This window comes from Streptomyces sp. NPDC051569 (assembly GCF_044454085.1).
Lineage (GTDB): Bacteria > Actinomycetota > Actinomycetes > Streptomycetales > Streptomycetaceae > Streptomyces.
Genome location: NZ_JBITDJ010000021.1, coordinates 57,334 through 115,004 on the forward strand (window position 1 = coordinate 57,334; position 57,671 = coordinate 115,004).

Annotated in this window: 43 protein-coding genes and 1 pseudogene; 21 read left to right on the forward strand and 23 right to left on the reverse strand. The window is 71.5% G+C overall.

All coding sequences use genetic code 11. The annotated features are described in order from the left end of the window. Positions 1 to 27: 27 nt before the first annotated feature. The 8 genes from ACIBAE_RS24915 to ACIBAE_RS24950 all read right to left on the reverse strand — a co-directional run bounded on the left by ACIBAE_RS24915 (position 28) and on the right by ACIBAE_RS24950 (position 16,171). Entirely contained in the window at positions 28 to 6,396 is a 6,369-nt protein-coding gene (locus ACIBAE_RS24915; protein WP_399289450.1) for an SDR family NAD(P)-dependent oxidoreductase, read from the reverse strand. 350 nt (positions 6,397 to 6,746) lie between these two features. Next, positions 6,747 to 7,514 (reverse strand): 2-oxo acid dehydrogenase subunit E2, encoded by a 768-nt coding sequence (locus tag ACIBAE_RS24920; RefSeq protein ID WP_399289452.1) that lies wholly within the window; start codon positions 7,512 to 7,514, stop codon positions 6,747 to 6,749. Beyond that, entirely contained in the window at positions 7,511 to 7,789 is a 279-nt protein-coding gene (locus ACIBAE_RS24925; RefSeq protein WP_399289454.1) for an acyl carrier protein, read from the reverse strand. The genes ACIBAE_RS24920 and ACIBAE_RS24925 overlap by 4 nt, the downstream gene beginning before the upstream one ends. Next, positions 7,779 to 9,773, reverse strand: coding sequence for an HAD-IIIC family phosphatase (locus ACIBAE_RS24930; RefSeq protein WP_399289456.1), 1,995 nt, complete (start codon positions 9,771 to 9,773; stop codon positions 7,779 to 7,781). Before ACIBAE_RS24930 ends, ACIBAE_RS24925 begins: the two co-directional genes overlap by 11 nt. Further along, positions 9,763 to 10,830, reverse strand: a complete 1,068-nt coding sequence (locus tag ACIBAE_RS24935) for a 3-oxoacyl-ACP synthase III family protein (RefSeq protein ID WP_399289458.1) — start codon at positions 10,828 to 10,830, stop codon at positions 9,763 to 9,765. The genes ACIBAE_RS24930 and ACIBAE_RS24935 overlap by 11 nt, the downstream gene beginning before the upstream one ends. Before the next feature lie 376 nt (positions 10,831 to 11,206). Beyond that, positions 11,207 to 12,241 carry a ketoacyl-ACP synthase III family protein gene (locus tag ACIBAE_RS24940; RefSeq protein ID WP_399289460.1) on the reverse strand — a complete coding sequence of 345 codons (1,035 nt, stop codon included), beginning with the start codon at positions 12,239 to 12,241 and terminating at the stop codon, positions 11,207 to 11,209. A gap of 259 nt (positions 12,242 to 12,500) precedes the next feature. Further along, a complete protein-coding gene (locus ACIBAE_RS24945; RefSeq protein WP_399289462.1) occupies positions 12,501 to 13,772 on the reverse strand; it encodes an FAD-dependent monooxygenase in 1,272 nt (423 codons plus the stop codon). 134 nt (positions 13,773 to 13,906) lie between these two features. Next, entirely contained in the window at positions 13,907 to 16,171 is a 2,265-nt protein-coding gene (locus ACIBAE_RS24950) for an MMPL family transporter (protein WP_399289464.1), read from the reverse strand. 370 nt (positions 16,172 to 16,541) lie between these two features. Here ACIBAE_RS24950 and ACIBAE_RS24955 point away from each other — a divergent pair, with 370 nt between their 5' ends. The 4 genes from ACIBAE_RS24955 to ACIBAE_RS24970 all read left to right on the forward strand — a co-directional run bounded on the left by ACIBAE_RS24955 (position 16,542) and on the right by ACIBAE_RS24970 (position 20,796). Continuing rightward, on the forward strand, positions 16,542 to 18,428 hold the full coding sequence (locus ACIBAE_RS24955) for an HAD-IIIC family phosphatase (RefSeq protein ID WP_399289561.1): 1,887 nt from the start codon (positions 16,542 to 16,544) through the stop codon (positions 18,426 to 18,428). After that, on the forward strand, positions 18,425 to 18,652 hold the full coding sequence (locus tag ACIBAE_RS24960) for an acyl carrier protein (RefSeq protein WP_399289466.1): 228 nt from the start codon (positions 18,425 to 18,427) through the stop codon (positions 18,650 to 18,652). Before ACIBAE_RS24955 ends, ACIBAE_RS24960 begins: the two co-directional genes overlap by 4 nt. A 43-nt stretch (positions 18,653 to 18,695) precedes the next feature. Beyond that, the gene (locus tag ACIBAE_RS24965; RefSeq protein WP_399289468.1) at positions 18,696 to 20,231 is read left to right on the forward strand and encodes a DHA2 family efflux MFS transporter permease subunit; all 1,536 of its coding nucleotides are present in this window, start codon (positions 18,696 to 18,698) and stop codon (positions 20,229 to 20,231) included. Positions 20,232 to 20,394: 163 nt separating this feature from the next. After that, positions 20,395 to 20,796, forward strand: a complete 402-nt coding sequence (locus ACIBAE_RS24970; RefSeq protein ID WP_399289470.1) for a hypothetical protein — start codon at positions 20,395 to 20,397, stop codon at positions 20,794 to 20,796. Between the two features lie 22 nt (positions 20,797 to 20,818). Here ACIBAE_RS24970 and ACIBAE_RS24975 read toward each other — a convergent pair whose 3' ends face one another. From ACIBAE_RS24975 to ACIBAE_RS24990, 4 genes are all read right to left on the reverse strand, one after another. Further along, positions 20,819 to 21,652 carry a 4'-phosphopantetheinyl transferase family protein gene (locus tag ACIBAE_RS24975; RefSeq protein ID WP_399289472.1) on the reverse strand — a complete coding sequence of 278 codons (834 nt, stop codon included), beginning with the start codon at positions 21,650 to 21,652 and terminating at the stop codon, positions 20,819 to 20,821. A gap of 1 nt (position 21,653) precedes the next feature. Further along, positions 21,654 to 23,486: a hypothetical protein gene (locus ACIBAE_RS24980; RefSeq protein ID WP_399289474.1), complete on the reverse strand. Its 1,833-nt coding sequence runs from the start codon at positions 23,484 to 23,486 to the stop codon at positions 21,654 to 21,656. Next, a complete protein-coding gene (locus ACIBAE_RS24985; RefSeq protein WP_399289476.1) occupies positions 23,483 to 26,194 on the reverse strand; it encodes a BTAD domain-containing putative transcriptional regulator in 2,712 nt (903 codons plus the stop codon). Before ACIBAE_RS24985 ends, ACIBAE_RS24980 begins: the two co-directional genes overlap by 4 nt. Before the next feature lie 66 nt (positions 26,195 to 26,260). Further along, positions 26,261 to 27,151, reverse strand: a complete 891-nt coding sequence (locus tag ACIBAE_RS24990; RefSeq protein ID WP_399289563.1) for an AfsA-related hotdog domain-containing protein — start codon at positions 27,149 to 27,151, stop codon at positions 26,261 to 26,263. 987 nt (positions 27,152 to 28,138) lie between these two features. Between ACIBAE_RS24990 and ACIBAE_RS24995 the strand changes: the two genes are divergently transcribed. Next, positions 28,139 to 30,568, forward strand: a complete 2,430-nt coding sequence (locus ACIBAE_RS24995) for a LuxR C-terminal-related transcriptional regulator (protein ID WP_399289478.1) — start codon at positions 28,139 to 28,141, stop codon at positions 30,566 to 30,568. Continuing rightward, a complete protein-coding gene (locus ACIBAE_RS25000; protein ID WP_399289480.1) occupies positions 30,561 to 31,610 on the forward strand; it encodes an AMP-binding protein in 1,050 nt (349 codons plus the stop codon). Before ACIBAE_RS24995 ends, ACIBAE_RS25000 begins: the two co-directional genes overlap by 8 nt. Before the next feature lie 73 nt (positions 31,611 to 31,683). Here the strand turns inward: ACIBAE_RS25000 and ACIBAE_RS25005 are convergent, their stop codons facing one another. After that, positions 31,684 to 32,742 carry a DEDDh family exonuclease gene (locus tag ACIBAE_RS25005; RefSeq protein WP_399289482.1) on the reverse strand — a complete coding sequence of 353 codons (1,059 nt, stop codon included), beginning with the start codon at positions 32,740 to 32,742 and terminating at the stop codon, positions 31,684 to 31,686. Between the two features lie 117 nt (positions 32,743 to 32,859). Between ACIBAE_RS25005 and ACIBAE_RS25010 the strand changes: the two genes are divergently transcribed. Continuing rightward, the gene (locus ACIBAE_RS25010; RefSeq protein WP_399289484.1) at positions 32,860 to 33,570 is read left to right on the forward strand and encodes a VIT family protein; all 711 of its coding nucleotides are present in this window, start codon (positions 32,860 to 32,862) and stop codon (positions 33,568 to 33,570) included. A gap of 59 nt (positions 33,571 to 33,629) precedes the next feature. After that, positions 33,630 to 34,673 carry a zinc-dependent alcohol dehydrogenase family protein gene (locus ACIBAE_RS25015; protein WP_399289486.1) on the forward strand — a complete coding sequence of 348 codons (1,044 nt, stop codon included), beginning with the start codon at positions 33,630 to 33,632 and terminating at the stop codon, positions 34,671 to 34,673. Between the two features lie 64 nt (positions 34,674 to 34,737). Here ACIBAE_RS25015 and ACIBAE_RS25020 read toward each other — a convergent pair whose 3' ends face one another. Continuing rightward, positions 34,738 to 36,270 carry a S8 family peptidase gene (locus tag ACIBAE_RS25020; protein WP_399289488.1) on the reverse strand — a complete coding sequence of 511 codons (1,533 nt, stop codon included), beginning with the start codon at positions 36,268 to 36,270 and terminating at the stop codon, positions 34,738 to 34,740. Positions 36,271 to 36,679: 409 nt separating this feature from the next. On the opposite strand from ACIBAE_RS25020, the pseudogene ACIBAE_RS25025 reads away from it, so the two are divergent. From ACIBAE_RS25025 to moaA, 3 genes and pseudogenes are all read left to right on the forward strand, one after another. After that, positions 36,680 to 36,994: pseudogene (locus tag ACIBAE_RS25025) on the forward strand (DUF485 domain-containing protein); the annotation flags it as partial. Beyond that, positions 36,991 to 38,628, forward strand: a complete 1,638-nt coding sequence (locus tag ACIBAE_RS25030) for a cation acetate symporter (protein ID WP_399289490.1) — start codon at positions 36,991 to 36,993, stop codon at positions 38,626 to 38,628. The pseudogene ACIBAE_RS25025 and the gene ACIBAE_RS25030, both read left to right, overlap by 4 nt. Before the next feature lie 192 nt (positions 38,629 to 38,820). After that, on the forward strand, positions 38,821 to 39,810 hold the full coding sequence (gene moaA, locus ACIBAE_RS25035; RefSeq protein ID WP_399289492.1) for a GTP 3',8-cyclase MoaA: 990 nt from the start codon (positions 38,821 to 38,823) through the stop codon (positions 39,808 to 39,810). 77 nt (positions 39,811 to 39,887) lie between these two features. Here the strand turns inward: moaA and ACIBAE_RS25040 are convergent, their stop codons facing one another. Then, positions 39,888 to 40,142, reverse strand: coding sequence for a hypothetical protein (locus ACIBAE_RS25040; protein ID WP_399289494.1), 255 nt, complete (start codon positions 40,140 to 40,142; stop codon positions 39,888 to 39,890). 261 nt (positions 40,143 to 40,403) lie between these two features. Then, the gene (locus ACIBAE_RS25045; RefSeq protein ID WP_399289496.1) at positions 40,404 to 40,769 is read right to left on the reverse strand and encodes a DUF3099 domain-containing protein; all 366 of its coding nucleotides are present in this window, start codon (positions 40,767 to 40,769) and stop codon (positions 40,404 to 40,406) included. A gap of 224 nt (positions 40,770 to 40,993) precedes the next feature. Between ACIBAE_RS25045 and ACIBAE_RS25050 the strand changes: the two genes are divergently transcribed. Further along, positions 40,994 to 41,269, forward strand: a complete 276-nt coding sequence (locus ACIBAE_RS25050) for a GlsB/YeaQ/YmgE family stress response membrane protein (protein ID WP_399289498.1) — start codon at positions 40,994 to 40,996, stop codon at positions 41,267 to 41,269. A 95-nt stretch (positions 41,270 to 41,364) separates the two neighbouring features. Here ACIBAE_RS25050 and tyrS read toward each other — a convergent pair whose 3' ends face one another. The 5 genes from tyrS to ACIBAE_RS25075 form a co-directional block, all read right to left on the reverse strand. Next, positions 41,365 to 42,633 (reverse strand): tyrosine--tRNA ligase, encoded by a 1,269-nt coding sequence (gene tyrS / locus ACIBAE_RS25055; RefSeq protein WP_399289500.1) that lies wholly within the window; start codon positions 42,631 to 42,633, stop codon positions 41,365 to 41,367. Between the two features lie 52 nt (positions 42,634 to 42,685). Then, positions 42,686 to 44,092 carry a metallopeptidase TldD-related protein gene (locus ACIBAE_RS25060; RefSeq protein ID WP_399289501.1) on the reverse strand — a complete coding sequence of 469 codons (1,407 nt, stop codon included), beginning with the start codon at positions 44,090 to 44,092 and terminating at the stop codon, positions 42,686 to 42,688. A gap of 82 nt (positions 44,093 to 44,174) precedes the next feature. Next, complete coding sequence (locus ACIBAE_RS25065; protein WP_399289503.1) at positions 44,175 to 45,698, reverse strand: TldD/PmbA family protein; 1,524 nt, start codon at positions 45,696 to 45,698, stop codon at positions 44,175 to 44,177. A 176-nt stretch (positions 45,699 to 45,874) separates the two neighbouring features. Beyond that, on the reverse strand, positions 45,875 to 46,099 hold the full coding sequence (locus ACIBAE_RS25070) for a DUF397 domain-containing protein (protein ID WP_399289505.1): 225 nt from the start codon (positions 46,097 to 46,099) through the stop codon (positions 45,875 to 45,877). After that, the gene (locus ACIBAE_RS25075; RefSeq protein ID WP_399289507.1) at positions 46,096 to 46,965 is read right to left on the reverse strand and encodes a helix-turn-helix domain-containing protein; all 870 of its coding nucleotides are present in this window, start codon (positions 46,963 to 46,965) and stop codon (positions 46,096 to 46,098) included. The genes ACIBAE_RS25070 and ACIBAE_RS25075 overlap by 4 nt, the downstream gene beginning before the upstream one ends. 198 nt (positions 46,966 to 47,163) lie before the next feature. Here ACIBAE_RS25075 and ACIBAE_RS25080 point away from each other — a divergent pair, with 198 nt between their 5' ends. The 4 genes from ACIBAE_RS25080 to ACIBAE_RS25095 all read left to right on the forward strand — a co-directional run bounded on the left by ACIBAE_RS25080 (position 47,164) and on the right by ACIBAE_RS25095 (position 50,144). Further along, entirely contained in the window at positions 47,164 to 47,646 is a 483-nt protein-coding gene (locus tag ACIBAE_RS25080) for an ATP-binding protein (RefSeq protein ID WP_399289509.1), read from the forward strand. A 329-nt stretch (positions 47,647 to 47,975) separates the two neighbouring features. Next, positions 47,976 to 48,695, forward strand: a complete 720-nt coding sequence (fabG, locus tag ACIBAE_RS25085; protein WP_399289511.1) for a 3-oxoacyl-[acyl-carrier-protein] reductase — start codon at positions 47,976 to 47,978, stop codon at positions 48,693 to 48,695. Positions 48,696 to 48,699: 4 nt separating this feature from the next. Then, positions 48,700 to 49,470 carry an enoyl-ACP reductase FabI gene (fabI, locus tag ACIBAE_RS25090; protein WP_399289513.1) on the forward strand — a complete coding sequence of 257 codons (771 nt, stop codon included), beginning with the start codon at positions 48,700 to 48,702 and terminating at the stop codon, positions 49,468 to 49,470. Between the two features lie 206 nt (positions 49,471 to 49,676). After that, positions 49,677 to 50,144 (forward strand): hypothetical protein, encoded by a 468-nt coding sequence (locus tag ACIBAE_RS25095; RefSeq protein ID WP_399289515.1) that lies wholly within the window; start codon positions 49,677 to 49,679, stop codon positions 50,142 to 50,144. Here the strand turns inward: ACIBAE_RS25095 and ACIBAE_RS25100 are convergent. Further along, positions 50,119 to 50,793 carry a FadR/GntR family transcriptional regulator gene (locus ACIBAE_RS25100; RefSeq protein WP_399289517.1) on the reverse strand — a complete coding sequence of 225 codons (675 nt, stop codon included), beginning with the start codon at positions 50,791 to 50,793 and terminating at the stop codon, positions 50,119 to 50,121. The genes ACIBAE_RS25095 and ACIBAE_RS25100 overlap by 26 nt on opposite strands. A 66-nt stretch (positions 50,794 to 50,859) precedes the next feature. Between ACIBAE_RS25100 and ACIBAE_RS25105 the strand changes: the two genes are divergently transcribed. The 4 genes from ACIBAE_RS25105 to ACIBAE_RS25120 all read left to right on the forward strand — a co-directional run bounded on the left by ACIBAE_RS25105 (position 50,860) and on the right by ACIBAE_RS25120 (position 53,296). Further along, entirely contained in the window at positions 50,860 to 52,197 is a 1,338-nt protein-coding gene (locus ACIBAE_RS25105; protein ID WP_399289519.1) for a CynX/NimT family MFS transporter, read from the forward strand. A 4-nt stretch (positions 52,198 to 52,201) separates the two neighbouring features. Continuing rightward, on the forward strand, positions 52,202 to 52,318 hold the full coding sequence (locus tag ACIBAE_RS25110; RefSeq protein WP_399289521.1) for an SGM_5486 family transporter-associated protein: 117 nt from the start codon (positions 52,202 to 52,204) through the stop codon (positions 52,316 to 52,318). Between the two features lie 151 nt (positions 52,319 to 52,469). Continuing rightward, the gene (locus tag ACIBAE_RS25115) at positions 52,470 to 52,703 is read left to right on the forward strand and encodes a hypothetical protein (RefSeq protein WP_399289523.1); all 234 of its coding nucleotides are present in this window, start codon (positions 52,470 to 52,472) and stop codon (positions 52,701 to 52,703) included. Between the two features lie 74 nt (positions 52,704 to 52,777). Beyond that, positions 52,778 to 53,296, forward strand: a complete 519-nt coding sequence (locus ACIBAE_RS25120; RefSeq protein ID WP_399289525.1) for a SixA phosphatase family protein — start codon at positions 52,778 to 52,780, stop codon at positions 53,294 to 53,296. Positions 53,297 to 53,455: 159 nt separating this feature from the next. Here the strand turns inward: ACIBAE_RS25120 and serB are convergent, their stop codons facing one another. After that, positions 53,456 to 54,715, reverse strand: coding sequence for a phosphoserine phosphatase SerB (serB, locus tag ACIBAE_RS25125; protein WP_399289527.1), 1,260 nt, complete (start codon positions 54,713 to 54,715; stop codon positions 53,456 to 53,458). A 203-nt stretch (positions 54,716 to 54,918) separates the two neighbouring features. On the opposite strand from serB, the gene ACIBAE_RS25130 reads away from it, so the two are divergent. Beyond that, positions 54,919 to 57,582: an FHA domain-containing protein gene (locus ACIBAE_RS25130; protein WP_399289529.1), complete on the forward strand. Its 2,664-nt coding sequence runs from the start codon at positions 54,919 to 54,921 to the stop codon at positions 57,580 to 57,582. Positions 57,583 to 57,671 lie beyond the last annotated feature (89 nt).

The window sequence follows — 57,671 nt, forward strand, 5'->3', positions numbered from 1 at the left end:
GTGGTTATCGACGTCGAACTGGTGGGTTCAGGAGGCGGAAGAGGCCGTGGACGCGGCAGGCGCCGGGGCCGCCGTGGACGCGGAGTCGAGCAGTCGCTCGCCCAGCACGCCCGACAGGGCGCGGGTGTTTCCGTAGGTCCACAGGAGGGTCGGCGACAACTGCAGGCCGAAGGCGGATTCCAGGCGGTTGCGCAGTTCGAGGCTCATCAGCGAGTCCAGGCCGAGCGACTTGAACGGCGTCTCCCGGTCGATCGCCTTCGGGTCCATGCGCATCACGCGCGCGGCGACCTCCCGCACCCTGCCCTCCACGAGGCTCTGGCGCGCGGTGTCGTCCGCGGCCTCGAAGAGCGAACGGAACTCGCCGCCCGCCGCCGCCGACGAGCCGCCCTCCTGGAGGGCGCGCCGCAGCAGGTGCCAGGACTTCTGCGCGGCGGTGTCCGGGTAGGCGTCGAACCACTGCCGCAGGTTGAGCGGCACGTATCCCACGACCTGCTGGTCCCGGCCGAGGAAGCGGACGAGCGCCGCCCAGGCGTCCTCGACGGGGAAGCTGTCCATGCCCCGGTCCGAGAGCCGGGCGCCCCGGCCGTCGTCCTCGGCGGCCAGGCCGATCTCGGCGAAGGGACCCCACTGCACGCTGAGGGCGGGGAAGCCGCGGCGTCTGCGCGCCTCGGCGAGGGTGTCCATGTACGCGTTGCCCGCCGCGTAGGCGGCCTGTCCCGTGTTGCCGACCAGGGCCGCGGCCGAGGAGAACATCACGAAGAAGTCGAGCGGGTCGTTGGCGGTGGCCGCGTCCAGGTGGCGCGCGCCGTCGACCTTGGGCGCCAGCACCCGTTCGATCTGCTCGGGACGTGCGTTGAGGACCGTGGCGTCGTCCAGCAGGCCGGCCGCGTGCACCACTCCGCGCAGCGGGGGCAGTTCGGTCCGCAGCCGGGTGAGCGTCTCGCGTACGGCGCTCTCGTCGGACACGTCGCACGCGTAGGTCTCGACCCGTACGCCCCGCTCGCGCAGTTCCCCGATGCGGGCGGCGGCGTCCGCCCCCGGCTGTGACCGGGAGACCAGCGCGAGGGCGCCCGCGCCCCGGTCGGCCAGGAACTCGGCGAGCGACAGGCCCAGCGCGCCGAGACCGCCGGTGAGCAGATAGCTGGCGTCGGCGCGGAAGCGGCCTCCCGGCATCGCTTCCGGCGCCACGCCCGCCACCGTGCCGGGCCCGGCGAGCACGAACTTGCCGATGTGGTTGCCGTGCGACATCTCGCGCAGCGCCTCCGCCGCGTCGGCGAAGGTGTACGGCAGCACCGGCAGCGGCTCGATCCTGCCGTCCGCCACCAGCTCCCAGACCTGGCCGAAGACCCGGGCGAACCGCTCGGGGCGACGGGTCATCAGGCCGGCCAGGTCCACGGCCGCGAAGCTGATGCCCTTCCTGAAGGCCGACAGGCTGATGTTCCTGGCCCCGTAGATGTCCTTCTTGCCGACCTCGATGAACCGGCCGTCCTCGGCCAGCGCGTCCAGCCCGAGCGGGATGGCCGCGCCGGTCAGCGAGTTGAGGACGACGTCCACGCCCTGGCCGCCCGTGGCGGCGCGCACGCCCTCCGCCCACGACAGGTTCCGGGAGTCGAAGACGTGCTCGATACCGAGTCCGCGCAGGTAGGCGCGCTTGTCCTCGCTGCCCGCCGTGGCGATGACCTCGGCGCCCAGCGCCTTGGCGATCTGGATCGCGGCGAGGCCGAGACCGCCGGTGCCGGAGTGGATGAGGACACGCTCGCCCGCCGTGAGGCGGCCCAGCTCGACCAGTCCGTACCAGGCCGTGCCCATGACCAGCGGCAGCGCCGCCGCGTCGGTGTCGTCGAGGGACTCCGGTACGGCCTGCGCGTGGGCGGCGAGCACCGTGACGTGCGAGGCGATGGCGCCCATGGCGCAGGCGACGACGCGGTCGCCGACGGCGAAGCCGGTGACACCCTCGCCGACGGCGCCGACCCGCCCCGCGCACTCGCCGCCGAGCAGCGACGCGGCGCCCGAGGGGTCGGGGTAGGTGCCCATGGCCTTCATGACGTCGATGAAGTTGAGCGCGGCGGCCGTGATCTCGATCTCGATCTCGCCGGGCCCGGGGGCGGTCCTGCTGAGCGGGCGGTAGACCAGCGAGTCCCAGAAGCCGGGCCGGTCGGAGCCGAGCCGGAACGGCTGGTCCGACGTACGCCAGGGAGCCGCGACGGTCTCGCTGTCGGAGGCCGGCCCGCCGCGTGTCAGGCGGCCCACGAGCCGTCGTCCGCCGCGCAGTGCCACCTGGTCCTCGCCGTCGCCGGTGAGCAGCTCGGCGGCGCACCCGGTGGCCGCCTCGCCCGGTGCCAGGTCGATGACCATCGGCCGCAGCTCGGAGTGCTCACGGCGCAGCACCCGGCTGAAGCCCCAGAACAGCGCGGCTCCGGGGTCGGGGCGGTCCTCGTCGTCCACGGCCTGTGCGGCGGTGGTGACGAGGGCGAAGCGCGGCGGTGCCGTGCGCTCGACGCAGGCCCGGATCACGGCGGGGAGGGTGACCAGCGCCCGGCGCTGTGCGGCCAGTCCGGCCCGCGCGTCCGGCGCGGCGAACACGACCCCGGTGATGTCCCCGGCCGACGCGAGCTGTCCGGCCCAGGTGTCGGTGTCGCCCTCGGCGAGCGTCACGGGCGCGCCGGCCGCGTGGAGTGCTTCGGCCAGTCCGGCCGAAGCGGTCGGGGCGCCGCAGACGAACCAGTGGCCGGGCGCGCTGGCCGCCTCGGGGCGCGGCTCCTCGCGGAACGCCAGGCGGTGCTCCCGCTCGCTGTCGTCCTGGGCGGGGCCGCCGGCCGCCAGCGGCGACAGCTCCAGCCCCTCCATGATCATCAGGGGTTCGCGGTCACCGGTGAAGAAGTACAGGTCGAACCGGTAGCCCGCGCGGCGCACCGCGTACGACCACAGGTCGAGGACCGGCTCGGCCATCTCGCGCAGCACGTGCACGCGGTGCACGGCGGTGGGCACCACCGTCTGCCCGTCCTCGCACAGTGCGAGGCACGCCTGGAGGGCGCCGTCCCACAGGGCGGGGTGCAGCGTGTGCGGGCGGGCACCGGCGCGGCACCGGTCGCTCAGCCGCACCTCGGCGAGCGCGGCGGTGTCGTGCGGGGCGGTGTCGTGCGAAGCGGTCTCCGGTGACGCGTCGTCCCGCGAGGTGCCCTCCGCGCCGGACGTCCCCGTGTACAGGCGCTGTACGCCCTGGAAGGCCGGGCCGTAGTGCAGTCCGCGAGCGGCGCAGGCCGCGTAGAACTCCTCGCCGCCGACCGGCTCGGCGTCGAGCAGGTGGGCCGGGAAGGCGACCGGGGCCGGCCGCTCGGGCCGCTGGGACGTGCGGGCGGTGGCGTGCACCGTCCACGCGGTCTCGCCCTCGGGCAGCGACAGCAGGGTGAAGGAGCCGCCCTCGGTGATGTCGTCGCGCCACAGGGCGCTCAGCCGCGCCGGCTCGTCGCCCAGGGTCAGGTCGCTGGTGAACGCGACGTCCGAGAGCGTGGCGGGCAGCACACCGTGCCGGGAGCGGGCCGCCCCCAGCGCGAGGGCCACCATCCCGGCGCCGGGCAGCACGACCGCGTCGTCGACCTTGTGGTCCTCCAGCCAGGGCATGGAGTCCACGGCGAGTTCGAGCGTCCCCTGCCAGGTGTCGTGCTCGGACGGCGCGGGCGTCAGGGCGAAGTCGAAGCCGTTACGGGGGACGGAGCGCCGGCTGCCGGTGTCGAGCCAGTACGAGGTGCGCTGCCACGGGTAGCCGGGCACGGGCGCGGACGCGTCGCGCGGCAGACCGCCGAACGGCGCGAGCCCCGACACGTAGGCGCGGGCGAAGGCCGTGGTGAGGTCGGCCGGTGAGCCGGCGTCACGGCGCAGCGAGGTCAGTACGGCGGGCTGGTCGTCGCGCAGGGCGGCGAGGCGCTCGATCGCCGGGGCGAGGACGGCGTGCGGGCTGATCTCCACCACATGGGTGATGCCCTCGTCGAAGAGGCCGCTCATGGCGTCGGCGAACAGCACCGGTCGGCGCAGGTTGTCCACCCAGTAACCGGCGTCCATCTCCGGTCCGGCCAGCTCGGCGACCCGTACCGTCGACATCAGCGGGATGGTGCCCCGCTTCGGGCCGACCGACGCGAGCGCCGCGAACAGGTCCTCCCTGAGCTCGTCCATCTGCGGGCTGTGCGAGGCGTAGTCGACGTTGACCATGCGGCAGAAGACGCCCTCCGCCTCCAGGATCTCCTTCAGCGCCTCCACCGCGTCGGTGTCACCGGACAGCACGCACGAGGTCGGTCCGTTGTTGACGGCGAGCGACACCAGCCCCTCGAACCCGTCCAGGGCCTGGTGGGCGGCGGCCACGTCCAGTTCGACGGCGAGCATCCGGCCGCGTCCCGAGGTCCGGGCGGCCAGCGCGCTGCGGCGGGCGATGATCAGCGCGCCGTCCTCGTACGACAGGATGCCGGCGACGGTCGCGGCGGTGACCTCGCCCTGGCTGTGCCCGATCACCACGTCGGGCTCGACGCCCGCCGCACGCCACATCTCGGCGATGCCCACGGAGACCGCCCACAGGGTCGGCTGCACCATGTCGTTGCGGGTGAGCCACGCGTCGCCCGCCTCGCCGGACACGATCTCGGCGAGGTCCCAGTCGACGTACGGCTCCAGCGCCTTGGCACACCGGTGGATCACCGACGCGAACACCGGCTTGTGCGCGTACAGCTCGCTGCCCATCCGGGCCCACTGCGAGCCCTGGCCGGGGAAGACGAAAGCGGTGCGGCCGCGGCCGCGGGCCCGCCCGGTCACCACCCCGGCGATCTCCTCCTCCGGGTCGGCGGCGAAGCGCCCGAGCGCGTCCGCGAGGCCGTCGGCGTCCTGGGCGACGAACGCGGCGCGGGCGGGGAAGCTGTCACGGCGCCAGGCGAGGGTGCCCGCGAGCGCGTCGACGGAGGACGTACCGCTCGCGACGAGCTCCCGGATGTCCTCGGCGCGCCGGCGCAGGGCCTCGTCGGTGTGACCCGACAGCGGCACCAGCACGGGGCCCGGCACGGCGGGCGTCCCGGCGGCGGGCGGCTCGGCGGCGGGCGTCCGCGCGGCGGGCGGACGCGGCCCGCGCGCGGCCTGCGGGGGCGCGCTCATCAGGACGGCGTGGCCGTTGGTGCCGCCCCAGCCGAAGGAGTTGACCCCCACGTAGATGTCGCCGTCGGGCAGGGGCAGCGGTTCCCGTACGACCGCCACGTTGAGCTCGTCGAACGGGATCTCCGGGTTCAGCTCGTCGGCGTGCAGGCTCGGCGGTACGACGCGGTGTTCGAGGGACAGCACCGCCTTGAAGAGCCCGGCCATGCCGGAAGCGGGCTCCAGGTGACCGATGTTCGACTTCACCGAGCCGACCGCGATCGGCCCGGCGCCGCTGCTGCGGCCCTGTCCGATGACCCGGCCGATGGCGCCGGCCTCGACCGGGTCGCCGCGCCGGGTGCCGGTGCCGTGCGCCTCGACGTAGGCGAGCTTGTCCAGCGGAATGCCCCCGGCGGTGTACGCCGTGCGCAGCAGGTCCTCCTGCGCGCCCGTACGGGGGGTCACCAGGCTCTCGCCGCCGCCGTCGTTGTTCACCACGGTCCGCACGATGACGGCGTGGACCTGGTCGCCGTCCGCCAGCGCCCGCTCCAGGGTCTTCAGGTACAGGGCGGCGACGCCCTCACCGCGTACGAAGCCGTTGGCGGCCGCGCTGAACGCGGCGCAGCGGCCGTCCGGGGACAGGCCGCCGAAGTGGGTGAGGCCGATCGACACGTCCGGGGACAGCATCAGGTTGACGCCGCCGACGACCGCCCCTTCGATCTCGCCGTTGCGCAGGGCCTGGGTCGCCAGGTGCAGCGCCACCATGGAGGACGAGCAGCCGGTGGCGACGGTCAGGCTCGGACCGGTGAACCGCATGAAGTACGAGAGGCGGGCGGCGATCACGTCGAGTGCCTGGCCGACGGAGCTGCGCTCGGTGGCACCGCTGCCGGCGTCCTTGCGTACCAGCTCGTAGTCGTGCCACTGCGCGCCCACGTAGACACCGGTACGGGAACCCCGCAGGTCCTCCGCCCGCATGCCGGAGTCCTCCAGGGCCCGCCAGCCGGCCTCCAGCATGAGCCGCTGCTGCGGGTCGATGTCCTCGACCTCACGCGGCGAGATACCGAAGAACAGCGGGTCGAACTGGTCGACGTCCTCCAGGAAACCGCCGACCGCCTGGACCTGCTTCTCCGGGTCCAGCTGCGACTCGGCGTCCCAGCGCTCGGACGGCACGGGGCGGATCGCGTTGCCGCGGTCCATCATCAGCTTCCACAGGCTCTCGGTGTCAGGAGCGCCTGGGAAGCGCCCTGCCATGCCGACGATGGCGATGAGTTCCGCTGGGTCGTGGTTCATTTCGTCCGCGTCCATGTCTACCTCGGGTGAGAGCGGTCGGCAGGGGAGGGGTGGGTGCGCGGCTCGCCGCGGCCGTGGCCGCCGGCATGGCGGGCCGGCCGGTTCGCCCGGCGTGGCGCGGCGGCTCGCTGAGAAGGAGCACCCGGTTCTGCTTCAGATGGTTCGGTGATCCGTGGACGGCGTCGGCGGCGCTCACGGTGTGCCGGGCTTCGGCCGCGCGGGACGGCCGTGACGGCCGCCGACGACGGCGGTGCGCGGCGGTCGCGGTGCGCGGCCGCCGGGCGGCGGAAGGCCGGGGGCACCCGGTGCCCGGCGGCCGGAGCCGGGCCGGGTCCGCCCCGGCCGGCCCGTCATGACATGTCGTTCGCTTCCAGCTCTTCCAGCCGCTTCTTCACCCGCGCCAGCACCTCCGACGCGAGGGCGCCGTCGACCACCCGGTGGTCGAAGGCGAGCGACAGCGTGAACTGCGGGGCGATCCGCACCTCGCCGTCGCGGACCACCGGAGTGTCCGCGATACGGCCCATGCCGAAACCGAGGGTCCCGTAGATCATCGGGAAGATGGCCCGCACCGGCTCGTGGCCGACCGAGGTGACCGAGAAGGTCCCCTGGAGCGAGGCGCGGCGGACCGCGTCACGCATCGCGATCCGGAAGACGAGGCGGGCGAGGGCCAGCGGCAGCCGCTGCACGCGCAGCGCCTGCGAGAACGGCCCCTCGTCGTCGACCTCGGCGTCCTTGTAGGTGTCGACGGCGTCCTGCACGTCGAGCACGGACAGCTTCTGCGCGGCCCTGACGGTGCCGGCGACGACGCAGCGTTCGCCGTCGACCGTCTTGTCGAAGAGCACTTTCACGTCCACGTCGTCCAGCTCGGCGAGCCGGGGCCGCAGGGCGCTTCCCTGGAGCACCGACCGGGCCGGCGGGTACTCCGCCACCACGTCGGCGGCCGCCTTGACCACGAGGCTGACATAGCTGAGCTTGCCGCCGCTCGCGGTACGCGCCTGCCGCATCCGGGTGGCGTCGACATCCGCCATGAGGTGGACGTGGGCGGTCTCGCGCGCCGCGTGGAGGAAGGTCAGGGTGCCCCGCCGGGCGGCCGGGAAGGACCGGGTGACGGCGCTCATGCCGTGCTCCCCGCGGGGTTCGCCGGGGTCGCGCTGTTCGCGGGAGTACCGGTCTCCGCGACGACCGCCGACAGATCGGCCAGCGAGACGGCTCGCATGAACCGGTCGTAGTCGAGCGAACCGCCCACCTCACGCTCCAGGTAGACCAGGATCCGCATCTGGTTCACGGAGTCCCATCCCTCGATATCGGCCAGCGGCGTGCTCATGGCCAGGTCGTCGGTCTCCAGGTCGAGCAGCTGCCCGACGACTTCGGCGACGATGTGGTCAGCGGACATGGAAGGCTCCCTGGTCATCGGTGACCCCGATCCATCGGGGCAGCTCGGCGATCGCGGTCAGGTCGTGCCGCCACGACTCGGAGCGCGCATCGCCCTGTTCGAGCACGGGCTCGGGTACGGGGGCGGGCTCGGGTACGGGTACGGGGGCGGGCGCGAATCCCAGGCCCCGGTAGAAATCGGCGAACTTGGCGTTCTTCGCGCTCCGCGTGAAGCGGGCGGTCACGGCGGGCGCTCCGTGTGCCCGCGCGGAGCGGAGCACCAGGCCGGCGATGGCGCCCTCGACATCGCGCGAGAAGACCCGGCAGCTGAGGACGAAGTTCTCGATCGACCAGGCGCCGTCGTCCTCCTCGGCGAGGGCGAGCGCGGCGATCAGTCCGTTGTCGCCGTAGCGGTCGGTGAGCCGGGCCGCGAAGAACGCGCCGGTGCCGTCCGCGCGGCGCTCGGCGACCTCGTCCTCGCTGTAGCGCCGCCCGGTCAGGTTGAACTGGTTGGTCTTGCCGAAGAGCTGCACGATCCGCGCGGTGTTCAGCGGCCCGGCCGGTTCGACGGTCAGCTCGGAGCCCAGCGCGTCGAGATAGTCCTCCAGGTTCCCGGCCGTGCTCTCCAGCTCCGTACGCCGCGCCCGCGCCTGGTACATCCGGGTGCGGCCACGGTCCTCGTCCGTCACCTTCAGCAGGTTGAAGTCCCCCCGCGCGGCGATCAGGGAGGCGTACACCGCGGGATCCGAGGGCAGTTCGACGGTGGTGACCTGCGGCAGCAGCTCACGCATCAGACCGCGTTCGACCGGGTTGTCGTCGGCGAAGACCATCGCGTCCAGACCGATGTTGAGCTCGGCCGCCAGCTCCCGGAGATTGTCCGGCTTGGGGTTCCAGTTGGCGCGGAAGCCCACGAAGGACGACAGGTCCAGCAGCATCTCGGGATGCGTGGCGAATGCCTCACGGGCGATCTCGTCGTCGTTCTTCGACGCCACCGACAGCATGACGCCCTGCCGCATCAGGTCCCGCGCGAGCGACTGGAGTTCCAGGTGCGCCGAGCCGGGGTAGGCGCCGCCCAGCCGCAGCGCGCCGACTCCGTCGTCCCCGACGACCCCGCCCCACAGGGTGTTGTCGAGATCGAGGACGAGGCACTTGGCCGTCCGCCCGAGATCCGCGCGGGCCACCCGGGCCAGCTCCTCGGCGTACGCCCGCAGGAATTCCGGGGCGTACACATGCGCGGCGACGTGCCGCATGCGCTCGCTGCCGAAGGTGACCCCGGCGTGCTCCGCGATCCCCGCGTGCGACAGGACGACCGTCCCGGGCTGTCCGGTGGCGAGATCCAGGATCGCGGCGTTCATCCGGTGCCACGCGGCTTCCAGCCGCGCCTTGGTGCGGTAGTCGACGATCCGGTCGCGGCGCAGCGGGCTCAGCGGCACGGTGCACAGGACGGTGAGGCCGCCGAGCGTCTCGCGGCTCGCCCGTGTCCACTGGGCGAGTTCCTCGGGGAACACCGCGCAGCGGGCCTCGACCTCGGCGATGTCGAGCGGGTCCGCCACGCCTTCGAAGACCGCGCTGTCGTCCAGGAGGCAGGCGGCGACCCGGGGGTCGAGATCTCTCAGGTCCGGGGCGCCGGCCAGGATCTGGAAACGCCACTGGTTGAATCCGGCGAGGCGGATCTCCGGCAGCACGCCGTCACGGATCAGGGCGGCGGTGAGCAGGTGGGGCAGCGAGTCCATCGTCGAGCTGCCCAGCAGGGCGATCCGCTGCTCGGCGAACTCACCGGAGACGGCGAGCTGTTCACGCTGGGTCCGGCCGCCGAGGACGGCGCCGGCGGACTCCAGGTCGAGTACGTCGTCGACCTGTCCCAGCAGGGCCCGTACGGTACGGGCCTGGCCCGCGAGCCCCTGGCGCTTCAGCGCGCGCAGCTGCTTGAGCGGTGTCTCCGGGCGGCCGGGGGCCGCCGTGACGCCCGGTTCGCGGGTACGGGCGGCGGGGCTGTCAAGAGACATCCCGGGCCTCCTCGGCCTGGTGACGCAGGGCCAGCCCGGAGATGATCCACTTGGACGACTCGATGGCGACCGCCAGCATGCGGCCGCCGACGCCCACACCGGATTCGATGCGCCGGGCCGCCCGGTGCAGCTGGATGAGCGGCAGCGCGTTGCCGTTGTTGCCGGTGTCGGCGACGCAGGAGACCGCCTGCTCGGCCGTGACTCCCATGCGCTCGCGGATCTTCTCCGACATCAGGCCGTTCAGCTGCGGCGCGAGGACGTGTTCGACCTCGCCGAGCTGCCAGCCGGTGGCCGCGACCAGTTCGTCCAGGACCGTGCAGGCCATGCCGGGGACGTGCTCCGCGATCGCCTTGTAGTCCTCTTCGCCCATGGACTCGCGGACCGGCGTGCCACCGGGGCCCTCGATCATCGGGGCGCCGTCCGCGCCGTACCAGCGCACCAGCTGGGCGGGCGCCCGGTCCTTGCCCACGGTGCGCAGCACGATGTGGTCCACGACCAGGCCGGGTCCCTCGTCGTCGGCGTCGACGACCGTCGCGCCCGCTCCGTCGCCGAACAGCGCGAAACCGGCCAGCTCGGCGGGGCTGATCCGCTGGGAGTCGTGCTGGGCGGGCCACAGCTTCACGACCGAGTCGGCACCGATGACCAGACCGCGGCGCAGGCCGCCGGCCAGCAGCGCCCGCGCGGTGTAGAGGGCGGTCAGCGCCCCGGCGCAGCCCGACGTGAGCTGGAAGGTGGGGAGGTCGTTGAGGCCCAGACGGTCGGCGACCGTGTTGACGGTCGCGGGCATCAGAAAGTCGGGCGAGCCGGTGGCGAGGATGACGAAGTCGAGCGTCGCCGGGTCGATCCCGGCGGCGGCGATGGCCCGCTTGCCCGCTTCGGTGGCCAGGTCCCCGGTGTTCTTGGGCACACCGTCGGGGCTGTTCACGTCACAGAAGTAACGGCCGCGGTTGCCGGTCATCCGGTCGAGCCACTTCTCGTGCAGACCGAAGCGCTCTGCCATGTCCCGGTTGGTGACCGGTTCGCCCGGCAGCACTTCGCTGAGGCCGATGAGTCTCACAGCGTCGAGTTCCTTACGTAGCAGTCGGCAGGTTTCCGGTGTGTGGACGAACCCCCCGCTCGGCGGGATCTGCTGGGGGTGAAGCTAGAAAGGCGCCCTTGGGCCCCGCTTAACGCGGGCGTCCCGGGCGGGGGCATCCGCACAAGGACCGTTTAAGAGGCGGGCCCGGCGGGCCTGGTGGGCGGCGGAGGCGGGCCCGGCGGGGCGGCGAAGGTGGCCGGTGCGGCTCCCCCTCGGCGTGGGCGCAAGCGCCCTCCGCAACGGGGCAGCGCCCTCCGCGACAGGCGCGGAGGGCGCTGCGAGGCTCAGGCCCTGTCCGGGCCCCTGTCCGGTGGATCTTCGCGGGCCGAAGTCCGCCGGGCAGGACCTGGCGCTCCTACCACTTCGGGGGTTCGAGCACCTCCAGGACCATGACGGTCCACATGAAGCCGAGGCCCACGCCGACGGCGACGATCAGGTCCCCGGCCTGGGGCTTGCCCGTTTCGAAGAGACGGTTGAGGCCGATGAGGTGGTCGCCACCGCCCATGTGGCCGTAGTCCAGGCCCCAGTCGTACGTGGTGTTGGCCCGGTCGAGGCCCAGGGGCTGGTAGAAGCCCCATTCGGCCATCATCTGCGACACGTTGGCGTGGATGAACCACTGCGTGTCCGCCAGCTTGGTGTCGGCGTCGTCAAGAGCCTCCTGCAGCGTCTTGTTGAAGTTCTCGCCGATACGCTGCATGGCCTCGTCGTAGGCGTCCTCGTTGCGCGACAGCCATTCGTGCTTGCGGCTGTTGAGGTCGACGGGCTTGCCACTCTCGAACGGTGTCCGCGTCCACGCCGAGCCCCGGTACAGGGCTTCCAGGGAGGCGTCCGAAAGGCTGGCCGTCGACCGGACGCGGGCGAAGCCGGCGCGCGAGGAGAGGACGATGGCGCCCGCGCCGTCGCCGTACACCGTCTGGTCGTCGCTGGCCCAGCGGTCCACGTAGGGCAGCTTGAAGGTGTCACCGGTGGTGACGAGCGCCGCCGTCACGTCCGGACGGCTGGTCACATAGGAGGCGGCGAGCTCGACGCCGGCCAGACCGCCGTTGGAGCCCTGGCTCATCTCGATGGCCGCGCCGCGCCCTCCGACGGTCTCGTGCTGCACGTAGTGCGCCGGGGTCCAGAAGTCCTGGCCCTGGTATCCCATGCCGCCGTGCAGGACGAGGCCGAACTCCTCGTGGCCGTGGCCCGAGCGGGCCACCGCGTCGCGGCCCGCCGCCGCGGCCATGACCGGACCCGGCTCGTCGGGGCCGGCGACGCGGACGGCGCGGATGCCGTTCGCCTCGGCGCGCTCGGCGTCGTAGAGCCCGGCGGCCACGGCCTCCGCCGCGGTCTGCTCCTGCTCCGGCAGGTACGCCCCGAGCCCGGCGACGTACAGATTGGTCCAACGCACGGCGTCTCCCAAGATCTAAGAACTGTGTGGGTGAAACGGAAGGGGGTGATGCGGAAGTGGGTGTGACGAAAGTGGCCGAGGGCCAGGGCGCGTTGCGAAAGTCCCGCCTGGCTCGCGACGCCTGGCACGCACACTCGCCGCGTTGTCGGAGTCGTCCACGTACGTCCAGTACGAGGACGATCCTCCGCCTTGCGATGGCACGCACCGGACGCCGTGAGCCCCACCCTTCGGGCGGACGGCGCTACTTTCGCGACCCGCCCTAAAGGGCTTCTTGCGGCTGCGGCCGGGCCGGGGACTTCGGCTGCGGGACGTGCAGGTCGACCGGGTCGATCGGGTGCGGGGCGTTGATCACCTTCCCGAACACGGCGTACTTCACGGGCAGCCGGTCCAGGGCCCGGAACCGCAGCCGTCGCAGCAGGACCTTGGCCGGCGACCGCTGGGCCAGCGCCACCTCCTGCATGCGCTGGAAGCGGGTCACCCGCTTCTTGTGCTTGCGGCGGGTCTCCACGAACTCCGTGAACTCACCGGCCGCCACGGAGCCGCCGGGACCGGACTTCTCCAGCGCGCGGGCGATGACCGGGGCGACGCAGACGGTGTCCTGGATGGCGAGGTTGACCCCCTGGCCCAGGATCGGGGTGCAGGTGTGCGAGGCGTCCCCGATGAGGATCAGACCGTCGCGGGCCCACTGGTCCACCTCGGCGGTGAAGATCTCCAGGAACCCGGTGTCGTCCCACGAGTGCAGGTGATCGTCGAGCAGCGGCTTCAGCCGGGGGTCGATGGCCGCGATGCCGTCCCGGAAGGCGTCGAAGCCCGCCTTGCGCAGCTCGCCGAGCCCGCGCTTGGGCAGGTTGTGGCCGATCCGCAGGAAGTCCGGGAAGGTCGGCAGCACCACGAGGTGCTTGTCCCGGTCGACGACGAGCTGCGCGCTGTCCCCCCAGTCCGCGGGGCGGGGCAGCTTGAACGACAGGAAGTCGCGCTCCATGGCCTGCACCCGGGCGTCCAGCCCGGCCTCCTTGCGGACCTTGGAGAAACGCCCGTCCGCGCCGACCACCAGCCGGGCCCGCACCTCGACCCGCGAGCCGTCCTTCTGCTTGAGGACCGCGCCACGGATGACGCCGTCCTCCTCCACCAGGCCGGTGCAGCTGGTGCTGTACGCGTAGGTGAAGCCCGGCAGGTCCCGGGCCGCGTCGATGAAGATGCCGATCAGGGCGGGCTGCGGGATGTCGATCGGCAGGGTGCCGATGCTGAAGCGGCCGTAGTCGACGGAGAAGACCTCGTGTCCCTCCATGCGCATGGAGACGGCGGACGTCTCCAGGTAACCGTGCTCGCTGATCGCGGGACCGAAACCGAGCTTGCGCAGGGTGACGACCGACGGGGCGGCGAGGGTCTCGCCGCGGAAGTCACGGTCGAGGTGCGTCTGCTTCTCGGCGACCAGCACGTTGATGCCGCGCCGGGCCAGCAGGACGCCGAGCAGCGCGCCGGCCGGCCCGCCGCCGACGATCAGGACATCTGTCTCGGTCGGGATGGTCATGAGCAACTCCCAGGGCTCTGAGGCGGCCTGACGGGCGCGGACGCCTGGAGGCCGTTTCTGGTACGGGGGATGAAGAGGGGGGAGGTGTGGAGAGGTGGAGGTGGGGTGGGGCCGGGTGGGACGGAGCGGACGGGTCAGAGCCGTACGGTCTCCTGGCCCTGGCTCAGGTCCTGGCCCTGGACCTGTCCGGCGCCGCGCGCCGGGCCGGGGTCCGCGGAGAGGTCGCCTACCTCGCCGTGCGAGAGGTCGGGCAGCTTCCGCAGCCATCCGGGCATGATCCAGTTGCGGTCGCCGAGCAGCGCCATGACCGCCGGGAGCAGCACCCCGCGGATGACCGTGGCGTCGATGAGCACGGCCACGGCCAGACCCACGCCGATCTGCTTCATCGACACCACCGAGAGCGTCCCGAAGATCGCGAAGACGCCGACCATGATCACGGCGGCGCTGGTGACCACCCCCGCCGTGCTGGAGATCCCCCGGGCGATGGCGTCGCGCGTGCTCAGACCCCGGTCATGGCCTTCCTTGATCCGGGAGACCACGAAGACGTGGTAGTCCATGCTCAGCCCGAAGAGGATGACGAACAGGAACAGCGGCATCCAGGAGGCGACGGCGCCGACCTTGTACGTCCCCAGCAGCGAGGCGCCCACGCCGTGCTGGAAGACCAGCGTCAGCACGCCGTAGGCGGCGCCGACCGAGAGCAGGTTGAGGACCACGGCGGTCAGCGCGATGACCACGGAGCGGAAGGAGAGGAGCATCAGCACGAAGCACAGTGCCAGCACGAAGCCGAAGACGGGCAGGGCGCTGCCGGACAGCTGATCGCTGAAGTCCGCCGACATCGCCGTGGTACCGGTCACCGCCGCCTCGGCGCCGGACACCGCCCCGAGGGTGCGCGGGACGACCGTACGCAGCGCGTCGAGGGCCCGCGTGCTCGTCTCGTCGGTGCCCGACCCGGGAAGCGACACGTCGATGACCGCGACGGACCGCTCGGCGTGCACGGTCACCGTGACCGGCTCGAACACCTGCTTGGTCGCGAGTGCCTGGCGCTTGAAGTCGGTCACGGCCGCGCGCATCGCGGGGCCGTCGATGTCCTTGGCCCTGACCACCACGCGCGCCGGAAGCGGGTTGCCGGGGAAGGCGTGCGCGATCCGCTGCCCGGTCAGGACGACCGGGTTGTCGCGCGGCAGTTCCTGGGCGGGGGTCAGCTGCGCGGTGCGCATACCGATCAGGGGAGCGGCCAGGGCCAGCAGCACCACGGTGGACAGCGCCGCCGCGATCACGGGCCGGTCCAGCACCCGGCCGAGCACGGCACGCCACAGGCGGCTGCCGGACTCGCCGTCGCCGGTCCGCTTGCGGCCCAGCAGCGGGATACGGCCCTTCGCGACCCGGTCCCCGAGCATCGACAGCAGCGCGGGCAGCACGGTCACCGAGCCGAGGACGGCCACGACGACGACCAGGATGGCGGCCATGCCCATCGCCTTGAAGGTGGCGATGCCGGTGAGGAACATGCCGGCCAGCGCGACGATCACGGTGAGACCGGAGACCAGGACCGAGTGGCCGGAGGTGGCGGCGGCGATCCGCAGCGCCGTACCGGCGTCGCGCCCGGCGGCCCGCTCCTCCCGTTCGCGGCGCAGGTAGAACAGGCAGTAGTCGACACCGACCGCGAGACCGACCAGCAGCATCACCGAGGCGGCGTTGTCGTCGGTGGGGATCAGGTGGCTGCTCAGGGCGAGCAGACCGAACGCGCCCACGAACGCCGTGACGGCCAGTACGACCGGCAGCACGGCGGCGACCACGGCACCGAAGACGACCAGCAGGATGCCCAGGGCGAGCGGCACGGCGGAGTACTCGGCGCGCGCGAAGTCGTCGGCGAAGATGTCGCCGAAGTTCTTCTTCGCCCCGGCCTCGCCGAACTCCTCGACGCGCAGCTCCTTGTGCGCCCGCTGCGTCGCCGCGACGGCGTCGAGCACCGGCTGGACGCGGTCCGCGGCGGTGTTCCGGTCCCCGGTCACCACGAAGTCGATCAGAGCGGAACGCTTGTCGGGGGAGATCGCCCCGGTGTCGTACGGGCTGTGGACGTCGGCCACCTGGTGGGTGGCCCGCAGCGCGCTGACGGTGTCGGCGACCGCTGCCGTGAAGCGCGGGTCCGTGACGGTGAACGACTCGCTCTGGACGAGGACCGATTCGGCGGCCGGCTGCTGGATACCGGCCTGGTCGAGGATCCTGGCGGCGCGCCCCGACTCTCCCACCCCGTTGTCCGCGTCCGTGGTCTTGACGGTGCCCGTCATGGTGCCGATGGCGGTGGCGAGCACGACGAAGAGCAGCCAGCCGAAGACGGCCGTCCTGCGGTTTCGGGCACTCCAGTCGCCGATGGCGACGGCGAGCCCGGGCCTGGTGGTCACGGTTTCCTCCTGTGGGGGATCGCGGCGGATGCGCGGCCGCGGGACGGGTGGTCGTTCGGGATGCCGGGTGGGGAACACCGTCCGAGACGCGCTCCCCGGGGAGAAGGCGTCCGGGCACCGGTACGGCTTCGCGTGCCGCCGCGCCAGGTGCCTCGCTCCCTCTTCCGGAGCGCCCCGACCCGCGGTCGGCGGCGCACCCGGAGACTCGCGGGCCGACCTTAAGGACAGCTTTAGCGCCCGGATGCACCGTCGGGTCGGTCCGCGGCACGTTCCGTCCGGCGGATCCCCGCCCGGTGCCGTTCGACCCCGGGCAAGACCAAGGGAGACACCCGTGACAGCAGCCGAGAACACAGCGACCGCGCAGCCGCCCATGGACCGGCTGCGGGCGCTGTTCAACGAGGGACGCCTGGTGAAGGAGTTCCGTGCGGCGGCCGGCCCGCTGTCCGAACTCGCCGCCGGCGAGCGCGCCGCCGTCGACCTGGTACGCGCCGGCCAGCTGCTCTCCCGCCTCGACACCGAGGAGGTGCTGCGCGCCGCCGAGGTCGACGGGACCCCCCTGGACACGATGACCGTGGCCATCACCGGGCACTGCACGCTGGGCACCCTGGTCGCCCCGCTCACCGCCGAGTTCGCCCGCCACGGCGTCGTACTGAACGCCCGTACCGGCGACTTCGACGCGTACCTGCGCGACCTGCGCGACCCCGGCAGCGACCTGTACGCCCCCGACGTCGACCTCGCACTGTGCGTCCTCGACGCCCAGGCGGTCTTCGACGAGCTGCCGCAGGTCTGGACGGCGCAGGACGCCGCACGCGTCGCCACGGCCAAGCTGGCCCAGCTCGACCAGCTCGCCGGTGCCTACACCGGGAGCGCTAACGCCACCCTCGTGCTCAACACCGTGCCGCTGCTCCGCACCCACACCCACCAGCTGATCGACCACCGCTCCCGTACCGCGCTCGCCATCGCCTGGCGGGAGTTCAACATCGGTCTGCTGCGGCTCTCGGAGAAGTACGCCCGGGTCGTCACCCTGGACATGGAACCGCTGGTCGCCGCCGGCGGGCCGGTCAACGAGCCGCGCATGGCCTCGTACGCCAAGGCCAACCTCGGCGACGAACTGCTCGCCCGCTACGCCCGCGAGGTCGGCCACCTGGCCAGGACGCTGCGCGGCCGGGCCAAGAAGGTCCTGGTCGTCGACGCGGACAACACCCTGTGGGACGGCATCCTCGGCGACGACGGAGCGGACGGCATCTCGGCGGCCACCACCTTCCGCGGCGAGGCGTTCGGCAACTTCCAGCGCGTCGTCAAGCAGATCGGCGCGCAGGGCGTGCTGCTCGCGGTGAGCAGCAAGAACGACCAGGAGCCCGTCCTGGCCGTGCTGCGCGACCACCCCGACATGGTGCTCCGGGAGAGCGACTTCTCCCGGGTGAACGCCAACTGGAGTCCCAAGGACGCCAACCTCAAGGACATCGCCGAGAAGCTCAACTTCGGTGTGGACAGCTTCGTCTTCGCCGACGACTCGCCCGTCGAGTACGGACTCGTCTCCAGCAGCCTGCCCCAGGTCGCCGTGGTGCGCCTGGACGACGAGCCGGCCCTGCACATCGAGCGGCTGCTCGCGGACGGCTGGTTCGACATCCTCGAACTGACCGCCGAGGACCGGGACCGGGCCGTCCAGTACCACACGGAGGCGGCGCGGGCCGAGCTCCTGGAGAGCGCCAGCTCCCTGGACGACTACCTCCTCCAGCTCGGCGTCACCGTCACGGTGAACCGGGTGCGGGAGCACGAGATCCCGCGCGTCGCCCAGCTGTCCCTGCGCACCAACCAGTTCAACCTGACCACGGTCCGGCTCCAGCCCGACGACGTGAAGTCAGCGGCCGAGGACCCGGACCAGCTCGTGCTGTCCATCCGCTCGGCCGACAGCTTCGGCGACAACGGCGTGGTCGGCGCGGTGTTCGCGCACCGCGCGGACGACGGCCTCCACATCGACAACATGCTGCTGAGCTGCCGCGTCTTCGCGCGCGGCATCGAACAGGCCACGCTGGCCGCCGTGCTGGAGCACGCGCGGGACAACGGCCTCCCCGCGGTGCACGGGAGCTACCGCCCCACCGCCAAGAACAAGAAGGTCCGCGACTTCTACCCGTCGCTGGGGTTCCGTCCGACCGGTGACGACGAGACGAACCTGACCTTCCTGCACGACCTGGCGGAACTGCCCGCCGTACCCGGACACCTTCACCTCACCGCCGACCTGGAGACACGATCATGATCACCGAAGAAGACTTCATCCGCCTCGTCCGTGACGAACTGGCCCTGCCGCTCGGTGGCAAGGACCTCGACAGCGACCTCGACGGCGTCGTGAGCTGGGACTCCCTGCACATGCTGCGCCTGGTCATGGCGGTCGAGCGGGAGACCGGACGGCGCATTCCCGTGGGCCGGCTGCTGGAGGACCGCAGTCTGCGGGCCATCTACACCCGGGTCGCGGCGGCCTGACCACCCACCCCACTCGACCATCCATGAAGACTGAGGAGCAATCGTGAGCAGCAGCGGCAATACGGCGGCCGAGGACGGCGCGTCGGGGGCGTCCGGCGCCCCGCCCGCGCACAGCCGGCGCTGGTGGGTGCTGATCGTCGTCTCGCTGGCCCAGTTCATGGTCGGGCTCGACGCCACGGTCGTCAACGTGATGACCACCGAACTCCAGCGGTCGTTCGGGATGTCGGCCACCGGCCTCCAGTGGGTCATGAGCGTCTACGTCCTGCTGTTCGGCGGCCTGATGCTGCTCGGCGGCCGGCTCACCGACGTCATCGGACGCCGCACCGTGCTGCTGGCCGGCATGGCCCTGTTCACCGTCGGATCCGTGGTGGCCGGCGCCGCCCAGAGCGAGTCCCAGCTGCTGTGGGCCCGCGCCCTCCAGGGCGTCGCGGCGGCCGCGGCCTCCCCGGCGGCGCTGTCCATCGTGGTCACCAGCTTCCCCGACGCCAAGGAGCGCACCAAGGCGTTCGGTATCTGGGGCTCCATCATCGGCATCGGCGCCGCCTGCGGCACGCTGCTCGGTGGAGCGATCATCAACGTCGGCTGGCGCTGGGCCTTCTACATCAACATCCCCGTCGGCGTGCTGGTCATCGTCGCGGCCCTGGTCCTGATCCCCGGCGGCGCCCCCGCCGGACCCCGGCCCAAGTCCGACATCCCCGGCGCCGTGACCTCCACGCTCGGCCTGCTCTCGCTGGTCTACGGGATCACCAGCACCACCACCCGGGGCTGGGGCGACCCGGTCACGCTCGGTTCGTTCGCCGCGGCGATCGTGCTGCTGGCCCTCTTCCTCCGGGTGGAGAGCCGTACGGAGGCGCCCCTGGTGCCGCTCCGGCTGTTCCGCAAGCGCGGTGTGGTGGCGGGCAGTCTCGGGCAGTTCGTCACGGCGGGCATCATGCTGCCGTCGTTCTTCCTGCTCCCGCTCTACATGCAGACCGTCCTCCACTACAGCCCCCTGGAGACGGGTCTCGCGTACATCCCGACCAGCCTGGCGATGATGATCTTCGCGCCGCTCATCTCCCAGCTGATCCCGAAGGTCGGGCCGCTGGCCCTGTACGTCTTCGGGACCGTGCTGCTGGCCGTGATGATCGGGCTGATGCTGGGCAGCGGCACCGAGGGCAGTTACTGGACCCTCCTCATGCCGGTGACCGCCCTGCTCGGGATCGGCCTCCTCTGCTGCCTGATCCCGACCCCGACCGTGGGCACCTCACAGGCCACCGAGGAGGACGCGGGCACGACATCGGCGCTGCTCAACGCCTCGACGGAGATCGGCGGCGCGCTCGGTCTCGCGGTGGCGGCCACCGTGGTGCAGTCCCGGACCGCGTATCTGACGGCACACGGCACCGACCCGGTGGAGGCGTTCAACGAGGCGCTGCACAGCGGGTTCGCCGTGCTGTTCGTCTGGGCGGGGCTCAGCCTGGTCGTCGGCCTGGTCGGCTTCCGCGGTATGAAGCCGGGGCAGGACGAGCCGGGACAGGACACCGGCGGGCAGGACGGTGGCAAGGCGACCGGCACGGCCGTGCCGGCGACCGCCGACGCCTGACCGTCCCACCTCGACCGGCCCGCCGTGACGCCGCTTCGGCGATCATGAGGCCGGCTGTATCGCGCACGCCTGTCCGGGGCCGTCGTCCCGGGCGGGCGTGCGCGCCGTGCCGTCCGCCGCTCCCGGCGGCCGGCGCTCTCCTCTCACGGAACGGGAACCCCCCATGCGCCTCCTGCGCGTCATCGCCGCCATCGTGTCCGGCCTGCTGATCCTTGAGTTCTCCCTGTCCGCGATATCCATGCTGAGCGTGATGGGGGTGGCGGTGGAGCGGTTCTCGACCCTGACCAGGACCTCACCCGGCACGGGCGTCGTCGTCCTGATCGGTCTGCTGGACCTGATCGCGGTGATCGCGATGATCGTCGGCTTCCGGCGGCCGTGGGCCGCCGTGACGGCCGGCGCCTTCCTCGCCCTGCTGAGCGGATTCGTCCTGCTGCGCCAGATCGACGGCGGCGACCGGGGGTCCGATCTGTTGTCCTACTCGCTGTTCCTGGGCGCGGCGGTGGTGCTCGTCATCACCCGGCTCGCCGAAGGGGTCCGGACCCGCTCGGTGGCCGCCGCCCGCTGACCAGGTGTATTGCCCTGTGAGGTCAGAGCGCGGCGGCCGACCACGACGAGATCATCAGGGCGACCTCGTGGTCGATGAGTTCCACCGCGCCGTCGTCCGGCAGCAGCCCGCGCCCCGCGTCCAGCACGGCGACGGCGGCCGTGTAGTCGCCGTCGAGTTCCCCCGTACGGAAACGCCAGGCGCCGCTGTCGGCCGGCTCTCCGCCGGGCCCGCACAGCCGGGGCGCCGGGCCGGACGGGGTGAAGCCGAACTCACCGAAGGGGAAGCGCAGCCCCTGGCCGACGGCCTTGCTGTAGGCCTCTTTCAGCGTCCATGTCCGGACGAGCGCGGTGTTGTGCAGCTCCGGCGGAAGGCGGTGCAGCTCCGCCAGCTCCGCCGGGGTGCAGATCTCCCGTTCCAGCCCGCCCCGCAGCAGGCTCCGGTCGGCCCGCTCCACGTCGACACCGATGGGCCCGACGCTTCCGAGACCCACCAGGACGATGTCGTCCGTGTGGCTCAGGCTCACCTCGATACGGTCGCAGCCCCGGGCGTACGGGCCTCCGGCCGGCCGTTTGGCCAGTTCGACGCCGGCCGGGGGCGCGCCGATCACCGCGCCCAGCGCGTGTTTGAGCAGCAGCCGGGAGACGCCGAACCGGCCCCGCACGGCTGTCCGAGGCATCCGCGCCCAGCGCGGCGCCTCGTGACCGAGCAGCGTCCGCATCGCGCTCTCGTCCTCGCGTACGGAAGCCCAGTCCGTCACCCGGGAGTGCACCAGCGCCGTGCCGGTGCGGGCGAGATCGGCGCGGACCCCGTGCCAGGGTCCCTCGGGCCCTCTGACCCGCCAGGACGCGGGCAGTGGGACATGGGCGGCTCGCACCTCAGCCCTCCAGGGGGGTCTCGTAGAGGTCGAACCCCCGGCGGGTGACGAACCGGCCGACCGCCTCCGCGTGGATCAGCCGGGTGTCCTCAGGTCGCGGCGGTCCGGCCGGGAGGCCGAGCCGCCGAACGAGGCGGGTCAGGATCCCGGTGATCCAGGCGGGGCCGGCCAGGAATCCACCGCCCCGGACGCCACCGCCCCGTACGTCACCACCCCCGACACCACCACCCCCGACACCACCGCCCTGGAGGCGTGCCTGCTCGTACCGGCCCAGGCAGGCCGCGGCGGTGAGCAGCAGCAGGTAACGGTCGCCCATCGCCAGGGCGCGCGGATCGGTCACCAGCGAACGGTCCCCGGGCGTGATCGCCGCGAAATGCCTCTGAACGGAACGGAGTTCGTCCCTCAGCACCTCGATGAGCCGGGTCAGCTCCGGCGAGCCGGCGCCGAGGGCCCCGGACCGGCCGGCGTCGGCCAGCAGCCCGATCACCCCGTCGGACCCGTTCAGGAGCGTGACGCGGTCCGGCTCGAAGGCGGGCAGCTCCCCGGCCGGGTCGAAGAGGGCGCCGGGGGAGCCCGGGCCGTTGAACCACGCGTGCCGCGCCAGGAACGGAAGCTGCGGCAGCACGATCGCCCGGCCGATGAAGGCGCCCGTCCCGCCGGCGCCGAGATCGCTCAACTGCCGGGTGTGCCGGGCGAAGAGCGGATCGGCGCTGTCGTGGCGCAGCGACCGCGGCCCGAGCAGTGCGGCCAGATCCTGCAGCGCGTCCCGCAGCAGCATGGGCACCACGCTGCGTACCACCGCTGACAGCACACTGGTCTCGCCGGGGGCGATCGCCACCGTACGGGTCCCGGCCAGGGCCAGGCAGTCGCACGCCAGCAGGTCGAGGAACGCGCCGTTGACGATCTCGACGATGCCCCGCGCGCTCAGCGATCTGCTGGTCAGCCGTGAGTCCTGGGTCCGTTCCACCGCGATGCGCAGGCAGGTGTCCGCGGCTCCCAGGGACATGGAGGACACCGCGCTGGAGGAGATCTGGAGCGTACGCAGGAACAGCTCCGCGCCACCGCCGGGCTCCCCCACGACGCAGCCGGCCGGGGCCGGGCAGCCGCTGAAGGCCACCCGGTGCCCGGGGAGCCGCGTGAAGCGGTCGCGGGGTAGGTCGCGCAGATCGACCAGGAGCACGGACGGGCCGCCCGTCCGGCCGTCCGGGGACTCCACGGTGGCGTGCAGCAGGAGGACGTCCGGCGGCGGCGAGCCCTGGAGGAGCGGAGAGCCCCGCCGAGCGGCGCACTCGCCGTCGAGGACGAGCCCGCCGCCGCCGCGCAGGACGCGCAGCCCGCGCGGGGCGAACGCCTCGCGGACGGACCGCGCGGTGGGAGGCGCCGAGATCCCGCCGCCGTCCAGCAGCAGGCCGGCGAGGCGGCCGCGCTGGTCCCGGGAGCCGGCGGTCCAGACGTGCAGCGCCCCGCCGAAGGGGGCCGCCCCCAGGGACAGGCCCGCGGCCACGTCCCGCCGGAACACCGGCCGGACCGTCCGCGCCAGGGCGTCGACGCCGGTGAGGGAGCCGCCGAGGGCGGCGGGCACGAAGCGCGCGCCGAGACGCGCGCCGCGCAGGGCGAGCCCGATGCCGTCGGGCGTGGCGCCCCGCGCACGTGCCGTGCGGACCGGGCGGTGTCCGGCCGGGCCCGGGTGACCCTCCGCGCCGCCGAGAAGACGCTCGACCAGTTCGGCGCCGTGGTCCCCGGTGAGCGCGCCGGCCGGGACCACCCGTTGTCCGCCGGGGGGCTCCCGGCGTTCGGTGGTGAGCACCCCCGGGCCGGCCGTGAGCACCGTCATCGCTCCCCCTGGCCTTCGTCGCCGAGCAGGGGAATCGGGCGGCTCCCGGCCGGATACCGGCCCGGCGGGCTGAAGCTCTCCTCGCGGGGAGCGGGACCGCCGGGCTGTCCCATGGCCCACACGCCGGGGCGCAGCTCCAGCGGCTCGTCGTCGAAGCGCCGATCGGCCGAGAGGTTCAGGCGTATGCCGTCCTGCGCCCGCCGGGCGTACTCGCTCCACCGCTGGTCGCCGAGCTGGTGCGCCGCGTCGCGGCACTCGGCGAAGCTCCGCAGGGCCGCCCGCGGTTCGCCCGCGAGCAGCTCGGTCAGGGCGAGCCCGCGCAGCGCGTCGCTGAGGCCGCGCAGGTCACCCGCCGTACGGCAGAGCAGTGACGCCTTGACGTAGAGGCGCCGGGCCTCGGCCGGCCGGCCGAGGCCCGACTCGGCGTCGGCGAGGCCGGTCAGGACGCGCGCCTCGATGCGGCCGTCGGTGGCCTCCCGGGCCCGTCGGCCGGCGAGTTCGTACCGGGTACGGGCGAGGTCGAACTGGCCGCGCTGCCACGCCAGGTCACCCAGGCTGCACAGGATCCACGCCTCGGTGTCGCGCTCGCCGTCGCGCCGGACGGCGTCCAGGGCGAGTTCCGCGGTGCTCTCCCAGAGCTCCCACTCGCCGCTCACCTCGAAGTAGCCGGTGACCGCCTCGGCGAGGTGCCACACCAGCGGCCGGCATCCCGCGGTGTGAGCCTGCCGGACGGCTTCCGCCAGTGCCTGGCTCTCCTCCTGGAACCAGCGCAGCGGTGTGTCGCCCACCGGGTGTTCCGGGGCGAACCACTCGGGCTCGGGGATGCCCCGCAGGGGCGTGGCGTCCTCGTCGGCGGCCCGCGCCCAGGACCGGTCGGGGGCCATCCGGGCCTGGGCGTACCGGGCCAGCTCCAGGTAACCCGCGCACAGGCGGCGCGTCGCGTCCCGGATCCGCTCCGGGTCCTCCTCGGCGAGCAGTTCGCCCGCCACCGCGCGGAACAGCTCGTCGTACGCGTAGCGCACCGGACGGCCCACGGCCGACCGGGTGTGCAGCAGCCCGGCCCGCACGAGCTGCTCCACGAGCTGCTCCGCCCGGAGCTGTGACACACCGAGCAGTGCCGCCGCGGACCAGGAGGCGAAGCCGGAGCCGGGAGCGAGGACCAGCAGCCGGAACGCCCGCTGTACCTCCGGGGCCAGGTCGGCGAGCCCGGCGAGCAGCCGGGCGCGGACCTCGTGGTCGCCCAGCGCGAGCACGTCGAGACGGGAGCCCTTCTCCCGCAGCCGGGCCGCCAGCTTCCCGGCCGCCCAGTGGGGGCGGGCGGCGAGCACCGCTCCCGCCGCGTGCAGCGCGAGCGGCAGATGCCCGCACAGGCGCGCGATGTCCGCCGCCCGCGGGTCGTCGGCGAGCGGCCGGCGGGCGGCCGTGGCGAGCAGTTCGACGGAGTCCCGCGGCCCGAGCACGTCCAGGGTGAGGGTCCGGCTGCCGTGGAGGGTGGCCGCGTCCTTGCGGCTGGTGATCAGTACGGTGCCGGCCGAAGCGGCCGCCGCGATGGCCCGTACCTGGGCGCCGGAGTCCGCGTCGTCCAGCACGAGCAGCATCCGCCGCCCCGCCAGGGCCACGTGCAGCAGGTCGCCCAGTTCGTCGGCGTCGGTGTGCGCGCCGGGCTGCGGCGCGTCGGGACCGGGCCGCAGCAGCCGCAGCAGCCGCAGCATCGCTCCACGGGCGTCCAGCGGGCGGCCGTCCGATCCGCGCAGCCCGACGAAGACCCGGCCGTCGGGGAAGAGAGCGGCGCTGCGGTGGGCCAGTTCGGCGCTGAACGCCGTCTTGCCCGACCCGGCCGCCCCGACGATGTTCACCACCCGTGTCGCGGGCGCCTTCGACGACGCGCGCAGCAATTCCTGCGCCGCCTCAAGCTCGTCCTGGCGGCCGATCAGCTCATGGACGGTGCGCGGCAGCCGTACGACGGGGGCCGGGGGAGCGTTCACCACGACGGCCTCCCGGTCGCCCTGGCACTGCTCGAAGTGCACGATCGGTTCCGACCGCAGGACCCGCTGGTGCAGCTCCCGCAGTGCGGTACCGGGGTCGGTGCCCAGCTCCCGCGCGAGGGACCGGCGGATGGTGTCGTAGGCGCTCAGGGCTTCGGACTGCCGGTGCGAGCGGTACAGCGCGACGATGAGATGGGCGTGCAGCGTCTCGCGCAACGGGTGTTCACGGGCCAGTACCGTCAGCTCGCCGATCAGCTGCCGGTGGCGGCCGAGCCACAGCTCGGCGGCGATCCGCTGCTCACCGGCGTCCAGGCGGAGCAGTTCGAGCCGGTCAGCGGCCGCCTGAAGGCGCCTGCCCCGGGGTACCCCGGACAGCACCGGGCCGGTCCACAGTCCCAGTGCCTCCCGCAGGACACGGCCCGATCCCGCGAAGTCACGCCGGGCGTAGGCCTCCTGCCCCTGAGCGCACAGCGCCTCGAACTGGTGCAGATCCAGCTCGTGCGGAGAGGTCCGGATCAGATAGCCGGGCAGCCTGGTCTCGATCCGGTCCCGCCGGCCGCCGTCGGAGTCGTCGGCCAGCAGTTTCCGCAGGTGCGAGATGTAGACGTGCAGGGTGGTCGTGGCGGTGCGGGGCGGATCGTCGCCCCACAGTTCGTCGATCAGGCTGTCGGAGGACACCACTTCATTGGCGCCGACGAGCAGGGTGCACAGAACGGTGCACATCTTCGCTGCGGACGGGGTCTGCGGTTCGACTCTGAGCCGTCCGAGAACGCGGAACCTCATGTGGTCTCAGCAATCCTGCAGTACGACGACGTCGACGGTGCCGACGCACCGCTCGTCCTGGGTGAACTCGATCCGGACCGGGACCACGGGACGGTCCCGGGTGTCCCGGGTGAGCGCGCCGGGCACCGCCGAGCAGCGCAGCGGCGCACCGTTGTCGAGGCTCCCGCGGAACTCCGCCGACCAGCGCGTGAGCAGGCAGTGCGCGGTGGACAGACCGCGCAGTTCACCGGCGGCGAGGGTGGCGGCCTGCCGTGACGCCTCGATGAGCAGTACGGCGCCGGCCCGGCCGGAGCGGCCCGGGTCGAAGACCGGGTTGCCCGGGTGCGGCACCACGTCCATCAGCACCCGGTGTTCGTCGATGACGAGGCTGCCGTGGACCACCACGTCCCGCCCCTCGCCGCAGCCCACCCGCTCCGGACGCACCCGCCGCAGATCCTCCGCGAGCAGCCTCGGGCGCGCGGCGGAGCGCGGCGGCGCCGGTTCGGGGAACGAAAGGTGTGCCCGCGCCGTCGCGCACGGCTCACCGTCGACGCTGACCCTGCCGGTGCATTCCAGCCCGTCCGGCATCCCCGGGCCGCCCACCGAACGGAAGTGCAGGTCCGTGACCACCTGGCCGCGCGGCCCGCCGAGCCGCCAGGGCTCGGCGTCGGTGATGTCCACCGTCGCCCGGGTCACCAGCGGGAGGCAGCGGTCGCGGGGGACGCGCAGATGACGTAGAGCGACGAAGCGTGCCACCTCGTCCATCGTCGCGGTCACGAAGTGGAGGCCGTCGATCCGGTCCTGGCCCTCCGCGGCGAACGGTTCCGCGACGGGCAGTTCGCTGAAGAGGACGAAGGCGCACTCTCCTCGCAGCGTGCTGCCGAGGAGGAACTCCTCCGGTTTGAGGGGGCGTTGCACCAAGTGCCCCATGGAGGAGGCCGAGCGGGGGGCCGGAACGGGACGGCTCGCGCCGGCTCCCGTCGGAGTCGTGCCGAGAACTGGAGATACCAGAGGCACGAAGGCCCCTCCTTCACGCAGTCGCGGAGCCGGACGGCCCGCGGTCGAAACCGGTCGCCTCATCCGCGGGCCGGTCGAGGAGCCGGCCGCGAGGGGATGCCTTACACCCGTGGCGCCCGGCGATGACCCCAGGCTAGGAACGCCGGGCCGACGACCGCCATGACAAGTCGCTGGCAGCATTCGGGTGCTTCGGCGGGACACTGGCAACAAACTGCTATGCGGCATGACAACAACCGCCCGTAAACCAGGACATACCCGCAACCTGGCCCGGAATAATCTGTCCGGAAATCCCGGTGTGCGCGGATCCGGTACGTGTGCGCGGATCGCCTCCGCACGGTCCTTCTGAAATTTACGGGAACGTCAGGCTAATACGAAACTGCAGGCCGTCGCGGTCCGGGGGGCCGACGGGCATTCGCATTCCCTTTCTCTGGGTCCGCACTCCTCCCGGTGCGAAACCCCTGTGCGGCCTGGCAGGTCACGGGAAAGGTCATGGATGTACGTGTTCGCCCCGGGGTTCCCCGTTCGCCCCGCCTCTGCCGTCGCCACCGGCGGGTGCGCAGCGTAAAAGCCGTCGCCGACAAGCAGAATGACGCTGAGTCACGAGAAGCCGGGCTTAACGGCTCCGCCGTTCCCGTGTGTGCGCCCGGACCATTTCCTGCTTGCCGGGACTTCGAGGAAAAGGAGAGTTGAAGAGCGCGTTAAGTCGCAGTAAGGTCCCCCGTCGGGGCCTGACCTGGTCTATTCTGTTCCGAGTTACGCTGGTCAAAGGCTGGGGATCTTTGCATGTGGTCAACTGCGGAAGTGGCATCCGTCCGAACCGATCCACCCGTCGGCGATCCAGGAAGTTCCCCACGGGAATTGCTCTCGAAACAACATGGTGATACGCGCTTGATAGGGCGTGAAACCGAGCTGGCGACTCTCACGGGACTGCTTTTCGATCCGACGGTCCGCATACTGACGCTTACCGGGCCGGCCGGAGTCGGCAAGAGCAGGCTGGCACACGCTGCCGCCGCGCGATCCGTCCTCAGCGGCCGTGTCGCCGCTGTCGACCTCAGTTCCCTGGATACCTCCGCCGCCGCCTGGCGGGAGATCGCCACCCAGCTGGGCATGACCGCCCCTCAAGCGGACGACTCCCTTCCGGAAGACCTGGCCGACCGGATAGGCGGCCGCGAACTCCTGCTGATCCTGGACAACTGCGACCTGATCGCCGCTCAGCTCTCCCTGGACATCGCGCGGCTGTCGGCGCGGTGCTCGGGTCTGCGCCTGCTGCTCACCAGCCGGGTCTCCCTCGACATCTACGCCGAGCGGCTCTTCCCGGTCCGCCCGTTTCCGGTGCCGACCGCGGCCTCCTCGCCCCTGTCGAACCCCGAATCACCGGCCGTACGCCTGTTCATGGAGCGTGCGCGGGCACACCGCCCCCACTACGCCCTCCCCGAGGAGGACGTGGACGTCATCAGAGACATCTGTGCGGCTCTCGACGGACTTCCCCTCGCCATCGAACTCGGCGCCGGAGCAGTCGGCATGCTCGGCCCCCGGGCGCTGCTCACCCAGCTCCGGCGCGGCGAGTGGCCGGCCAGCAGCCGCCTCCTCGACCGCCCCGCCCGGCACCGTACCGTCGACCGGTCCCTTTCCTGGGGCGACCCCGTACTCACCCGGGAACACCGCCACTTCCTCCAGCAACTCACCGTGTGCGAGGGACAGTTCGACCTCGCCACCGCTCAGCGCGTGGCCGGCCTGAGCTGGCCGCAGATGATGCGGCACCTGGAGACGCTGGTCCACATGAGCCTGCTCCAGAGAGTGGAACGCGCGGACGGCGACATCGGCTTCCGGATGCTCCACGTGGTCAGGAACTACTACCTGAGACATCAGCCGCCCGTGCCGGCGGAACTCGCGCGCGCCCGTGACCGGCACGCCGACCATTTCGCGGACATGGCGGCGGCGGCCCAGGAGAAGATGCGCGAGACGTCACAGGCCCAGTGGCTGCCCGCGGTGCGCTGGCGCATGGGCGACTTCCGCGCGGCGATCGCCCACTTCCAGTCCCGGGGAGACCACCACGCGGCGGCCAGGACGCTCCTCGCGCTCGATGTGGCGCTGGAGGACCTCAGCGGGCTCCCGGACATGCTCGACCACCTGGTGCGGTCCATCGGGCACCTGGAGAAGGAACACCGGGACGATCCCGAGCACCGCACCCTGCTGGCGCGGTCGCTCGAAACCGCGGCGGCCTGGTCGCTGACCCTGGGGCCGGTTCTCCAGCACGGCCGTGGCATCGGTGAACTGCTGACATGCGCCGGCGCCGTGTACCAGTCGCTCGCCGACCCGGCCGGGGCGGCCCGGACCGTGGCCCATCAGGCCGAATGGGAACGCCGGACGAACCGCCTCGGCCCCGCGGGCTCCCACGCGGCCGCCGCGATCGCCGAGCTCGACCGCCTGGGGGACCGGCGCGGCGCGGCCGCGGCCCGCCGGACACTCGCGCTCATCACCTTCGCCCGGACCCAGACCCACACCCAGACCCAGACCCGCTCCCAGACGGAGAGCCAGAGCCGGATCCCCGCCCGGGCCGAGAACCAGGTCCAGAGCCCTGACCAGGGGACGGCGGAGGCGCACCTGCTCCGGGCGCTCGACGATCTGCACTCCGCCGGAGCCTCGCGCGCCCGCGCCGTCACCCTGACGGACCTGGCCCGCGTCCTGACGGCGGCCGGCCGGCCGGACCAGGCCTACGCCGCGGTGCGCGAAGCCATGGAGTTGCTCCGCGAAGCGGGCGGACCGCGCCAGGTGACCCGTGCTCTGGAGACAGCCGCGCGTGTCCTGCCCCACATAGCCGAGGGCCAGCAGCACCGGGCCGCACGGCTCCTGCTCACCGCGCAGGTGCTCCGCGAACACCACCGGCTGCCCGTCTCCGAGGACGCTCCCCAACTGAACGCCCTGCGCGACGAATTGCGATCCGCACTCGGTGAGAGCACCCTCACCGAACTGCGCCGCCAGGTAACCGGGACCGGACCGCTGGCCGCTCTCAACGACGCACTCTCCGCCCCGCCCACAACGCTACGCGCGTCGACCTCGAATAATGCCGATGTCCCCGCCCTCGAAGCCCTGACTCCCCGCCAGAGTCAGATCGCCAGAATGGTCGCGGACGGTTTGACCAATCGCCAGATAGCCCGGAGTCTGGAACTCTCCGAGTGGACAGTGATCAATCACCTGCGTCACGTTATGCAGAAACTCAATTGCCCTTCCCGGGTGCACGTCGCCCGGCTCGTGCAGCAGGCAGCCGCGCCATCGCACCATCGCACCGCCGCGAACAGGAGCTCAGCCCATGGCTGACCGCACCACCGCAGTCACGCAGCCCCGCCCCCCGGCTCCCCTGCGTGAAGGAGAGACCATCTTCACCGCGCTCCACCAGGTCGCCTCCGCGCTGCCCAACCACCTCGCACTGATGTCCGGCGGGGCCGGTGGCGAACGTGCCACGCGGATCACCTACAGCCAACTTCTCGAACACGTCGAGCGGTTCGCCGACGTGCTGACCCTGTGCGGGGTACGGCGGGGCGAGACCGTGGCCCTGCAGATGCCCAACTGCTGGGGGAGCGCCACCCTTCTGCTGGCCTGCCTGCGGATCGGGGCCCTCGCCGTGCCGATACCCCAGACCGTCACCACGCACCAGCTCGAACACACCCTGGCCACCACCGGGGCGAGCACCTGCGTCGTGTACGACGGTCACCACGGCCACCACAACGCCCAGGAACTCCTCGCCGTCTCCGCCCGGTTGCCCGACCTCCGGCACCGCATCGTCGTCGGCGACGCCCGTACCACCGGAGCGCTCGACTTCGAGCGACTGTGCCGCGACCGGTCAGGCGTCTGGCAGGCGGACGAGGAACACCCGCACCCACTGCCGCGCGACACCGACAACCCGTGTCTCGCCATTCCCGACTTCAATCACCGGACACCCACCACGATCAATTACCAGCACAAAAGGCTGTCCACCCACGCGCTCACCACGACGCACGCCGCCGCCAACTCCGGTGAACCGCGCACTCCCATGAATGAGATATTCGGTACCACGTACCCGCTCACTCACCCCACCGGTCTGACGACCGCTATCTGGCAGCCCATTCTCACCGCGGGCACCAGCGTATTTCCCGAGTTGTGGAATCCCGCCGAATGTCTCGACCTCTTCGAGGAATCCCGGGTAACGCATATAGCCGGCCCCCCGGAACACTGGCAGCAGCTCATCGAGGAACAGCGGCGCCGGCCGCGCCGGCTTCCCCAGCTGTGTCACGCCACCACGCACGGTTCCGCCCCGGCCCCCCTCGCGGTCGGCGTCCGGAAGGCGTTCGGCATCCCGCTGCACATCCACCCGGACCACTGACGGCCCCGGCCCCGGCCGGCTCCCACTGAGAGGCGCGAGGCGCGAGGCCGGAGGCGCTGCGGAGAGCCGTCGGTCAGCTGTTCACCGGGGGCGGGGACTGCGCGGGGATGGGCAGCGTGGTCTGCACCGGCTCCGGGGCGGGCGCGGGGTCCCGCACCGCGCCGCGCGCCGGAGCCACGTCCCGCAGCAGCTGCGTGAACGCCGCCTCGTCGATGACGGGTGTCCCGTACGACGCGGCCTTGGCCGTCTTGGACGTGGCGGAATCCGGGTCGTTGGTCACCAGCAGGCTGGTCAGCCGGGACACGCTCGTCGCGACATGCAGTCCCGCCTCCACGGCCCGGTCCTCCAGCAGCTCGCGGTCGACCGACGTATCGCCCGAGAACGCCACCCGCATCCCCTGCATGAGCGGCTCACCCGGCGCGTACCGGCCCGGGTTCGGGTGCGGGCAGGCCGGCCGCTTGCGCGAGGGCCGCCAGCTCGCCTGCCGGGACGACGGCTGATAGCCGGCCGGGGGCCGCGCCGGAGCGTCCGACCACTCGGTGAGCGGCCGGCACTCCAGCAGCGGCAGCCGCACCCCGTCCCGGGCCGCGGCGTGCAGACTCGGACGGAACGCCTCGGCCAGTACCCGGGCGTCGTCGAGCGCGTGGTGCGCGCGCTGCTGGACGACGCCGAAGTGCGCGGCGAGCGACTCCAGCTTGTGGTTGGGCAGCGGCAGCCGCAGCTCCTTGGAGAGCGCGATGGTGCACAGCCGCTGCCGGGTGGGCGCGGTCCGCTCCGCGCGCGCGTACTCCCGGGCGATCATCGACCAGTCGAAGATCGCGTTGTGCGCCACCAGCACCCGGCCGTCGAGCCGCTCCGAGAGTTCGGCGGCCACCTCGGGGAAGAGCGGGGCCCCCTCCAGCACGTCGCTCGTCAGGCCGTGGATCCAGACCGGTCCGGGATCGCGCTCCGGATTGACGAGCGTGTACCAGTGGTCCTCCACATTGCCCTGGGCGTCCAGGCGGTAGACGGCAGCAGACACTATCCGGTCGTCGCGGGCGAGGCCGGTGGTCTCGACGTCGACGACCGCGTACCCCTGGGGGTAGGCGGCCGGCCACGTCACTGCAGTCGTCTGGTCGTCGAGCATGGTCACAGAGAATACGGGCCACGACTGACAGTGCCGTCGCCCGGGCGCCCCTGACGGGCCGGGACCGGCGTCACCCGCGGGTCGATCGGCCCCCGGCGAGCCGGTCGGTGAGACCCTCCCCGGGTGACTGACACCCCCCACGACGAGTCCCGTGGCGCCTCCCTCGGCACCCGCCTCAACTGGCTCCGCGCGGCCGTCCTCGGCGCGAACGACGGCATCGTCTCGACGGCGGGCCTCGTGGTCGGGGTGGCGGGTGCCACCGGCTCGCGCTCCGCGCTGCTCACCGCGGGTCTCGCCGGGCTGCTGGCCGGTTCGATGTCGATGGCCACCGGGGAGTACGTCTCGGTGTCCACCCAGCGCGACTCGCAGAAGGCGGCGCTGGCCCAGGAGCGGCGTGAGCTGCGCGAGCGGCCGGGAGCCGAACTGGACGAGCTCACCGACCTGTTGGCGGCGCGCGGCCTGTCGCGGGAGGTGGCCCGGGAGGCCGCCGAGCAACTCACCCGCCGCGACGCCCTGCGCGCCCACGCGAACGTCGAACTGGGCATCGACCCCGGCTCCCTGACGAACCCCTGGCACGCGGCCGGCGCCAGCTTCCTCGCCTTCACGGCGGGCGCGGTGCTGCCCCTGCTGGCGATGGTGCTCCCGGCCGCGTCGCTGCGCCTGACGGTCACGGTCCTCTCGGTCCTGGCGGCCCTGGCCCTGACGGGCTGGTGGAGCGCCCGCCTGGGCGCGGCGCCGGCGAGCCGGGCGGTCCTGCGGAACATGACGGGGGGAGCGGTGGCGATGGGTGTGACGTACGGGGCGGGAGTGCTGCTGGGGGCCGCGGGGGTGTGAGGCGTCCCGGGCGTACGGTGATAGTCGTATCAGCGTCTGAATCAGTGAGGGACCTGCTCATGCGTGCCACCGTCATCCATGCCCCGCACGACATCCGCGTGGAGGAGGTGGCGGACCCCGCGATCCAGCAGCCGACCGACGTGGTGCTGCGGGTGCTGCGCGCCTGCATCTGCGGCAGCGACCTCTGGCCGTACCGGGGCGAGTCCACCATCGGCACGGGCCAGCGCATCGGACACGAGTTCCTCGGCGTGATCGAGGAAGCCGGCTCCGAGGTGGCCGGATTCGCGCGCGGCGATCTCGTCGTGGCGCCCTTCGTCTGGTCCGACGGCATCTGTGACTTCTGCCACGAGGGCCTTCCCACCTCCTGCCCGCAGGGCGGCTTCTGGGGGCAGGCGGGCTCCGACGGCGGCCAGGGCGAGGCGGTACGGGTGCCCTTCGCCGACGGCACGCTCGTCAAGCTCCCCGCCGACGCGGCCTCGGACGACCGCCTGCTGACCGCGCTCCTCGCGCTCTCCGACGTGCTGGGGACCGGCCACCACGCGGCCGTCGGCGCCGGTGTACGGCCCGGCAGCACGGTCGCCGTCGTCGGCGACGGCGCGGTCGGGCTGTGCGGCGTGCTGGCCGCCAGGCGGCTGGGCGCCGAGCGGATCATCGCGCTCGGCCGCCACCAGGTCCGTACCGACATCGCCAGGACGTTCGGCGCGACGGATGTCGTGGCGGCACGCGGCGAGGAGGCTGTGGAGGCCGTCCGGGAGCTGACCCGGGGCCAGGGCGCGCACGCGGTCATCGAGGCGGTCGGCACCGAGCAGTCGATGGTCACGGCCCTCAGGATCGCCCGCGACGGCGGCGCGATCGGCTACGTCGGAGCCCCGCACGGCAGCGGCAGCGGCGTCGACCTGCGCCACATGTTCAACCGGAACATCGCCCTGCGCGGCGGCATCGCCCCCGTCCGTACGTACCTCTCCGAACTGCTCCCCGACGTCCTGGACGGCACGATCGACCCCTCGCCTGTCTTCGACCTGACGGTCGGCCTCGACGACGTTCCGCAGGGCTACAAGGCGATGGACGAGCGCACCGCCCTCAAGGTGCTCATCAAGCCGTAGCGGGACTCACGGAAGCGGGCCGCCCCCCGGGGGGACGGCCCGCGCCCGTGGCCGGACGTGACCGCTACCAGCGCACCGCGTCCAGGGCGTCCGCCATGCCCGCGCCGTAGAAGCCGTTGTCGCGCTTGCCGCCCTCGCAGACCGCGTCGATCACGCCGTCACCGTTGATGTCGTACGCCTTCGGGCAGGCGACGTCATCGGCCTGTACCTTCAGAAGCGCCTTGATCGCCGCCGCCGAGGCGTGCGGGTGCGTGGACTTCAGCAGGGCCGCGACACCCGCGACGTGCGGGGAAGCCATCGACGTACCGGCCATGTAGCCCCACGAGCCACCGGGCAGCGTGCCCAGGATCTGACCGCTGGTCGCCGGCGGGGCCGGCGTCTGGTAGGCGGTCGAGTCGCCGCCCGGGGCCGCGATGTCGATGATGCCGAGGCCGTGGTTGGAGAACGACGACTTCAGGCTCTTGGCACCGGTCGCCGCGACCGTGACCACACCCGGCAACTGGGTCGGGATGTCGAAGCACTTCGACGGGTCGATGTCACGACCGCCCGGCGTGGTGTCGTTCGGGCTGCTCGCGTCGTGGATCGAGTGGGACGTGAGGTCGTAGTTCTCGTTGCCCGCCGCGGCCACATTGACCGTGCCCTTGCTCTCGGCGTAGCGAGTGGCGCGGGTGATCGCCTCGACCAGGGCCTTCTGGTCCGGGTCGTTCTTGCAGTTGAAGTACCAGGGGTCGGTGTAATAGCTGTTGTTGGTCACGTCGACGTCGTGCTCGGCGGCCCAGATGAAGCCGCAGACGACCGCTTCGGTGTAGAAGAACCCGGCCGTCGTGCCCACCTTGATGCCGGACACCTTCACGCCCGGCGCGACGCCGGTCATGCCGATGCCGTTCTTCGCGGCGGCGATCTCACCCGCGACATGCGTGCCGTGCGGGCTCTCCGCACTGGTCGGCCGCCAGGCGCCGTCCGTCGTGTCCGGCTTGCCGGCCACGCAGTTGACCGACGCCTTGCGGTCGAAGTTCGGGGCTATGTCCGGGTGCGTGTCGTCGACACCCGTGTCGATGACGGCAACCGTAACGTTCCTGCTGCCGAGGCTCTTCTCGTGTGCCTTGTCCGCCTTGATGGCGGCCAGATCCCACTGCAGGGGCTCCAGCGGATCCTGGCCGGCCGTCGTGCCGGCCTGCGCGGCCGCGACCTCGGCGGCGGTGAGCGTCCGGGGCGCACCCATGTCGGTCGTGGACTGCGTGGGCAGCGGCGCCGTACGGGTGGCACCCGCCGAGTCGACCCAAGCGGCCTTGCGGACGGTCTTGGCGAAGTCCGGGTTCCGCGAGGTGACGACGACGACACCTATCTGGTCATAGCTGGTGACGAGCGTGCCGCCGGCCTTGTCTATCGCCTTCTTCACCGATGCGGCCGTGGAGCGCCCGCCGTAGGTGTTGACGACGTACGACAGTTTCGGACCGTCCGTGACGACCGGGGCGGGAAGCCCCCCGGCCGGGGCGGCCGAGGCCGTACCGGACGGCAGGAAGCCGAGCGAAGCGATGAGCGCCAGACCTGCGGGCAGCGCGAGGGCGCGCTGGCGTCTGGATCCCAGAGGAGCCATGGGTTCTCCACATCATCCGTGAGAGCCGCCCGTGCGCACACCGCGCATGGACGAGTACATGACCAGCGAAGTTATCTCTGATCATCCTTTCTCATCAATCATTTCCGGAAGAAAAAAGGCTGAGGCTGAACCGCTTCGCCACGCCTCCCGTGCCGTTGTCAGGGGGACCAGCACCTTCCACCCCTCGCGAGGTCCTCCTGTGTCCATGCCACCCGCACCCGCGTCACGAGGAGATTCCGTGGCTACCGATGCACCGCCGCCCGAAGGCGGAACGGACGCCGCCCCGGTCCGGACCACACCGGACGCGACCGCTCCGGCCCCACCCAGCACGACCGAGCCCAGCACGACCGGGCCCAGCACGACCGGGCCCACGACCACCGAACTCACGACCACCGGGCCCGCGTCGCGGCAGCCCACCACCGCCCAGTTCGCGGAGGTGCGGGAGAGCGCGGAGTTCGGCGAACTGCGCCGTACGTACCGCTCCTTCGCCTTCCCGCTCACCGTCGCCTTCATCGCCTGGTACCTGCTGTACGTCCTGCTGTCCAACTACGCGGGCGGCTTCATGGGCACCAAGCTCTTCGGCAACATCAACGTCGCGCTCGTCTTCGGCCTCGCGCAATTCCTCACCACCTTCCTCATCGCCTGGTACTACGCGCGCTACGCGGCCGGGAAGCTCGACCCGAAGGCGGACGCCATCAAGTCCCGTATGGAGGAGGACGCATGAGCCATCCGGCTGACATCCCGTCCCAGCTGGCCGCGGCCTCGGACGCGAGCGCGCACCGGCCGCTGATCATCACGCTCTTCGCCGTCTTCGTGCTGGCGACCCTGGTCATCACCGTCTGGGCCGGCCGGCAGACCAGGAGCGCGTCCGACTTCTACGCCGGCGGCCGCCAGTTCACCGGCTTCCAGAACGGCCTCGCGGTCTCCGGCGACTACATGTCGGCCGCGTCCTTCCTCGGGATCGCCGGCGCCATCGCCCTCTTCGGTTACGACGGGTTCCTCTACTCCATCGGCTTCCTGGTCGCCTGGCTGGTCGCGCTGCTGCTCGTCGCGGAACCGCTGCGCAACTCCGGGCGCTACACGATGGGCGACGTCCTCGCGTACCGCATGCGCCAGCGCCCGGTCCGTACCGCCGCCGGCGCCTCCACCATCGTCGTCTCGATCTTCTACCTGCTGGCGCAGATGGCCGGCGCTGGTGTGCTGGTCTCGCTGCTGCTCGGTATCACCAGCGACGCCGGGAAGATCGCCATCGTCGCGCTGGTCGGCCTGCTGATGATCGTGTACGTCACGATCGGCGGGATGAAGGGCACCACCTGGGTCCAGATGGTCAAGGCCGTCCTGCTGATCGCGGGCACCATCCTCATCACCTTCCTGATCCTGCTGAAGTTCCACTTCAACATCTCCGACCTGCTGGGCACGGCGGCGAGCAACAGCGGCAAGGGTGCGGCCTTCCTGGAGCCCGGCCTCAAGTACGGCGCCACCGGGACCTCGAAGCTGGACTTCATCTCGCTCGGCATCGCGCTGGTGCTCGGTACGGCGGGCCTGCCGCACATCCTGATCCGCTTCTACACCGTGCCGACCGCCAAGGCCGCCCGCAAGTCCGTGCTCTGGGCCATCGGCATCATCGGCGCCTTCTACCTGATGACCATCGTGCTCGGATTCGGCGCCGCCGCGCTGCTCAAGCCCGCGGACATCACCGCCTCCAACAAGGCGGGCAACACGGCGGCCCCGCTGGCCGCCCTGGAGATCGGCGGCGGGGCCGGCTCGACCGGCGGAGCGATCCTGCTCGCCGTGATCTCCGCCGTCGCCTTCGCCACCATCCTCGCGGTGGTCGCGGGCCTGACGCTGGCGTCCTCGTCGTCGTTCGCGCACGACATCTACGCCAATGTCATCCGCAGGGGCCAGGCCACCGAGAAGGAAGAGGTACGCGCGGCACGCTGGGCGACCGTCGCCATCGGCATCGTCTCCATCGCGCTCGGCGCCCTCGCCCGCGACCTGAACGTGGCCGGTCTGGTCGCGCTCGCCTTCGCCGTGGCCGCCTCCGCCAACCTGCCGACCCTCCTCTACAGCCTGTTCTGGAAGAGGTTCACCACGGCGGGCGCCCTCTGGTCGATCTACGGCGGCCTGGCCTCCTCCGTACTGCTCGTCCTCTTCTCGCCGGTCGTCTCCGGGAAGCCGACCTCGATGTTCCCCGGCGCCGACTTCGGCTTCTTCCCGCTGGAGAATCCGGGGCTGATCTCCATCCCGCTGGGCTTCCTGCTCGGCTGGCTGGGCACCCTGCTGTCGAAGGAGGAACCGGACCAGGGCAAGTACGCGGAGCTGGAGGTCAAGTCCCTCACCGGCACCGGGGCGCACTGATCCCCTCGGATCCCGGAGCCCCCTTCCGTGGCCGCGTCGCCGGGACACCGCGACGCGGCCAGGGACGTACGGCCGCTCGCCTCCCCCTCCCGAGCGCCCGCCGAGCGGGTGATCCGGGTGCCGCCGGACGCCTGACGTAGGCTCGACAGTGTCCGACCGTGTCAGACAGCGATCACAGGGAGGGGGTCCCGGATGCTCATCGACACCTACGGACGCGTCGCCACCGACCTGCGCGTCTCGCTCACGGACCGGTGCAACCTGCGCTGCACGTACTGCATGCCCGAAGAAGGTCTCCAGTGGCTCACGAAGTCCAGCCTGCTCAGCGATGACGAGATCGTCCGTCTCGTCCGGATCGCCGTCACCCGGCTGGGCATCACCGAAGTCCGCTTCACCGGCGGGGAGCCGCTGATCAGGCCGGGCCTCGTCGGGATCGTCGAGCGGTGCGCCGCGCTGGAGCCCCGCCCCCGCATGTCGGTGACCACCAACGGGATAGGCCTGAAGCGCACCGCGGCGGCCCTGAAGGCCGCCGGTCTGAACCGGGTCAATGTCTCACTCGACACCCTGCGGCCCGACGTCTTCAAGGCACTCACCCGCCGTGACCGGCACGCCGACGTACTCGGCGGTCTCCTCGCCGCCCGCGACGCCGGGCTCACCCCGGTCAAGGTCAACACCGTCCTGATGCCGGGGCTCAACGGCGACGAGGCCCCCGAGCTGCTCGCCTGGGCCGTGGAGCACGACTACGAACTGCGCTTCATCGAACAGATGCCGCTCGACGCCCAGCACGGCTGGAAGCGGGACGGCATGATCACGGCCGGTGAGATCCTGGAGTCGCTGCGGACACGGTTCACCCTGACCCCGGAGGGCGAGTCCGAGCGTGGCTCGGCCCCGGCCGAACGGTGGCTCGTGGACGGCGGTCCGCACCGCGTCGGGGTCATCGCCTCCGTGACCCGGCCGTTCTGCCACGCCTGCGACCGGACCCGGCTGACCGCCGACGGACAGGTCCGGACCTGCCTGTTCGCCCGCGAGGAGACGGACCTGCGGTCGGCGCTGCGCTCCGAGGCGCCCGACGAGGACATCGCCGAACTCTGGAAGCTGGCGATGTGGGGCAAGAAGGCCGGTTCGGGTCTGGACGATCCGGCGTTCCTCCAGCCGGACCGGCCGATGTCGGCGATCGGCGGCTGAACGGGCTGACGGCGCCCGGCTGAACGGGCGGACGGGCGGTTGAACGGCCGGGGGCGGACGGGGTCCGAGGGCCACCGCTAAGGAGCGCTGTCCTGCCACTCCTCCAGGGTCACCACGTCCTTGAGGAAGCCACGGATGCCCAGGAACGAGGAGAGGTGTTCGCGGTGCTCCTCGCACGCCAGCCAGGTCTTGCGGCGCTCGGGAGTGTGCAGCTGGGGATTGTTCCAGGCCAGGACCCAGACGGCGGCCGTGCGACAGCCCTTCGCGGAACAGACCGGTGCCGCGTCGTCGGTGGAGGAACCGGGAGAATCCGGGAATGCGGGGAAGTTCACCCGACCACCCTAAGACACCGGACAGGCCCCGAATGGGCGACGCCGAGCAGCCACGGGGGGAGCTGCCCGGCGTCGGTCCGTCGCTCCGACGGGGGATGCGGAGCGCCTGCAAAGTATGTCACGGGCAACCCGATCCGGTGCACCGGAACTTCGCGATTGATCTGAGCTTTTCTTGAGCTTTGCGGAGCGCTTGAGATCGTTTTTGCTTACGTTCGGTCACGCCCGTTCGGGTCCGCTCCCGCCCGCCCCCGTCCACTCGCGCTACGGCGAAGGCCGTTCACCCTCGGTGCTCCCGGTGCCGCCGGATTCCGTCGCGAGCGCCCCGGGCGGGGGCGCGAGCATCGGGCGCCCCGGCGTGGGGACGAACGTCGAGGGCATCGAGGGTACGTTCTCCCGGCCCGCGTTGGCGATCACCACGGCCACGTACGGCAACAGCACACCCAGGGCGAGCGTCACGATCGCGACCGGCCGCTGCACGTTCCACAGGACGGCGGTGAGGATCACCGAGACCGTCCGGACGGACATCGAGATCACGTACCGTCGCTGCCGGCCGCGTACGTCGTCGGCGAGTCCCTGCCGGGCCCCCGTGATCCGGAAGACCTCGTCGCCGCTCCGCTTCCGCTTCACGTTCCCACCCACCCGATTCCTGTGCCGGACGCTCCCCGGACCGGACCCGGACCACGGTACGCCGGGAGTCCGGCGCCCACGAGAGCGGGTCACCCGCCCATCCTGACCGATTCCTGACCGATGGGTCCGGTCCTGCCCCGTACGGCGCCGTCCGCCATGCGCCGTACGGCGCATCCGCGCAGACTGACCGTCATGCGCGAACCGCGCCGTACGAGGAGGCGAGCATGAACTGGTTGTGGGCGATCGTCGTGGGTCTGGTGCTGGGCCTGATCGCCAAAGCGATCATCCCGGGCAAGCAGCGGATCCCGCTGTGGCTGACGACCGTGTTCGGCATCCTGGGCGCCATGATCGGCAACGCCCTCGCGGGCTGGCTCGGTGTCGCCGACACCAAGGGCTTCGACTGGACGCGCCATGTGCTCCAGGTGCTCGGCGCCGTCCTCGTGGTCTTCGTCGGCGACAGGCTCTGGAACGCGATCAGAGGCGACCGGCAGCGGGCCTGAACACCGGCGGGAATCAGCCATCCGGAACGGCGGGGGGCCGGGCACGCGAGACGCGCGCCCGGCCCCCCGCCGTTCCGGATGAGTGATGAGTACGGTCAGCCGGCCGTGACCTCGATCGCGGCCAGGTTTTTCTTGCCCCGGCGCAGTACCAGCCACCGCCCGTGCAGCAGTTCCTCGCGGCCCGGCACCGACTCCGCGTCGGCGACCTTGACGTTGTTCACGTACGCGCCGCCCTCCTTGACCGTGCGCCGCGCCGCCGACTTGCTCGGCGCCAGACCGGTCTCGGTCAGCAGGTCCACCACGGTGGCCAGCTCGGCGACCTGGGCGCCCGGCACCTCGGAGAGCGCCGCGCCGAGCGTCGCCTCGTCCAGCTCCGTCAGCTCACCCTGCCCGAACAGCGCGCGCGAGGCGGCGACGACCGCCGCGCACTGGTCGGCGCCGTGGACGAGCGTGGTCAGCTCCTCGGCCAGTGCCCGCTGGGCCGCCCGGGCCTGCGGACGCTCCGAGGTGAGCGTCTCCAGCTCCTCCAGCTCCTCGCGGGACTTGAAGCTGAGGATGCGGCTGTACGTGGAGATGTCCCGGTCATCGACGTTCAGCCAGAACTGGTAGAACGCGTACGGCGTGGTCATCTCCGGGTCGAGCCAGACCGCCCCGCCCTCCGTCTTGCCGAACTTGGTCCCGTCCGCCTTCGTCATCAGCGGCGTGGCCAGCGCGTGCACGTCGGCACCCGGCTCGATGCGGTGGATCAGGTCGAGACCGGCCGTGAGGTTGCCCCACTGGTCGCTGCCGCCCTGCTGCAGGACACAGCCGTACCGCCGGTACAGCTCCAGGAAGTCCATGCTCTGCAGCAGCTGGTAGCTGAACTCGGTGTAGCTGATGCCCTCGTCGGACTCCAGCCGGCGGGCGATCGAGTCCTTGGTGAGCATCTTGTTCACACGGAAGTGCTTGCCGATGTCGCGCAGGAACTCGATCGCCGACAGGCCGGCGGTCCAGTCCAGGTTGTTGACCATGGTCGCGGCGTTCGGGCCCTCGAAGGACAGGAACGGCTCGATCTGCGACCGGAGCCGGTGTACCCAGCCCGCGACCGTCTCCGGATCGTTCAGCGTCCGCTCGGCGGTCGGCCGGGGGTCACCGATCTGACCCGTCGCCCCACCCACCAGCGCCAGCGGCCGGTGCCCGGCCTGCTGGAGCCGCCGTACGGTCAGCACCTGCACCAGGTGTCCCACGTGCAGGCTGGCCGCCGTGGGATCGAAACCGCAATAGAAGGTGACGGGACCGTCCGCGAGCGCCTTGCGCAAAGCGTCCTCGTCAGTGGACTGGGCGAACAGCCCGCGCCACTTCAGCTCGTCGACGATGTCCGTCACGGTGATGTCTCTCCTCGATGGGTAAATTAGTGCTTTCGCCAGTCTAGGGCGGTCATACTCCCTGGCTGACCGAGCTCATGTTGAAGTCCGGGACGCGCAGGGCGGGCATCGCGGCCCGGGTGAAATAGTCGCCCCACTCGCGCGGCAGGGTCTTCTCCGTACGGCCGGCCTCGGCCGCCCGCGACAGCAGATCGACGGGCGACTCGTTGAAACGGAAGTTGTTGACCTCGCCGACCACCTCACCGTTCTCGATGAGATAGACGCCGTCCCGGGTCAGCCCGGTCAGCAGCAGAGTCGCCGGATCGACTTCGCGGATGTACCAGAGGCAGGTCAGCAGCAGCCCGCGCGAGGTCGCGGAGACCATCTCCTCCAGCGAGCGCTCCCCGCCGCCGTCCAGGATCAGATTCCCGATGCCGGGCGCGACCGGCAGCCCGGTGAGGGAGGCGCTGTGCCGGGTGGTGGTCAGGTGAGCGAGCTCACCCTCCCGTACCCAGTCCGTCGCCGTCAGCGGCAGACCGTTGTCGAAGACGGAGGCGTCGTCGCCCGAGGAGTGCGCGATCACGAACGGCGCGGACTCCAGACCCGGCTCGTTCGGGTCGCTGCGCAGGGTGAGCGGCAGCGGGGAGAGGGTCTCGCCGACGCGGGTGCCGCCGCCGGGGCGGGAGAAGACCGTACGGCCCTCCGCCGCGTCGCGGGCCGCCGAGGACCACAGCTGGTAGATCAGCAGGTCGGCCACGGCGGTCGGCGGCAGCAGCGTCTCGTACCGCCCGGCGGGCAGCTCGATCCGCCGCTCGGCCCAGGCCAGCCGCTGTGCCAGCTCGGCGTCGAGGGCGGCGGGGTCCACGTCCTTGAAGTCGCGGGTGGCCCGGCCCGCCCACGCCGAGCGGGCGCGGTCGGGGGACTTGGCGTTGAGCTCCAGCGTGCCGTTGGGCTGGTCGTGGCGGAGCCGTACGCCCGTGGACGTACCGAGGTACGTCGAGGTCAGCTCGTGGTTGGCGAAGCCGTACAGCTCTCGCCCCCCGGCCCGGGCCCGGGCGAACGACTCCCCGAGCGCCGGCGCGAAGTCCGCGAAGACGGCGGACGTCGTCTCGGCGGGCGCGTCCGTGAAGTCCCCGGACACCTGCCCGGCCCGGTCCGGCCCGATCAGAGGCTGAGCGTCCTCGGCGGGCCCCGCGCCGCGCGCGGCGGCCTCGGCGGCCCGGACGAGCGGCTCCAGATCGTCGGCGGTGACGGCGGAACGCGACACGACACCGGAGGCGGTGCCCTGCGATCCGTCGACGGTGGCGATCACGGTCAGCGTCCTGCCACGGGTGACGCCGTTCGTGGTCAGCGCGTTGCCGGCCCAGCGCAGGTTGGCGGAGCTGTTCTCGTCGGCGATGACCACGCAGCCGTCGGCGGTGGACAGTTCGAGAGCGCGCTCGACGATCTCGTGGGGCTTGCTGATGCGGCTCGCGGTCATCGTCCGGCCTCCTGCGTGGTGTTGAGACTGTGCTGACCCGGGGGACGACCCCCGGACCCCCGGCCGATTGCGGTGCTCCCCGTCATCGTCCGGCCTCCTGCGTGGTGTTAAGGATGTTGACGCCCCGGAAGAGGGCGGAGGGGCAGCCGTGCGAGACCGCCGCGACCTGGCCCGGCTGGGCCTTGCCGCAGTTGAAGGCGCCGCCCAGGACATACGTCTGCGGGCCGCCGACCGCCTCCATCGAGCCCCAGAAGTCCGTGGTCGTCGCCTGGTACGCGACATCGCGCAGCTGGCCCGCCAGCTTGCCGTTCTCGATACGGAAGAACCGCTGCCCGGTGAACTGGAAGTTGTAGCGCTGCATGTCGATCGACCACGACCGGTCGCCGACCACATAGATCCCGCGTTCCACCCCGCCGATCAGATCCTCCGTGCTCAGCCCGCCGGGATCCGGCGCCAGCGACACGTTCGCCATGCGCTGCACGGGCACATGGCCCGGCGAGTCGGCGTACGCGCAGCCGTTGGAGCGGCCGAGGCCGGTGAGCTTCGCGATCCGGCGGTCCAGCTGGTAGCCGACGAGTGTGCCGTCCTTGACCAGGTCCCACGACTGGGCCTCGACGCCCTCGTCGTCGTACCCGATGGTGGCCAGGCCGTGCTCGGCGGTGCGGTCGCCGGTCACGTTCATCACGGAGGAGCCGTACGCCAGCTTCCCGAGCTGGTCGAACGTGGCGAACGAGGTCCCGGCGTAGGCCGCCTCGTACCCCAGCGCGCGGTCCAGCTCCGTGGCGTGGCCGATCGACTCGTGGATCGTCAGCCAGAGGTTGGACGGGTCGACGACCAGGTCGTACGTCCCCGCCTCGACGCTCGGCGCGCGCATCTTCTCCGCCAGCAGCCCGGGGATGCGTTCCAGCTCGGAGTCCCAGTCCCAGCCCGTGCCGGTGAGGTACTCCCAGCCACGGCCGACGGGCGGGGCGATCGTCCGCATCGAGTCGAACTCGCCGCTCTTCCCGTCCACGGCGACGGCGGTGAGCTGCGGGTGCAGCCTGACCCGCTGCTGGGTGGTGACCGTGCCCGAGGTGTCCGCGTAGAACTTGTTCTCATGGACCGTGAGCAGCGACGCGTCCACGTGCGCGACGCCCTCGGCGCCCAGCAGCCGCGCGCTCCACTCCGCCAGGAGCCCGGCCTTCTCCGCATCGGGCACGGTGAACGGATCGATCTCGTACGCCGACACCCACGTCTTCTCCGCGTGCACCGGCTCCTCGGCCAGCTCGACGCGCTCGTCGGAACCGGCGGCGGAGATCACCTTCGCGGACAGCTTGGCCATCGCCACGGCCTGCCCGGCGACCCGCGCCGCCGCGTCCATCGTCAGATCGACCCCGGACGCGAACCCCCAGGCGCCTCCGTGCACGACGCGCACCGCGTAGCCGAGGTCCGTGGTGTCCGACGACCCGGCGGGCTTGGCGTCCCGCAACCGCCAGGACGCGCTGCGTACCCGCTCGAACCGGAAGTCGGCATGCTCGGCCCCGAGCGCCCGCGCCCTGGCGAGCGCGGCATCGGCGAGCGCCCTCAGTGGCAGTGCCAGGAACGACTGATCTACCTCGTGGGGCACGTCGGCCTCCCCTTCTCACACGTATGGGACATGTGCCCGCAGTGAATCACGCGGGGGAGGTCGCCCGGGGGCCCCTTTTCCGCCCGGTGGACGTGAAGCCGCCCGGCGGCGGGCCTCGGCCGTGGTCCGCCGGTGACCGACCCTCAGCGGCTCGTGTCACGCAAATCCCACCGGATTCAGAAATCTCCGGAGACCAGGCCCGCGCTGAACGCGGCCCACGCGGTGGCGGTGTACCGGAGGGCCCCGGCGCCGGGACGCTTGGAGTCGCGGACGGCCTTGCCGCCGTGGGGGAGTTGGGCGACCTCGACGCAGTTGTTCTCCCCGGCGCTGGCGGACGCCTTGCGCCACGGGGCTCCGGCGAGGTCGAAGGTGTGCAGCTCTGCCTTGCGATCGTCGTTCACTTACGGCTTCTTTCTTCCATCCGAGCGATCAGTGCCAGTGAATCGTCCGTCGGGAGCGCAGTGGCGACAATGCGTTCGAACGCCTCGGCATAGGTGCGCACCTCTCCGACGCCCTCAACGTAGGTCGCTCCGATGAGATTCTCCAGCAGTACGACGTCAGGCATCGGGCCTGGGAAGCCGACGAGACTGAAAGCACCTGCTCCGCCCGGGTGCGGTGTGGCGTCGAGAGGCAGGATCTGCAGCGTGATGTTGGGCATCTCGGAGATGTCCACCAGCCGTTGAAGCTGATCGCGCATCGTGTTCGGTCGGACGGCGAATCGCTGGTGCAGAACCGCTTCGTGGATCACGGCCCAGATCTTCAAGGCCCCCTCGGGACGGGTGAGGACCGATTGTCGTGCCTGCCTCACCTCTGCCAGAGCCGCTACTTCCTCGGGGCTTCGCGTCGTCGCGTTGGCCGCGATGGTCTCGCGGGCGTACGCGGCGGTCTGCAGCAGGCCGGGGATCAACAGCGGGGCGAACTCGCGGACGCTGTCGGCATCCGACTCCAGGGAGATGTAGTCCGCGTACGCCGGTGCCACGATTCCGCTGTACGTCTGCCACCAGCCCTGCTTCCGCGAGTCCCTGGCCAGGCCTTCCAGCGCCGCGACGACGACCGGGTCGTCGATCCCGTAGACCTTCAGCAGCTTGGCGACTTCGACGGGCCGGACATGGGCGTTGGCCGTCTCGATCCGGGACAGCTTCGGGCCGATCCAGTCGAGTTTCTCGGCCGCCGTGTCGAGGGTCAGGCCGGCGGCATGGCGGTACCGGCGCAGGGCCTCGCCGAGGCGTCGCCGTCGAACGGTGGGTACTGGGCGCGAGTTTGGCATGCGACGGAGTCTGGCAGCGCCCGCTCCCGCACGATGGTGAAACGGGCCGCACATCCATCAATTCGGGTGACAAAATTGCAAGTTGCTGGCGAAGTATCGCGAATCTAGGGCTAAGTAGGGGGCCCGGACGGCGATCTGCCGAGTTCCGGGCCACAAGACCCGACCGCAGGGCCGCAACGCCCGCACGCTGGAGGTGCCGTGTACGTCATCGCCGAAGAACACGACCAGGAGCCCCAACCCCAGCCCCCCGCCCCCGGTTACTACGTCCGTCGCCGCAGTCGGGGCTTCGCCGCGCACATCAACGCGTCCGGGCCCCACCTCCGCTCCGTCCGGGAGCTCATCGCCAAGGTGCTGGCCGAGCTGGGCGTGGACGCCGACGCAGCCGACAGCGCGCAGCTCGTCGTCTCGGAGCTGGTCGGGAATGCCGTACGGGCCGTCGGGGATCACGTGCCGGTCGTCGTGGAGGTGTACGCCACGTCCTTCGGGGTGGCGGTCAATGTCCACGACCCGGATCCGCTCGCCCTGCCCCGGCGCCGGGGCATCGCGCTCGATGACGCGGTCGCGGAGTCGGGGCGCGGCCTCGCGCTGCTGGATGTGGTCGCGCCGGGGTGGCATGTGATCCGGTCGGCCATCGGGAAGCAGGTCCGCTGCCGGGTGCCGGAGGATCGCCCGTGCGGGTGAGTGCGAAGCGCTCGGCGCAGGGCCCGGCGTGCGTCGTAACCCGTCCGGAAGAACACCGCGCGACCAGCGGCAATGTCACCGGACGCCTGTCCCCGCACCGCCCGCCGACCGCGCTGGGAGAGGGGCGTCCCACCGACCCCCGCCCACAAGATGTGCTGTGGCGACCCGGCCCTGGCCCGACCCCCGCCCCCGCGGCCCCGTAGGCGGCCCGGCTTCTGTAGGGATCTGACAGTGACCGTGGCTACGCGCTGTCAGGGGTCGATTCTCCCCGGAGGGGACGGTACCGATAGGTTTTCGAGGTACCAGACCGCTAGGGAAAGGCTGATCCGTTGAGCCGCTCGGTTCTCGTCACCGGAGGAAACCGGGGCATCGGCCTCGCCATCGCCCGCGCCTTCGCCGACAACGGCGACAAGGTCGCCATCACATACCGCTCCGGCGAACCGCCGGAGGCCCTGACGAAGCTGGGCTGCCTGGCGGTCCGCTGCGACATCACCGACACCGAGCAGGTGGAGCAGGCATACAAGGAGATCGAGGAGAAGCACGGTCCCGTGGAGGTGCTGGTCGCCAACGCCGGCGTCACCAAGGACCAGCTGCTGATGCGGATGTCCGAGGAGGACTTCACCGCCGTCCTCGACACCAACCTCACCGGTACCTTCCGCGTCGTCAAGCGCGCCAACCGCGCCATGCTGCGCGCCAAGAAGGGCCGCGTCGTCCTCATCTCCTCGGTGGTCGGGCTCCTCGGCTCGGCGGGACAGGCGAACTACGCCGCGTCCAAGGCCGGTCTGGTCGGTTTCGCCCGTTCCCTCGCCCGTGAACTGGGCTCGCGGAACATCACCTTCAACGTCGTCGCACCCGGCTTCGTCGACACCGACATGACGAAGGTCCTGAGCGACGAGCAGCGCGCGGGCATCGTCTCGCAGGTGCCGCTCGGCCGCTACGCGCAGCCGGAGGAGATCGCCGCCACGGTGCGGTTCCTCGCCTCCGACGACGCCTCGTACATCACTGGAGCCGTCATTCCCGTTGACGGCGGATTGGGCATGGGTCACTGATCACATGAGTGGAATCCTCGCCGGCAAGCGCATTCTCGTGACGGGCGTCCTCACCGACGCCTCGATCGCCTTCCACGCCGCCAAGGTGGCGCAGGAGGAGGGCGCCGAAGTCATCCTCACGGGCTTCGGCCGGCTCTCGCTCGTCGAGCGGATCGCCAAGCGCCTGCCCAAGCCCGCCCCGGTCATCGAGCTGGACGTCACCAACCAGGAGCACCTGGACGGCCTGGCCGACCGCGTCCGCGAGCACCAGGGCGAGGGTGCCGGCCTCGACGGCATCGTGCACTCGATCGCCTTCGGCCCGCAGGGCGCCTTCAACTTCCTGGAGGGAAGCTGGGAGGACGTCTCGACGGCCGTGCAGGTCTCCGCGTACTCCCTGAAGTCGCTGACGATGGCCTGCCTGCCGCTGATGGAGCGCGGCGGCTCGGTCGTCGGCCTCACCTTCGACGCGCAGGTCGCCTGGCCCAAGTACGACTGGATGGGCGTGGCCAAGGCGGCGCTGGAGTCGACGAACCGCTACCTCGCCCGTGACCTGGGTGCGCGGAACGTCCGCTGCAACCTGATCTCGGCCGGTCCGCTCAAGTCGATGGCCGCCAAGTCCATCCCGGGCTTCGAGTCCCTCGCGGACGTCTGGAACCACCGCGCCCCGATCGGCTGGGACCTGACCGACCCGGACCCGGCCGGCCGTGGTGTCGTCGGTCTGCTGTCGGACTTCTTCCCGAAGACGACCGGCGAGATCGTCCACGTCGACGGCGGCGTGCACATGATGGGTGCCTGAGCCCAGGCCCCCGGCGTACGTCCCGGAAGCCGCGTGACCGTCCCCGGACGGCGCGCGGCTTCCGTGCGTGACGGGCCGGGTGCCCCGAGCGGGAATCCCCGGGCTGAAATCCCCGGGCCGGACATCCCGAGTCGAAAAGAGCGGCACTTCCCCGCACACTGATCAAACCGGATGATTCCGGTCATGGCGGGGGAGGAGGTGTGGGCATGCGCCCACTGCGTCGCCGTACCGCCGCACTCACCGCGGCCGCGCTGATCACGACGGGACTCGCGCTCTCCACGGAGGTACGCGGTACACCGGAGCCCACTCCGGTCGCCGTGTCTCCCGTCCCCCCGCGGGCCGGGGCCGCCGCCGACCGAACCGGGGCCGCCGCCGACCGGTCGGAGGCCATCGCCGACCGGCACGGCCGGGGCCGCGAGCGCCTCCACGCCTACTGCCGTACGAAGATCAAGGGCTCGCACGCCACCGCGTACTGTCAGAATCCGAATCCCGAGCCCGACCGGGTCCAGCTGCACATCGAGTGCGAGCACTGGTGGGACATCGACGCCGACAGTGCCCCGGTGGAGCTGCTGCCGGCCGGATACGTCCAGCTCAGCGACCGCTGCTGGAAAGAGATCCGCTCGGTCTGGGTCAGTCACGCCGAACCGCTCAGACCTGCTCCCTCACACAGCTGAGCGCATGGCTCGCCGCCTCGGCCGCCGCCGCCTCCGCGTCGCCCTCGCGGATCGCCGCCACCAGCCGCTCGTGGTCCATGTGGTCCTCGGGCCGCAGCTCGCGCCCCACGTCGTCGCGGAGGAAGTCGCGCAGGAGATCGCCCAGATCCGCGTAGAGCGCGATGAGTACCTCGTTGTGCGAGGCGGAGACGACCGCCATGTGCAACGTCGCGTCGGCGGCGACGAACAGGTCCGCGTCGCCCGCCGCCCAGGCCTCCTCGCGCCGGGCGAGCAGCGCCTCCAGCTGCCGCACATCCCCTTCCGTGCGCCGCCGTGCCGCCAGCTTCGACGCCGATGACTCCAGCGTGGAACGCAGCTCCGCGACATGGCGCGGGTCCGCGCCGGCGAATCTGCGGTGCATCACCCCGGCCAGCTCGCTCGTCGCGATCACATACGTACCCGAGCCCTGCCGGATGTCCAGCAGCCCGTTGTGCGCCAGGGCGCGCAGCGCCTCCCGGACGGTGTTGCGGGCGACGCCCAGCTGCTCGACCAGCTCGGGCTCGGTCGGAATCCGCGATCCCACCGGCCACGCCCCCGAGGTGATCTGATTCCGCAGCTCGGTGATCACCTGGTCGGAGAGCGCGGAACGGCGGGGAGAGGTCAGCGCCATGGGTGTTCCTCATCTTCGGCGTCAAGGACTGGACAACCAATCATCCCATGATTCTATGATGGCACCATGCTCGACGAAACCCAGACGCAGACCCAGGCTCAGGCTGAGGCCCGGAGCCAGGCGGGCACCGACCCCGCAGCCATATCACCGGCACCGCGCGCCTCGGTCTGGCCGACCCGGCTGCTCGTCGTCGGACTCGTCCTCGCCGCCCTCAATCTCCGCCCCGCCATCACCAGCCTCGGCGCCCTCCTCGAAGAGGTACGGGACGGGCTCCACATGAGCGGCACCGTCGCGGGTGTCCTCACCTCCGTGCCGCCCTTCTGCTTCGCCGTCTTCGGCTTCGCCGCGCCCCGGCTGGCCCGCCGCTTCGGCCCCCGCGCCGTCGTCTGCGCCGGCATGGTGGCCATCACCGGGGGCCTGCTGCTGCGCCCCCTGGCGGGCGGCACGGTCGGCTTCCTCGCCGCGAGCGCGTTCGCGCTCATGGGCATCGCCCTCACCAATGTGCTGATGCCGGTGATCGTCAAGCGGTACTTCCCCGACCGGGTCGGCACCATGACCGGGCTGTACTCGATGGCCCTGGCATTCGGCACCGCCGCCGCGGCCGCCGCGACCGTCCCCATGACCCAGGCGATGGGCGGCAGTTGGCGCATGGGGCTCGGCATCTGGGGGGCCCTCGCCGCCGTCGCCGTACTGCCCTGGCTCGCACTGGTACGCCACCGCGACGCCGGCGCCGCCCCGGCCGCCATGCCCCCCGCCGCCACGTCCCCGGGCGCCGCGTCACCGACCACCCCGCAGTCGTCGGAAACCCCCCGGCTCAGGCTCGCGCGAAGCCGTACGGCCTGGGCGCTCGCCGGGTTCTTCGGCCTCCAGGCGACCGGCGCGTACATCGCCATGGGCTGGATGCCGCAGATCTTCCGCGACGCGGGGGTCTCGGCGTCCACCTCGGGCCTGCTGCTCGCCGTGACCATGGTGATGGGCGTCCCGCTGGCCTTCGTGATCCCGGGACTGGCCGCCCGGATGAAGAACCAGGGAGCGATCGTCGTCGTCCTGGGCCTGTGCGGGCTGACCGCCTACGCGGGCCTGTACTTCGCACCGGCCGGCGGGGCCTGGATCTGGGCGGTGCTCCTGGGCATATCGAACTGCACCTTCCCGCTCTCCCTCACCATGATCAGCATGCGGTCCAGGACCAGCGCGGGCGTCGTACGGCTCTCCGCCTTCGCCCAGAGCACCGGCTACCTGCTCTCGATCCCCGGCCCGCTGCTGGTCGGCGTGTTGTACCAGCACTCCGGCGGCTGGGCGCTGCCGATCGCCCTGATGGGCGGCTTCCTCGTGCCGCAGATGGTGGTGGGGGTCATCGCGGGACGGGACCGGACGATCGAGGACGAAGCGAAGATGGCACACTGACCGCATGCCAGTCCTCGAACCCCATCCCCCGAACGGCCAGCGGAAGCTGCTCGTCCTGTTCGGCACGATCATCGGCATCATGGTGGTCATCGGCATCATCGCCTCCCTGGCGGCGCCGTGATCTCCGGTGGCCGGGGGGCCTGCACCACCTTCCCCTAGGGGGTCAGGGTCAGGGTGAAGTGGGTGGGGTACCGGATGGGATCCCCCCTTCATGATCCGTAGGTTTGAGGGACCTCGAATCGCAGGCCCATCGCAGACCCACGGAGGCGGCCATGCCGGCCCGAACGCGCTCCCGGTCCCACTCGTCCCGTCCACCTCGCGGCTCCTCCGACAGCGTCGAGATCCAGCTGCCGTGGTGGGCCGTAGCCCTGCCCGCGATCGCTTTCGCCGCGCTCCTTCTGCTGATGGCGGGATCGGGCCCGGCGCACGCCGCGGCCGGGGATCCGGCGGGTGATCCCACGGTCGGACGGATCCTGGAGCACCTCCAGCTGACCCTGGTCCGCTAGCCCGGTTCACCCGTGTCGGGGCAGCCCGTCAACACCCTGCGCCCGATGCCGCATTTCATGCGAAGCTGGAATGCATGAGCGTCGATACACCGCGCAGGATCGTCCTACTCCGCCATGCGAAGGCCGACTGGCCGGAGGTGTCCGACCACGAGCGTCCGCTCGCCGAGCGAGGCCGTATGGATGCCGCTGTGGCGGGTCGCCGGCTCGCCGAGACGGGGATCGCCTTCGACCTGGCCCTCTGCTCGACCTCGGTCAGGACCCGTGAGACGTGGAAGCTGGCCGTGCACGAGCTGCCGCACCGGCCCAGGACCGTCTACGAGGAGCGGCTCTACGATGCCACCCTCGGCGATCTGCTCGCGTTGATCAACGAGACGCCGGACGAGGTGAACGATCTCCTTCTCGTCGGCCACAACCCCACGACGCACGCGGCCGCCGATGCCCTCGCGGGTGACTCGGAGGGCGACACGATCGCCCGGATGACCCGGAGCGGATTCCCGACCGCCGGCTTCGCCGTGATCGCCTTCAACGGAACGTGGAAGTCGGTTGAACACGGAGTGGGCAAGCTCGTCGATTTCTGGGCTCCGCACGACTGATCCGCTTCCCGTGCGCCTGACCGGGTCGTGCGCCTGACCGGGTCGTACGACTGACCGGGTCGTACGACTGCCGGGCCTGGCGACCGACCGAGCCGTCCGGCTGATCCGGTGAAGGCCCCGGGTGCGGGGGAGCCCGCGCCGGGGCCTCGCCGCGCGGCGCTAACGGTCGTGGTCGTCCCGGTCGTCGTCATCGTCGTCATCGTCGTCCTGGCAGTCCGCCGCCTCGACCTCCTCGCGGGTGATGCCCAGCAGGTAGAGAACGGTGTCCAGGAACGGTACGTTCACCGCCGCGTGAGCCGCCTCGCGCACCACCGGCTTCGCGTTGAAGGCCACGCCGAGCCCCGCCGCGTTCAGCATGTCCAGGTCGTTGGCGCCATCGCCGATCGCGACGGTCTGGGCCAGCGGCACCCCCGCCTCGGCGGCGAACCGGCGCAGCAGCCTCGCCTTGCCCGCGCGGTCCACGATCTCGCCCACCACCCGCCCGGTGAGCTTCCCGTCCACGATCTCCAGCGTGTTGGCGGAGGCGAAGTCCAGGCCGAGCTGTTCCCGCAGAGCGTCGGTGACCTGGGTGAATCCGCCGGAGACGACGCCCACTTGGTAGCCGAGCCGCTTGAGGGTACGGATCAGGGTGCGGGCGCCGGGCGTGAGCCGCACCTCCGCTCGTACCTTCTCCACCACCGAGGCGTCGAGCCCGGCGAGCAGGGCCACCCGCGCGTGCAGGGACTGCTCGAAGTCCAGTTCCCCGCGCATGGCCCGGGCCGTCACCTCGGCGACCTCGGCCTCGCAGCCGGCGTGGGCCGCGAACAGTTCGATGACCTCGTCCTGGATCAGGGTCGAGTCCACGTCCATGACCACCAGCCGCTGGGCCCTGCGGTGCAGCCCCGCCGAGATGACCGCCACATCCACCCCGATCCCGGCGCCCGCGGTGGCCAGTGCGGTGCGCAGCGGTTCGGTCTCCACCCCGGAGACCGCGAACTCCACCGCCGTGACCGGGTATTTCGCCAGCCGGAAGATCCGGTCGATGTTGCCGCCGGTCGCGGTGATACTGGCCGCTATGGCCGCCGTGGACTCCGCGGTCAGCGGATTGCCGAGCACCGTGACATGGGAACGGCCGCTGCCACGCGGCCGGTTGTCGCCGGTACCGGAGATGATCTCGGCCTGGAGTTTGAGCGAGTCGGTCCAGCTGTGCACGGTCGCGCGCAGCTCGCCCTCGCTGGTACCACCCGCAGTCGGCGCGGTGATCAGTGCGCACAGGACGATACGGCCACGGGTGACGACCTGCTCGATGTCGATCACGTCGACGGAGTAGGCGGCGAGGGTGTCGAAGAGCCCGGCGGTGATCCCGGGGCGGTCCTTCCCGAAGATCTTCACGAGGAGGGTGCGGACGTCGGAGGCCGGAGGGGGCTGCGATGCGCTCATGGTGCTTCCACCGTATCGGGCGGGACGCGTCGGCCAGCGGGCCGTCCCGCGTACCGGACACGTGTTCTGTGCGGGCTTCGGCGGACAAGGACCGGGGTGGGCATGATCCCCGGTTTCCCAGGGGCGAGCGAGCCTGAAATAGTTCCCCACGATGTTCGCCATCCCTGGATTCCCTGCGACGCGGGAAACTCGGGGGACAACAAGTGGGGCATGGAGTGCCGGAATTCGTCATTGAATTGCACGGAAGAACCTGGGCGCTCGATCCGTCCAGGTCGTACGCCCTGGGGCGTGATCCGCAGAGCGACCTGGTGTTCGAGGACGCCAGGGTCTCGTGGCGTCACGCCACCATCAGCTGGGGGGAAAGCGGTTGGGTCGTCGAGGACCACGGCAGCACCAACGGCACTTATGTGCGGGGACAGCGCGTTCAGCGGATGGACATAGGTGCCGGTACGGCCGTGTATCTCGGCAACGCCACGGACGGGCCCCGGCTGAACATCACCGGGGCGGGGTCCGGTGCGGGGTCCGGTGCGGGAACCGGCGCGTACAGCGCGCAGCACGCGGCGTCTCCCCAGGTCCACGTCCAGACACCGGTCGTGCGGCAGGACTGGGAGCAGCCTCCCCCGCAGGCACCTCACCAGCAGGCACCCCCACAGCAAACGCTCCAGCATCAGGCAGCCCAGCACCAGGCGCCTCAGCACCAAGCACCCCAGCACCAGGCGCCTCAGCATCAGGTACCTCACGGGCATCAGGCACCTCAGCAGCCGTACCAGGCTCAGGTGCCCCACCAGCAGACCCCGGCCTCGGCGTCCGCCCCGGCCCCGGGTGGTACCGCGGGGGCGCCGGCTGTCTACGGCGACGACCGCAACCCGACCATGTTCCACCAGCTCGCCCTCGGCCGCGTCATGCGCATCGGCCGCGCGCTGGAGAACGAACTCGTCGTCTCCGACCTCCAGGTCTCGCGCCACCACGCCGAGTTCACCGCGACGCCCGACGGCCGCTTCGAGATCCACGACCTCGGATCCCACAACGGCACGTACGTCAACGGCCAGCCGATCGCGAAGTCCGGCACCGTGCTCATCGGCCCGAGCGACACCGTCGGCGTCGGCCACTCGACCTTCCGCCTCGTCGGTGACCGGCTCGAAGAGTTCGTCGACACCGGTGAGGTGTCCTTCTCCGCCCGCCACCTCACGGTGACGGTCGACGGCGGCAAGCAGATCCTCAAGGACGTCTCCTTCGGCGTTCCCGAGAAGTCGCTGATCGCCGTCATCGGTCCGTCCGGCTCCGGAAAGTCCACCCTGCTCAAGGCGCTCACCGGCTACCGCCCCGCCGACCAGGGCGACGTCCTCTACGACAACCGGAATCTCTACAAGCAGTTCGCCGAGCTGCGCCAGCGCATCGGCCTCGTCCCGCAGGACGACATCCTGCACAAGGAGCTGACCGTCAGGAAGGCGCTCAGGTACGCGGCGAAGCTCCGCTTCCCGGGCGACACCGCCGAGGCCGAGCGTGAGTCCCGGATCGACGAGGTGCTGCGCGAGCTGAAGCTCGACATCCACAAGGAGAAGAAGGTCACCTCCCTCTCCGGTGGCCAGCGCAAGCGGGTCTCCGTCGCCCTGGAGCTGCTCACCAAACCGTCACTGATCTTCCTGGACGAGCCGACCTCCGGTCTCGACCCGGGCATGGACCGCGACGTCATGCAGCTGCTGCGCGGCCTCGCCGACGACGGCCGCACCGTCCTGGTCGTCACCCACTCCGTGGCCGAGCTGGCGATCTGCGACAAGCTGCTGGTCCTGGCCCCCGGTGGCTCGGTGGCGTACTTCGGGCCGCCCGAGGAAGCGCTCAACTTCTTCGGCTACGGCAGCTGGGCGGACGTCTTCTCGGCGTTCGAGAACTACCGGGACTACGACTGGGCCGGCCGCTGGCGCGGCTCGCAGCACTACCAGCTGTACGCCGCCGACATCGACGCCGCCGCCGTGCAGTCCGTACACCCGCCGTCGGCGCGGCAGATGCGGTCGCCGAAGCCGCAGAGCTGGGGCTCCCAGCTCTGGACGCTGATCCGCCGCTACGCCTCGGTGATCGCGTCGGACAGGGGTTTCCTCGCCCTGATGCTGATCCTGCCCGCGGTCCTCGGCGTGGTCAGCGCCGTCATCCCGGCCGACTTCGGTCTGGCGGCGCCCGTACCGCCCGCCACGTTCAACGCCAAGGCCGGCACGATCATGCTGGTCCTCACGGTCGGCATGTGCCTCTCGGGTGCGGCCAACTCCGTACGAGAACTGATCAAGGAACGCGTCATCTACGAACGGGAGCGGGCCACCGGCCTGTCCCGCTCCGCCTACCTGATGTCCAAGGTGATCACGCTCGGTGTGATCACGGCCATCCAGGGCGTGATCATCTGCGGTATCGGCTTCGCCAACCGCGAGCTGCCCGCCGAGGGCCTGATCATGCCGCCGGCCGTCGAGATCTGCCTGACCGTGATCGCCCTCGGCTTCACCTCGATGATGTTCGGCCTGGTCATCTCCTCGCTGGTGAGGACCGCCGAGAAGACCATGCCGCTGCTGGTCATGTTCGCGATCGTCCAGATCGTCTTCACCGGCATCCTCTTCCAGCTCTACGACACACCCGGCCTGGAGCAGTTCGCCTGGCTGATGCCGTCCCGCTGGGCGATCGCGGGCGCGGGCACGACACTCGACCTCGCGCACCTGATGCCGCCCTGGGACCCCCGGAACCCGACGGCGCTCGACCCGCTGTGGGAGCACTCGGCGGGCCAGTGGGGTATCGATATCGGGATCCTGCTGCTGATGGGCGTGGCCGGCGGCTTCGTGGTGTCGCGTCTGCTGCGCCGCCACGAGCCGGAGGTCATGCGGAAGTAGCAGCGCGACCGTCCCGGCACCCGCACGCCGGAGGGCGGCACCCCCCTGGGGGTGCCGCCCTCCGGCGTAGTGCGTCAGTGCGACAGTGA

Coding starts and splice junctions, on each gene's coding strand:
- ACIBAE_RS25110 (WP_399289521.1), top strand. CDS start 52,202: ATGCCAGTCCTCGAACCCCATCCCCCGAACGGCCAGCGGAAGCTGCTC.
- ACIBAE_RS25120 (WP_399289525.1), top strand. CDS start 52,778: ATGAGCGTCGATACACCGCGCAGGATCGTCCTACTCCGCCATGCGAAG.
- ACIBAE_RS24980 (WP_399289474.1), bottom strand. CDS start 23,486: ATGACGGTGCTCACGGCCGGCCCGGGGGTGCTCACCACCGAACGCCGG.
- ACIBAE_RS25015 (WP_399289486.1), top strand. CDS start 33,630: ATGCGTGCCACCGTCATCCATGCCCCGCACGACATCCGCGTGGAGGAG.
- ACIBAE_RS24960 (WP_399289466.1), top strand. CDS start 18,425: ATGATCACCGAAGAAGACTTCATCCGCCTCGTCCGTGACGAACTGGCC.
- ACIBAE_RS25095 (WP_399289515.1), top strand. CDS start 49,677: ATGCGCCCACTGCGTCGCCGTACCGCCGCACTCACCGCGGCCGCGCTG.
- ACIBAE_RS25115 (WP_399289523.1), top strand. CDS start 52,470: ATGCCGGCCCGAACGCGCTCCCGGTCCCACTCGTCCCGTCCACCTCGC.
- ACIBAE_RS24955 (WP_399289561.1), top strand. CDS start 16,542: ATGGACCGGCTGCGGGCGCTGTTCAACGAGGGACGCCTGGTGAAGGAG.
- ACIBAE_RS24920 (WP_399289452.1), bottom strand. CDS start 7,514: ATGAGCGCCGTCACCCGGTCCTTCCCGGCCGCCCGGCGGGGCACCCTG.
- moaA (WP_399289492.1), top strand. CDS start 38,821: ATGCTCATCGACACCTACGGACGCGTCGCCACCGACCTGCGCGTCTCG.
- ACIBAE_RS25060 (WP_399289501.1), bottom strand. CDS start 44,092: ATGACCGCGAGCCGCATCAGCAAGCCCCACGAGATCGTCGAGCGCGCT.
- ACIBAE_RS25050 (WP_399289498.1), top strand. CDS start 40,994: ATGAACTGGTTGTGGGCGATCGTCGTGGGTCTGGTGCTGGGCCTGATC.
- ACIBAE_RS25030 (WP_399289490.1), top strand. CDS start 36,991: ATGAGCCATCCGGCTGACATCCCGTCCCAGCTGGCCGCGGCCTCGGAC.
- ACIBAE_RS24925 (WP_399289454.1), bottom strand. CDS start 7,789: ATGTCCGCTGACCACATCGTCGCCGAAGTCGTCGGGCAGCTGCTCGAC.
- ACIBAE_RS24915 (WP_399289450.1), bottom strand. CDS start 6,396: ATGAACCACGACCCAGCGGAACTCATCGCCATCGTCGGCATGGCAGGG.
- ACIBAE_RS25020 (WP_399289488.1), bottom strand. CDS start 36,270: ATGGCTCCTCTGGGATCCAGACGCCAGCGCGCCCTCGCGCTGCCCGCA.
- ACIBAE_RS25075 (WP_399289507.1), bottom strand. CDS start 46,965: ATGCCAAACTCGCGCCCAGTACCCACCGTTCGACGGCGACGCCTCGGC.
- serB (WP_399289527.1), bottom strand. CDS start 54,715: ATGAGCGCATCGCAGCCCCCTCCGGCCTCCGACGTCCGCACCCTCCTC.
- ACIBAE_RS24945 (WP_399289462.1), bottom strand. CDS start 13,772: ATGACCATCCCGACCGAGACAGATGTCCTGATCGTCGGCGGCGGGCCG.
- ACIBAE_RS25000 (WP_399289480.1), top strand. CDS start 30,561: ATGGCTGACCGCACCACCGCAGTCACGCAGCCCCGCCCCCCGGCTCCC.
- ACIBAE_RS25105 (WP_399289519.1), top strand. CDS start 50,860: ATGCTCGACGAAACCCAGACGCAGACCCAGGCTCAGGCTGAGGCCCGG.
- ACIBAE_RS25100 (WP_399289517.1), bottom strand. CDS start 50,793: ATGGCGCTGACCTCTCCCCGCCGTTCCGCGCTCTCCGACCAGGTGATC.
- ACIBAE_RS24985 (WP_399289476.1), bottom strand. CDS start 26,194: ATGTGCACCGTTCTGTGCACCCTGCTCGTCGGCGCCAATGAAGTGGTG.
- ACIBAE_RS24930 (WP_399289456.1), bottom strand. CDS start 9,773: ATGTCTCTTGACAGCCCCGCCGCCCGTACCCGCGAACCGGGCGTCACG.
- fabI (WP_399289513.1), top strand. CDS start 48,700: ATGAGTGGAATCCTCGCCGGCAAGCGCATTCTCGTGACGGGCGTCCTC.
- ACIBAE_RS24970 (WP_399289470.1), top strand. CDS start 20,395: ATGCGCCTCCTGCGCGTCATCGCCGCCATCGTGTCCGGCCTGCTGATC.